This window comes from Aquimarina besae, from assembly GCF_042434905.1.
Classification (GTDB): Bacteria; Bacteroidota; Bacteroidia; order Flavobacteriales; family Flavobacteriaceae; genus Aquimarina.
The window spans coordinates 3862743-3920413 of the sequence record NZ_CP170199.1 but is presented as its reverse complement, the minus strand read 5'-3'; the positions used below and the strand labels follow the sequence as shown (position 1 = coordinate 3920413).

General features: G+C 34.4%; 44 protein-coding genes and 1 pseudogene (2 of these 45 cut by a window edge). 40 read left to right on the top strand and 5 right to left on the bottom strand.

Features of this window, described 5'->3' with window-relative positions; genetic code table 11:
- Positions 1-2613, bottom strand: partial view of a putative LPS assembly protein LptD gene (locus tag ACE94K_RS17400; protein ID WP_378175270.1) — the 5' portion only. 168 nt of this gene lie to the left of the window's left edge; the window shows 2613 of its 2781 coding nt (coding positions 1-2613); it begins with the start codon at positions 2611-2613; the stop codon falls past the left edge of the window.
- A gap of 199 nt (positions 2614-2812) precedes the next feature.
- Between ACE94K_RS17400 and ACE94K_RS17395 the strand changes: the two genes are divergently transcribed.
- From ACE94K_RS17395 to ACE94K_RS17225, 35 genes are all read left to right on the top strand, one after another.
- On the top strand, positions 2813-3946 hold the full coding sequence (locus ACE94K_RS17395) for an N-acetylmuramoyl-L-alanine amidase (RefSeq protein ID WP_378175267.1): 1134 nt from the start codon (positions 2813-2815) through the stop codon (positions 3944-3946).
- A gap of 86 nt (positions 3947-4032) precedes the next feature.
- A complete protein-coding gene (locus ACE94K_RS17390; protein WP_378175264.1) occupies positions 4033-4983 on the top strand; it encodes an MlaD family protein in 951 nt (316 codons plus the stop codon).
- Positions 4984-4995: 12 nt separating this feature from the next.
- Complete coding sequence (locus tag ACE94K_RS17385) at positions 4996-6315, top strand: 4Fe-4S dicluster domain-containing protein (protein ID WP_378175261.1); 1320 nt, start codon at positions 4996-4998, stop codon at positions 6313-6315.
- A gap of 67 nt (positions 6316-6382) precedes the next feature.
- On the top strand, positions 6383-6829 hold the full coding sequence (locus tag ACE94K_RS17380) for a phosphoheptose isomerase (protein ID WP_378175258.1): 447 nt from the start codon (positions 6383-6385) through the stop codon (positions 6827-6829).
- Between the two features lie 64 nt (positions 6830-6893).
- A complete protein-coding gene (locus ACE94K_RS17375) occupies positions 6894-7685 on the top strand; it encodes a (Fe-S)-binding protein (protein ID WP_378175255.1) in 792 nt (263 codons plus the stop codon).
- Between the two features lie 122 nt (positions 7686-7807).
- Complete coding sequence (locus tag ACE94K_RS17370) at positions 7808-8293, top strand: ABC transporter ATPase (RefSeq protein ID WP_378175252.1); 486 nt, start codon at positions 7808-7810, stop codon at positions 8291-8293.
- Between the two features lie 113 nt (positions 8294-8406).
- The gene (locus ACE94K_RS17365; protein ID WP_378184304.1) at positions 8407-11310 is read left to right on the top strand and encodes a glycoside hydrolase family 3 N-terminal domain-containing protein; all 2904 of its coding nucleotides are present in this window, start codon (positions 8407-8409) and stop codon (positions 11308-11310) included.
- 34 nt (positions 11311-11344) lie between these two features.
- On the top strand, positions 11345-12247 hold the full coding sequence (locus ACE94K_RS17360; RefSeq protein ID WP_378175249.1) for an aldo/keto reductase family oxidoreductase: 903 nt from the start codon (positions 11345-11347) through the stop codon (positions 12245-12247).
- A 385-nt stretch (positions 12248-12632) separates the two neighbouring features.
- On the top strand, positions 12633-13358 hold the full coding sequence (locus tag ACE94K_RS17355; RefSeq protein WP_378175246.1) for a toxin-antitoxin system YwqK family antitoxin: 726 nt from the start codon (positions 12633-12635) through the stop codon (positions 13356-13358).
- Positions 13359-13362: 4 nt separating this feature from the next.
- Positions 13363-14595, top strand: coding sequence for a hypothetical protein (locus ACE94K_RS17350; protein WP_378175244.1), 1233 nt, complete (start codon positions 13363-13365; stop codon positions 14593-14595).
- Positions 14570-14938: a hypothetical protein gene (locus ACE94K_RS17345; RefSeq protein ID WP_378175241.1), complete on the top strand. Its 369-nt coding sequence runs from the start codon at positions 14570-14572 to the stop codon at positions 14936-14938. Before ACE94K_RS17350 ends, ACE94K_RS17345 begins: the two co-directional genes overlap by 26 nt.
- Positions 14931-15395 carry a type II secretion system protein J gene (locus ACE94K_RS17340; RefSeq protein WP_378175238.1) on the top strand — a complete coding sequence of 155 codons (465 nt, stop codon included), beginning with the start codon at positions 14931-14933 and terminating at the stop codon, positions 15393-15395. Before ACE94K_RS17345 ends, ACE94K_RS17340 begins: the two co-directional genes overlap by 8 nt.
- On the top strand, positions 15395-16537 hold the full coding sequence (locus ACE94K_RS17335; protein ID WP_378175235.1) for a type II secretion system F family protein: 1143 nt from the start codon (positions 15395-15397) through the stop codon (positions 16535-16537). Before ACE94K_RS17340 ends, ACE94K_RS17335 begins: the two co-directional genes overlap by 1 nt.
- 57 nt (positions 16538-16594) lie before the next feature.
- Positions 16595-17035: a type IV pilin protein gene (locus ACE94K_RS17330; RefSeq protein WP_378175232.1), complete on the top strand. Its 441-nt coding sequence runs from the start codon at positions 16595-16597 to the stop codon at positions 17033-17035.
- Between the two features lie 4 nt (positions 17036-17039).
- Complete coding sequence (locus ACE94K_RS17325; protein ID WP_378175229.1) at positions 17040-17531, top strand: prepilin peptidase; 492 nt, start codon at positions 17040-17042, stop codon at positions 17529-17531.
- 2 nt (positions 17532-17533) lie between these two features.
- On the top strand, positions 17534-18958 hold the full coding sequence (locus ACE94K_RS17320) for a GspE/PulE family protein (protein ID WP_378175226.1): 1425 nt from the start codon (positions 17534-17536) through the stop codon (positions 18956-18958).
- Between the two features lie 3 nt (positions 18959-18961).
- A complete protein-coding gene (locus tag ACE94K_RS17315; RefSeq protein ID WP_378175223.1) occupies positions 18962-20881 on the top strand; it encodes a type II secretion system protein GspD in 1920 nt (639 codons plus the stop codon).
- Positions 20881-22071, top strand: coding sequence for a PilN domain-containing protein (locus tag ACE94K_RS17310; protein WP_378175220.1), 1191 nt, complete (start codon positions 20881-20883; stop codon positions 22069-22071). The genes ACE94K_RS17315 and ACE94K_RS17310 overlap by 1 nt, the downstream gene beginning before the upstream one ends.
- Positions 22064-22591 carry a hypothetical protein gene (locus ACE94K_RS17305; RefSeq protein WP_378175217.1) on the top strand — a complete coding sequence of 176 codons (528 nt, stop codon included), beginning with the start codon at positions 22064-22066 and terminating at the stop codon, positions 22589-22591. The genes ACE94K_RS17310 and ACE94K_RS17305 overlap by 8 nt, the downstream gene beginning before the upstream one ends.
- Positions 22575-23546 (top strand): hypothetical protein, encoded by a 972-nt coding sequence (locus tag ACE94K_RS17300; protein WP_378175214.1) that lies wholly within the window; start codon positions 22575-22577, stop codon positions 23544-23546. Before ACE94K_RS17305 ends, ACE94K_RS17300 begins: the two co-directional genes overlap by 17 nt.
- Positions 23546-24034 (top strand): hypothetical protein, encoded by a 489-nt coding sequence (locus ACE94K_RS17295; RefSeq protein WP_378175211.1) that lies wholly within the window; start codon positions 23546-23548, stop codon positions 24032-24034. The genes ACE94K_RS17300 and ACE94K_RS17295 overlap by 1 nt, the downstream gene beginning before the upstream one ends.
- Before the next feature lie 536 nt (positions 24035-24570).
- Positions 24571-24936 (top strand): OmpH family outer membrane protein, encoded by a 366-nt coding sequence (locus ACE94K_RS17290; protein WP_378175208.1) that lies wholly within the window; start codon positions 24571-24573, stop codon positions 24934-24936.
- A 23-nt stretch (positions 24937-24959) separates the two neighbouring features.
- On the top strand, positions 24960-26816 hold the full coding sequence (locus ACE94K_RS17285; protein ID WP_378175205.1) for a LamG-like jellyroll fold domain-containing protein: 1857 nt from the start codon (positions 24960-24962) through the stop codon (positions 26814-26816).
- A 31-nt stretch (positions 26817-26847) separates the two neighbouring features.
- Positions 26848-27441 (top strand): hypothetical protein, encoded by a 594-nt coding sequence (locus tag ACE94K_RS17280; RefSeq protein ID WP_378175203.1) that lies wholly within the window; start codon positions 26848-26850, stop codon positions 27439-27441.
- 21 nt (positions 27442-27462) lie between these two features.
- Positions 27463-33597: a hypothetical protein gene (locus ACE94K_RS17275; RefSeq protein ID WP_378175200.1), complete on the top strand. Its 6135-nt coding sequence runs from the start codon at positions 27463-27465 to the stop codon at positions 33595-33597.
- An 82-nt stretch (positions 33598-33679) separates the two neighbouring features.
- Positions 33680-34252 (top strand): hypothetical protein, encoded by a 573-nt coding sequence (locus ACE94K_RS17270; protein ID WP_378175197.1) that lies wholly within the window; start codon positions 33680-33682, stop codon positions 34250-34252.
- Positions 34253-34984 (top strand): hypothetical protein, encoded by a 732-nt coding sequence (locus ACE94K_RS17265; RefSeq protein WP_378175194.1) that lies wholly within the window; start codon positions 34253-34255, stop codon positions 34982-34984.
- A 4-nt stretch (positions 34985-34988) separates the two neighbouring features.
- Positions 34989-46301, top strand: a complete 11313-nt coding sequence (locus ACE94K_RS17260; RefSeq protein ID WP_378175191.1) for a hypothetical protein — start codon at positions 34989-34991, stop codon at positions 46299-46301.
- A gap of 5 nt (positions 46302-46306) precedes the next feature.
- Positions 46307-46576, top strand: a complete 270-nt coding sequence (locus ACE94K_RS17255; protein ID WP_378175188.1) for a hypothetical protein — start codon at positions 46307-46309, stop codon at positions 46574-46576.
- Between the two features lie 145 nt (positions 46577-46721).
- On the top strand, positions 46722-47318 hold the full coding sequence (locus ACE94K_RS17250) for a hypothetical protein (RefSeq protein WP_378175185.1): 597 nt from the start codon (positions 46722-46724) through the stop codon (positions 47316-47318).
- A 467-nt stretch (positions 47319-47785) separates the two neighbouring features.
- Positions 47786-48355 (top strand): transposase, encoded by a 570-nt coding sequence (locus tag ACE94K_RS17245; protein WP_378175182.1) that lies wholly within the window; start codon positions 47786-47788, stop codon positions 48353-48355.
- Positions 48356-48653: 298 nt separating this feature from the next.
- Positions 48654-48881 carry a hypothetical protein gene (locus ACE94K_RS17240; protein ID WP_378175179.1) on the top strand — a complete coding sequence of 76 codons (228 nt, stop codon included), beginning with the start codon at positions 48654-48656 and terminating at the stop codon, positions 48879-48881.
- Complete coding sequence (locus ACE94K_RS17235; RefSeq protein WP_378175176.1) at positions 48872-49165, top strand: type II toxin-antitoxin system RelE/ParE family toxin; 294 nt, start codon at positions 48872-48874, stop codon at positions 49163-49165. Before ACE94K_RS17240 ends, ACE94K_RS17235 begins: the two co-directional genes overlap by 10 nt.
- Before the next feature lie 615 nt (positions 49166-49780).
- On the top strand, positions 49781-50233 hold the full coding sequence (locus ACE94K_RS17230) for a hypothetical protein (RefSeq protein WP_378175173.1): 453 nt from the start codon (positions 49781-49783) through the stop codon (positions 50231-50233).
- 148 nt (positions 50234-50381) lie between these two features.
- Positions 50382-50522 (top strand): hypothetical protein, encoded by a 141-nt coding sequence (locus ACE94K_RS17225; protein WP_378175170.1) that lies wholly within the window; start codon positions 50382-50384, stop codon positions 50520-50522.
- Positions 50523-50605: 83 nt separating this feature from the next.
- Here the strand turns inward: ACE94K_RS17225 and ACE94K_RS17220 are convergent, their stop codons facing one another.
- The 4 genes from ACE94K_RS17220 to ACE94K_RS17205 all read right to left on the bottom strand — a co-directional run bounded on the left by ACE94K_RS17220 (position 50606) and on the right by ACE94K_RS17205 (position 53029).
- Positions 50606-50800 (bottom strand): hypothetical protein, encoded by a 195-nt coding sequence (locus tag ACE94K_RS17220; RefSeq protein WP_378175167.1) that lies wholly within the window; start codon positions 50798-50800, stop codon positions 50606-50608.
- 223 nt (positions 50801-51023) lie between these two features.
- Complete coding sequence (locus tag ACE94K_RS17215) at positions 51024-51569, bottom strand: RsmD family RNA methyltransferase (RefSeq protein ID WP_378175165.1); 546 nt, start codon at positions 51567-51569, stop codon at positions 51024-51026.
- A gap of 1 nt (position 51570) precedes the next feature.
- A complete protein-coding gene (locus ACE94K_RS17210; protein WP_378175162.1) occupies positions 51571-52401 on the bottom strand; it encodes a DUF3822 family protein in 831 nt (276 codons plus the stop codon).
- Positions 52376-53029, bottom strand: a complete 654-nt coding sequence (locus ACE94K_RS17205) for a hypothetical protein (RefSeq protein ID WP_378175159.1) — start codon at positions 53027-53029, stop codon at positions 52376-52378. The genes ACE94K_RS17210 and ACE94K_RS17205 overlap by 26 nt, the downstream gene beginning before the upstream one ends.
- A 136-nt stretch (positions 53030-53165) precedes the next feature.
- Between ACE94K_RS17205 and ACE94K_RS17200 the strand changes: the two genes are divergently transcribed.
- The 5 genes and pseudogenes from ACE94K_RS17200 to ACE94K_RS17180 all read left to right on the top strand — a co-directional run.
- Positions 53166-54593 carry an ATP-dependent RecD-like DNA helicase gene (locus ACE94K_RS17200; protein ID WP_378175156.1) on the top strand — a complete coding sequence of 476 codons (1428 nt, stop codon included), beginning with the start codon at positions 53166-53168 and terminating at the stop codon, positions 54591-54593.
- 12 nt (positions 54594-54605) lie between these two features.
- A complete protein-coding gene (locus tag ACE94K_RS17195; RefSeq protein WP_378175153.1) occupies positions 54606-55181 on the top strand; it encodes a DUF4126 domain-containing protein in 576 nt (191 codons plus the stop codon).
- Between the two features lie 65 nt (positions 55182-55246).
- Positions 55247-55951, top strand: a pseudogene (gene kdsB, locus ACE94K_RS17190) (3-deoxy-manno-octulosonate cytidylyltransferase); the annotation flags it as partial.
- A gap of 81 nt (positions 55952-56032) precedes the next feature.
- Positions 56033-57094 (top strand): iron-containing alcohol dehydrogenase family protein, encoded by a 1062-nt coding sequence (locus ACE94K_RS17185; protein WP_378184302.1) that lies wholly within the window; start codon positions 56033-56035, stop codon positions 57092-57094.
- 25 nt (positions 57095-57119) lie between these two features.
- Positions 57120-57671: the 5' portion of a 1-acyl-sn-glycerol-3-phosphate acyltransferase gene (locus ACE94K_RS17180; RefSeq protein WP_378175150.1), read on the top strand. The gene runs 6 nt beyond the window's last position; the window shows 552 of its 558 coding nt (coding positions 1-552); the start codon lies at positions 57120-57122; its stop codon lies off the right edge, out of view.

Genomic DNA, 57671 nt, shown 5'->3' with positions numbered 1-57671 from the left:
AAACCCAGGGTTTTTTAAATCATACCCTGAGGAAACACCAACCGTCCATTTAGGAGCTAATTCCACATCGCCGGAAAACATGATAGAATGTGATGAGATTTCATTTTGCCTGGTGTTATTACTGTAATTGACCGTATAAGACAATCGTAAAGACCACGGGATTTTGTAATTGTAGTTTTTGATGTCTTTCTGACTTTTATCTTTATTATCGTCTCTACGATATGTTTGCTCTTCTCTAAAATCAGTACCGCCACCAAATAAATTATCAGGTCTACCACCATTTTGGAAAGTAGGATTACTTGTAGGATCATCATTAGCTTGACCTTGTTCAAAATCCTTACTGGAGAATGAATATCCAAAATTGGCACTTGCTCTGGTCAGTCTGAACAAACTACCACCATTATTAATGTTCCAAACATCAAATCTACGATTGTTATTATCCAGTGCATAAGGATCCAACTCAGCACTAAAATTGATATCCAGCTTATTTTCAATTATCGGAATGTTCCCTGTAATAGATATTGGGCTCAATTGAAGAGAGTCTCCCGCCACGTTATAAGCAGTTCTAATATTTAAATTGTTTAGCAAGACCACCTTTTTGGGTTCAGTAGCAGTAGTATCCTTGCTTCTTACTTTAGCTTCCAGGTTATTACTTAAAGAAAACCCAATACTACTGGAAAAGGTGTTGCTGGGGGCACCAAAAAAACCACCTTCAAATCTCGAATATTCAACTATCTCACGTTCGTTTACATCCGTACTAGGATCATCTGGAATGATGTATTCTTCATAGAACTGATCAAAAGCAGGGTTGATACTATAGCTTATAGAAGGTCGCATCGTATGACGAATGGCTTGTATTTTTTTATCTTTTTTGAAGTTAAAAGTACCATACACTGTTGTCCCTAAGCTAGCAGAAAAATTGTAAGTTCTAAAAGCATCAAAACCTGCAATTGTATCTCTTACAACTCCTCCGGCACCATCATTAATATCGGGATCATATTCCTGTTTAATAGTTTCAAACACCCAGTTTTCCTGAAAACTGGTTCCCATGGTGGCGCTTAGATATTTAAAAATCTTGAAATTAGTACTAAGCGGGATCGAATGTTGCATTCCAATTCTAGCATCGTTAAACATCTCGGCCTTAAATAGATCTTCATCTGTCGTATTGATTCTGTTTTCTCCTCTAAAGTTATATTGAGTATTTATATTATGAATGATTCCTTTTTTTACACCCACTTTTGGTGCAAATGGAAATATCCTTGACATACTTGCATTGACATTAGGAAGAGAAAGATTTACTTCCCCGGTGTTGGTGTTGGAGTTATGAGTAGCAGCTATATTAACATTGACCTGCGGATCTCCCTGAAAAGTTTTAGAATAAGATATGGAAGAACTAAGTTGATTATTAAGAAAATTTCCTGTATTAAGTTGATTGGTAGATTGCTGAAAGAAATCACTACTACCAAAGTTAACAGAAGCAGAAAATCTGGAATTCGGGCTTGCTTTTGCATCTTGCGAATGACTCCATTGAATATTATAAGTGGTTCTTTGTGCAAAATCCGGAAATCCTCGTTCACTGGTTAAGTTATTTTCAAACCTGAAACGTAGGTTACCTCTATATTTATAACGTACTGCGTATGACGATTCTGTAAGGAATGTGTAACTACCGTTGGAGTAATAATCTCCGGTTACGGTTAGATCTGCGTAATCGCTTAAAGCAAAGTAATATCCTCCGTTCTGCAAAAAATACCCTCTGTTATTTTCTTCTCCGTAACTAGGAATGATAAAACCAGAAGTTCTTTTCTCTTGTAATGGGAAATAACCAAAAGGAAGTCCAAGAGGTGTAGGAACATCTGCAATGAACATATTTACCAAACCGGTAACAATTTTCTTTTTAGGAACTAATTTTATTCTTCTTGCATAAAAGTAATAATCTGCGTTATCAATATCCTCTGCAGTTGTAAACTTTACATTACTCATATAGATCACAGAGTCATTTACTCTTTTGGAGACTTCACCCTTTACATTCATCTCACCTTGTTTCGTTCGTGAGTTATATATGAGAGCTTTTTCTGTATCAAAATTAAATCGAATAGAATCTGGTTCGACTACATTTTGTGCCTGTTTAAAAACAGGTGTTTGGGTATAATCACCAACGGAATCTTTAATTCCGTATGCGTATACCTCATTTTTGGCATTATCCACAATAATAAGACCTGCATTGATTTGCATTTCGCCATATATAATTTCAGCTTCGTTATAGAGATACATTTTATTTTCTCTACGACTAAGCCTCATATAATCTGTAGACTTATATTTAACCTTATCGGTTAATAATTGGGGTGGTGTAACTGTGGTGTCTTGTTTTGTAGTATCCTGATCTTTTTCGTTTTGCACTATCTCTGATTTTGGATTTACTTTTTTTTCAGGAGACTTAATAGAATCTTTTTGAACAGGAACAGGTTTTACAGTGGTTTTATCAAACTCTTGTGCAGTTGTAATACAAATACAAAATAGTGAAAAACTTAGTGAATAAAGTATGTTACGTACCGTTGTTTGCAATGGTTTAAATCCTATTTTTGTAAAACTATGGCTTAGTTTTTGAAGTGCCAAAATTACATATATTTTTTATGTAGAGATTGTAAATGACAAAAAAATAAATATTTATATCAAATACAGCACTCTATTGTTATTTTATTTAAAAATTTATTTAGTAATTTCTAAGATCATAACCTTTTGATTTCAGAAATAGTATATTAAATACTGAAACTATTATAGAATGTTTCAAGCTAAGTGATAATTTTGCATAATTATGAAGAAGAAAATAATTTATAGTTCCTTATCGATTGTATTAGTTTTGGTACTTTCTGCATTCTCTACATCCATTTCAGAAGAAATAAATCAAAAGAAGTTTGTAGTAGTACTTGATGCTGGGCACGGTGGACATGATCCCGGAAATAGAGGCAATGGATACAAAGAAAAGGACATTTCTCTGAAAGTAGTTCTGGCCGTAGGAGCAGCGCTCGAAAAAGATGATCGTTTTAAAGTAGTGTATACCAGAAAAACAGATAAATTTATTGAGTTGCACGAACGCGGAAAAATAGCAAACAAGGCAAAAGCAGATTTATTTGTATCAGTTCATTGCAATTCTCATCATTCTCAGGCCTATGGAACGGAAACTTTTGTGTTGGGGTTACACGCGAACCAAGAAAACTTTAATGTAGCAAAAAATGAAAACTCGGTAATTTTATTGGAAGATAATTACCAAGCAAATTATGATGGGTTTGACCCCAATTCTCCAGAATCCATAATCGGACTGACATTGATGCAGGAAGAATACTTGGATCAGAGTCTTACACTGGCAAGTTTCGTTCAGAACAGATTTAATAAAACGTTAAAGAGAAAAAGCAGAGGCGTAAAACAAGCTGGTTTTGTCGTGCTACATCAAACATATATGCCAAGTGTACTCATAGAATTGGGCTTTCTTACGAATAATAAGGAGGGAAAATATCTTAATTCTGAAAAAGGACAACAAGAAATGGCAAAATCTATTATTACTTCGATAGTAGATTATAAAGAAAGTTTAGATGCATCCTATTACATTCCTGAACCCGAAATCCCCGAAATAGTAACTAATGATTCTATTACAAAAGTGTTAGGTGAACAAATATACGAGGGTATTACTTTTAAGGTTCAAATTGCCGCAGGTTCAAATGATGTAGAATTAGATGCTAAAAATTTTAATGGATTGGATCAACTATCCAAGATTCAGTTTGAAGGCTTGTATAAGTATTATTTTGGAAATACTTCTAATTATAATTTAATCAAGCACTTAAAGAATGTTGCGGTTGAGAAGGGATACCCTTCTTGTTTTATTGTTGCTTTTAAGGATAATCAATTAATTCCGCTTGCTGAAGTGTTAAAAATGGATACTTCATCGAATTAATCTAAATAAATACTGATAATTCGTGTATCAATAATCTTTGGAAGTATATTTTTTATTCTAAATTTGTGTCCTAAACATATGCTATTTTGAAATTTACTAGAGAAGTTAAAACAGGAATTTTAGCACTATCTGCTATAGCACTTCTGATTTTTGGTTATAGTTTTTTAAAAGGAAAAAATCTTTTAGAAAATGATCGCACCTTTTATGCGGTGTACGACAATGTTGAAGGTTTGATTCCCTCTTCTCCAGTAACCATTAATGGACTGGTTGTGGGTAAAGTGGTTTCTATTAAGTTTGCGGATACCAAAGGAAACCTAGTTGTTGAGTTTAACGTAAGTAGTGATTTTTCTTTTTCAAAGAATAGTGAAGCTATGGTGTATGGAGGAGATTTAATAGGTGGTAAATCCTTAGCAATTAATCCAATATATGAGCAAGGCAAAGAAGCCAAAGATCAGGATACATTGCCGGGAAGAATAAAAGCAGGATTGCTAGAACTGGTAAACGAACAATTAACACCTCTGCAGCTTAAGTTAGAATCAGCAATTAAAGATGCAGATACACTTCTTACATCTGTAAATCAAATTTTATCTGTTGATAATAAAAATAATTTAGATGCAATTTTTAAAGACCTTAGTATTACTATTAAAAACTTTAAAGGAGCTTCAGGTTCTTTAAATAATATTTTATCCGGTAATGAAACAAAACTAAATAGTACACTTTCCAACCTTGATAAAATATCTACGAATCTCAATCAATTCTCAGATTCTTTATCAAAGGTCAATATTGGAAAACTGGTTAATGATTTAGACGGCGTCTTGACTAATTTCGAAAAGATTTCTAAAGATCTCGAAGTTGGTAACGGAACAGCTGGAAAACTATTAAAAGATGATAAATTATATAATAACTTAGAAAAAGCAAGTAAAGAACTAGAATTGTTACTAGAGGATCTTAGACTTAATCCAACGAGATATGTAAATATTTCGGTTTTTGGGAAAAAGAATAAACCATACGTTCCACCAACAGATTCAATAAACTAACTACTACCAGACATGCAATATATTCCTAATATCATTTTTGTAATTGCTTTAATAGCAGGCATTGGATATTTTACTAAAAACATTCGTAAAGTCATTCGAAATATTCGATTGGGTAAGGATGTAGATCGGTCCGATAATAAGAAAGAGCGTTTTAATAATATGATGCTCATTGCTTTCGGGCAATCCAAAATGGTAAGACGACCCATAGCAGGTATATTGCACGTGATCGTTTATTTAGGATTTATTATTATCAATATCGAGGTATTAGAGATTATAATTGATGGTATTTTTGGAACCCACAGAATATTTGCTTTTTTAGGAGGATTCTATGATTTCTTAATCGGTTCATTTGAGGTTTTAGCATTATTAGTATTAGTAAGTGTATTTATTTTCTGGATCAGAAGAAATGTAATTAATATTAAAAGATTTAAAACCCTAAAAGGTTGGCCTAAGAATGACGGAAATATTATTCTGTATTTCGAAGTGGTTCTAATGACCTTATTCCTTACGATGAATGCGGCTGATTTACAGTTACAAAATATGGGCGCTGAGCATTATGCAAAAGCTGGAGCGTATCCTATAAGTCAGTTTATTTCTCCTTTATTTAGTGGTATGGAAGAAGGAACGCTGATTCTTATCGAAAGAGGAGCGTGGTGGATGCATATAATTGGTATTCTCATATTCCTGAATTATTTATATTTTTCAAAGCATCTACATATTTTATTGGCTTTTCCTAATACTTATTATGGAGATTTAAATCCAAAAGGACAGATGGATAACCTGGAAGCTGTAACAAATGAAGTGATGTTAATGATGGATCCTAATGCAGACCCTTTTGCTGCTCCGGCTGAGGACGAAACGGAATCCGAACCCTCAACATTTGGAGCTTCAGACGTAATGGATCTTAATTGGGTGCAACTACTAAATTCATACACCTGTACGGAGTGTGGACGTTGTACCAGTGAATGCCCTGCAAACCAAACTGGTAAGAAGTTGTCTCCAAGAAAAATAATGATGGATACCAGAGATCGTCTACAAGAGGTAGGTGATAATATTGACAAGAATGGTAGTTTTGTTGACGACGGCAAAAAATTATTAAACGATTATATAACTCCAGAAGAATTATGGGCGTGTACAAGTTGTAATGCTTGTGTAGAGGCTTGTCCAGTAAGTATCAGCCCTCTGTCAATTATTCTGGATATGAGAAGGTATTTAGTGATGGAACAAAGTGCAGCTCCATCCGACCTTAACAATATGATGTCTAATATTGAAAATAATGGTGCTCCTTGGCCATTTAACCAAATGGATCGATTGAACTGGAGTCAAGAGTAAATATGAATTTCATTAACCATAACTATTAACCGTAAACTTTTTTAAAAATTAAGAGAATTTAGAAATTATGAAGAAGGAAGAAGTAGAGAAATTATTGCATGATAAGGTAGAAGCAGGAGAGCATATTAGTCCTGTTTTACCAGAAGGGATTAAAAACTATCTTATTGATATTGATGGAACAATTACAGAAGATGTTCCTAATGAAGAACCTGAGCGAATGGTAACTTGTGAACCATTTCCAGATGCATTGGTGACCCTAAATAAATGGTACGATGAAGGGCATATTATATGTTTTTTCACCTCTAGAACAGAAGATCATAGAGAAGTAACGGAAACCTGGTTAGATAAGCACGGATTTAAATATCATAGTCTATTAATGGGGAAACCAAGAGGAGGAAACTATCATTGGATAGATAATCACTTGGTAAAAGCTACACGCTATACAGGTAAGTTTACCGAATTGGTAGAAAGAGTAGTGACTATCGAAGTTTTTGACGATGGCAAACACGATTAAATATTGATTTTTGGTTTGTAATCTTTTAAACTAAAAATCCATTACATCTAAATAGTATATACATATGAGTGAAACAGTAAAGGTGCCAACAATGGCAGAGTATATGGCTGAAGGAAAGAAGCCGGAAGTTTTATTTTGGGTAGGTTGTGCAGGTAGTTTTGATGACAGAGCCAAGAAAATTACCAAAGCTTTTGTCAAGTTACTTCACAATGCTAATGTAGACTTTGCTGTATTAGGTACAGAGGAAAGCTGTACTGGAGATCCTGCCAAAAGATCTGGAAACGAATTCTTATTTCAGATGCAAGCGGTTACGAATATCGAGGTAATGAATGCTTATGAAATCAAAAAAGTTGTAACGGCCTGTCCTCATTGTTTCAATACGTTAAAAAATGAATACCCTGCTTTAGGTGGCGATTACGAAGTAATGCATCATACACAGTTCCTTAAATCTCTTTTAGACGAAGGAAGACTTACTGTAGAAGGAGGGAAGTTTAAAGGAAAAAGAATCACTTTTCATGACCCTTGTTATCTAGGTAGAGCAAATAATGTATATGAGGCTCCAAGAGATCTATTAAGAAAATTAGAGGTGGAGCTCGTAGAGATGAAGCGTTGTAAACGCAATGGTTTATGTTGCGGAGCCGGAGGAGCTCAAATGTTTAAGGAACCAGAACCGGGTAATAAAGATGTCAATATCGAAAGAACTGAAGATGCATTAGAAACAAAACCTGATATTATAGCAGCTGGATGCCCTTTCTGTAATACGATGATGACAGACGGTGTGAAAAATAAGGAGAAAGAAGATAGCATCGAAGTGATGGATGTAGCAGAATTGATAGCAAATGCACAAGACCTGTAAGAGTATTTTCAAAAAGACCATTTATAACACAGAAAGAGTTGATATGTTTGTTCATATTAACTCTTTTTTATTGCAACAATTAGAAATAGTTTTTGTTATTTTAGAAAATAAAAAGAAAGCGGATGTTAGTAGATTTTAATGACCTTCCTGATACTTCAAGAATCTGGATTTACCAAGCCAATAGATCCTTTACTTCAGAGGAGTTAGAAGAAATAAAAGAAAAATTAGATCTGTTTATTACCCAATGGACTGCACATGGGGCGGATCTTAAAGCTGGATACGACATAAAGTATAAAAGATTTATAACCATTGCGTTGGATCAGGAAATGAATCAGGCAACAGGGTGTTCCATAGATGCCTCTGTTCGTTTTATTCAAAAACTCGAAAGCGATTACAATGTGGATTTAATGGATAAAATGAATGTGTCTTACAAACAAGGTGAGTTTGTGGCCTACAAATCTCTTTCGGATTTTAGGAAAATGGCAAAAAATCGATCTGTATCTCCCAATACTATAGTTTTTAATAATTTGGTTACTAATATAGCTGAGTATAAGACAGATTGGGAGGTTCCTGCAAAAGAAAGTTGGCATAATCGTTTTTTAAATTAGTTTTTGTGCATTATTCCTTAACAAAATACTTTTCCTGTTTAGTTTTTATTTTCACGTTAACCGCATTTTCTCAGCAATCTGATGTTGTAAAAACAGAGAGTCCGGTTGTAGAAGTGTCGACTGATTCTTTATTAGTTAAACCAGAAATTAGTTCAGTCCCGGTAAGTCCTCTTATTGTTAAAGACAATTATGATGCTCAAAAGTTTTGGGTGGATAGTATTTACAATAAAATGACGTTAAAAGAAAAGATAGGTCAACTGTTTATGGTAGATGTTTTTTCTTCTAAATCTAAAAAGGAAACTGATAAAATTAAGAAGTTAATTGAGGAGTATCATATTGGAGGGATTATTTTTTCTAAAGGCGGACCGCAACGTCAAGCTAAATTAAACAACGAGTATCAAGAACTTTCAAAAATTCCTTTGCTAATCGGTATGGATGCAGAATGGGGTTTGGCTATGCGACTAGATTCTACCAAAGCGTTTCCGTGGAATATGACTTTGGGTGCCATTCAGGATAATGGATTAGTAGAAGAAACCGGTAGGCAAATAGCCAAGCATTGCAAAAGATTAGGGGTTCATATTAATTTTGCTCCGGTTGTAGATATGAATACAAACCCTAAGAACCCAATAATCGGTAATCGTTCTTTTGGAGAAGATAAGGATAATGTTACAGAAAAAGCATTAGCTTTTATGAAAGGTATGCAACAAGAAGGGGTTTTAGCAAGTGCTAAGCATTTTCCGGGTCACGGCGATACAGATAGTGATTCACACAAGACATTACCGACTATTAACTTTGATCAAAAAAGGATAGATAGTATTGAGTTGTATCCTTACCGAAAATTGATTGCAGATGGTTTATCTAGTGTTATGGTAGCCCATCTAAACATACCTAGCTTAGAGCCCAGATCAGGATATCCATCTTCGATCTCCGAGAATGTAGTAACAAATATTCTGCAGGATACGCTAGGTTTTCAGGGACTAATTATTACAGATGCCCTGAACATGAAAGGAGCCTCTAATTTTAAAGCTCCCGGAGACATCGATTTGGCTGCTTTTAATGCAGGAAACGATATTTTGTTGATATCTGAAGATGTGCCTTTGGCATCTCAAAAAATGGTTTCTGCATATTACGCAGGAGAAATTACTGAAGAACGCTTGTCACGTTCTGTTAAAAAGATTTTACTAGCAAAATTTAAAGCAGGACTTCATCAATACAAGCCCGTTAAAACTGAATATCTTATTGAAGAGCTTAATAGCATCGCAAATGAGGTGTTACATCATAAATTGGTAGAAAACTCATTAACCTTAATTAAAAATGACAGGGCAATCTTACCAGTTAAAAATTTAGACCTCAAAAAAATAGCATACGTATCGTTGGGTGATGATTCTGGAGAAGTGTTTTTTGAAGAGCTAAATAAGTATACAAAAGTTGATTGGGTGAAAGGCAATCAACTACCAGATATTTTAGATCAGTTACGTAATTATAATTATGTCATTGTTGGTTTGCATAAATCAAATGATAATCCTTGGAAAGAGTATAACTTTAAGGACAAAGAACTCGTCTGGTTATACGAAATAGCAAGACTAAATAACACAGTTCTAAGTGTTTTTTCTAGACCTTATGCGATGTTAGATTTGCAAACAACCACAAATTTTGAAGGCATTTTAATGGCCTACCAAAATAGTGCGGTTGCACAGCAGAAAGCCGCACAATTGCTTTTTGGTGCAATCGAGGCTAAAGGAAAGCTACCGGTTAGTCTCGGAGAGGATTTTCCTTTAGGAACCGGAATCGAAACTAGGTCTCTTAAACGCCTTACTTACGGCATTCCTGAAACCGTAGGTATGAATTCTCATAAATTGGAACGTATTGATTCTATAGTTAATATAGCTCTACAAGAGGAAATGACCCCTGGTTTACAGCTTATTGTAGCCAGAAAAGGTAAGGTAGTTTTTAATAAAAATTATGGATACCATACCTATGCCAGATCAAGGAAAGTAAAAAGTTCCGATATTTATGATCTTGCTTCCTTAACAAAGATTCTTTCTACATTACCTTTAACTATGGAATTGAAAGATAAAGGTATTTTATCTTTGGATACCAGAGTAGGAGAAATGCTACCCTTTTTTAGTGATTCTAATAAAAAAGATATTACAGTCAGGTCGATGTTGTCTCATTATGCACGATTAAGAGCCTGGATTCCTTTTTACCTGAAAACATTAGATACCGTCACTACCAAACCAGATAAAAAGTATTACAGAAATAAGCCTTCGGATGACTTTAACATTAAAGTAACAGGTAATCTATATTTAAGAAGTGATATGAAGGACTCACTTATGCTAAGAATCAAGGACAGCGAACTACGAAATAGATTGAGTTATAAATATAGCGACCTTCCTTATTATTTGATGAAAGCATTTATCGAAGAACATTATGGGAATAATTTAGATGCATTGACGCAACAACATTTTTATCGGGCAATGGGTGCAAACAATATGGGTTATTTGCCTTTAAATAAATTTGAAAAGAAGCGTATCGTTCCAACAGAAAATGATCAAGCGTATAGAAAAGAAATTATTCAAGGATATGTTCATGATCAAGGAGCAGCTATGTTTGGCGGTATTGGTGGTCACGCAGGATTATTTGCCAACGCAAATGACGTTACAAAAATGATGCAGATGTATCTTAATGGAGGATATTATGGAGGGAAACAATTTATAAGTCGTCAAACTATTGAAGAATTTAATACCTGTACCTATTGTGATAAAGATGTACGAAGAGGAGTTGGTTTTGATAAACCCCAGTTAGGAGACGTAGGGCCAACCTGTGGTTGTATATCGATGAATAGCTATGGTCATAGCGGTTTTACCGGAACGTTTACCTGGGCCGATCCTGATGAAGAAATAATTTATGTTTTTCTAAGCAACCGTACTTTTCCGGATTCTGCCAATCGTAAATTGATATCAAATGATATTAGATCAGAAATTCAGCGATTGATTTATGAGGCAATCAATTATTAATTCGCATTAAGTTAAAGTCTAAAAATTAAATAAAATGAATACAAAGGTTTCAGAGAACGGGCCGTTATTTTCAAGAATAGTAGCTGGTTGCATGAATTGGGGAAAATGGGGAGCTAATCTTACCCCTAATGAATCTCAAAAGCTTATTGAAGATTGTCTTTCTATCGGAGTAACTACTTTTGATCATGCCGATATTTATGGACATTACACCACAGAAACCTTATTCGGGAATGCTTTAAAGAATAATAGTTCTCTTAGAGAAAAGATTCAGCTTGTTACTAAATGCGGAATAAGATTGGTTACTCCCAATAGGCCGGATAACCAGATAAAATCTTATAAAACTACCAAGAATTATATCATAGATTCTGCTGAACAATCACTAAAAAATTTACAAACGGATTATATCGACATGCTGCTGATTCACAGACCAAGCCCTTTGATGAATCCACACGAAATAGCAGAGGCCTTTAGTACTTTAAAATCAAGCGGAAAGGTGTTGCATTTTGGAGTATCAAATTTCACTACTCCTCAATTTGATATGTTACACTCTTTTTTTCCATTACAAACCAATCAAATTGAAATTTCTCCGCTGCATTTAGCACCATTTATTGATGGCACTCTAGATCAATGTATAAAGTTTGATATAAAACCAATGGCATATTCTACTTTAGCCGGAGGGAAGTTTTTTTCAAAAGAACCTGGTGAGCAGGTTGTAAGAATTAATAAAGTTGTTAATGTCTTAGCAGACAAGTATGATGCATCTGCAGATCAAATATTAACCTCTTGGTTGTTAAAGCATCCTTCGGGGATATTACCGGTGATTGGTTCTACTAAAATAAATCGTATACATTCAGCAGTAGAGTCACTCTCTGTAGAAATCACAGATGAAGAGTGGTTTATGATCTGGGAAGCCTCAACAGGTCAAGAAGTTGCCTGATTGCTTATGATTTAGAAACTCAAAACGTAGTTTCAGCTTTAATTCTCATTATTATAAAAGACAGGAAGACAAGATCATTATTTAATATCGATTTTTTGCAGTTGTCATTTGTCCAGATTTAAAAAAAAATCAAAAAAATATGAGAAAGCGAGGTAACAAAACAATTCCTTACGACACATGTATATAGTAATAGTTTAATTTAATGAATATGGTAAGCATATGATTTGGATAAACAATTGCTGAAGAATCAATGGCTACGGTTATATAGGGGTATGTGTACCGTAGTCAGATTTTTTTGTATATAACTGATTATCAAAAAACTGTATTTTTTGTTCTTTTTTTCGAATGAAAGTAGTTTCTTTGCAAACCCTAAAATTTACCCAAAATGAAATTATTGCTTACGCTAATTTTACTATTCGGATCTACACAATATATCAATAAAGATATAAGTAGAAAGGTTATTTCTGATGATGACTATAATTACACATTTTACGTTTCTAGTAAGAATGCATCCAATTACGAAAATTTAAAAGAATATTATTGGTATAAAAGTGGGAAAATTCATTCTTCTTTTGGGGGTGGAGATGGCCAGATTTTACACGGACAATATAACAAGACCTATAGGAAAAACGGAATCGCTGAACAAGGTGAATTTGATTATGGTCTTAAAGATGATACTTGGAAGAACTGGTATGAAAACGGAAAAATTAAAACGATATCAAATTGGCAAAACGGGTTTCTTTCTGGTTCTTATCAAGAGTTTGCAGAATCTGGAGTTCTTTTAGTAAGCGGAAAATATAAAAACAATAAAAAACACGGTAGATGGATTACCCATCATACGGGTGATACGCTTTATTTCAAAAGAGGAGAAAAAGTAATTAAAGAGGAAATTGCTGACGACGAAAAGGATGGCAAAAATGAAAAGAAGAGTTTTTTAGGTAAAACAAAGGATTTTTTCAAAGATATTTTCAAGAAGAAAACACCTGAAGAAAAAGAGAAGGAAAAGAAAGAAAAAGAGCTAAGAAAGCAAAAGAAAGAAATAGAAAAAAAGCGTAAAGAGTTAGCAAAAAAGAAAGAAGCTGATAAAAAAAACATTTCCAAAAAACAATAAGTAAATGCTAAAAGCAGGTTCTTTATTATATGCTATTTACGTGTGTTTGATTATTGCCATTCTCAGTGGCGGACTTATATACATTTTTACTATCAATAAAACGTTAGAAACCCGACAATCTGTAAAAGAACAGCTTATAGATCGTTGTGCTTCTTGTTTTAATTATTTTTTGTTGAACCCTAAATCTTTTGAAAAAACCAGTATGCAGCAAGTCGATCTGTTTGGTGATGGATTATTGTGTGAGTTCACAAAAGAACGATGGGGAATGTACTCTAAATTATTAGGTAAAGCATTTTTTAAAAAAGATACTATTGATAGAAATTATATAATAGGTGAGGTTGTGGATAAAAACCCATTAGCACTGTATTTATGTGATTTTGGAGAAGAACTAAAAATTTCAGGAACTACCCGAATCAAAGGGAGTATGAAACTCCCCAAAAAAAGATATAAAACAGTAAACATTTTAGGGAATCAACAAGCAAATAATCCGAAAATTGAAGGAAATATTGCCGTTTCTTCTCAGAATTTACCTAAAATAACTTCACCAAAATTAGAATATCCAAAAAATACTATAGAAATCACTTTATCTAAATTAAAAGAAAACCAACCAATATATCGCGGATTTGACCAGCAGACTACAATAGTTTATTTGGATAGAGGAGAAACGCTTGATAGATTAAATATCAAAGGTAATTTTATCATAAAATCACTGGATACTATTCGAGTCAATAATACCTCAAAAATCGAAGATGTAATCATTGAGGCACCAAAAGTAGTGCTCGAAGAAGGTTTTGAGGGTAGTCTGCAAATTTATGCAGATAAAGAAGTAACTATAGAATCTGAAGTAAAATTACGATATCCCTCTTGTATAGTGATAGAAGCATCTACACGAGATTATGAAAAGAAAATTAGTATAGCAGAAGATGTTGAGATTTATGGTGGGATTGTGATCAACGGCTCTAGTTTTAGAGAAAAGCAAAACAATTTCGTTGCTATTGATAAAAATTCATTAGTAGTTGGAGATGTTTATTGTAATGGTATTATGGAATTAAAGGGAAGTATTATTGGTTCTTTATATACGCATAAATTACAATTAGAAACTAGAAGTTCTAAGTATGCTGATGTTATCCTAAATGGAGTAATTGATGCATCCGAACTACCGGATAACTTTGTAAGATTGCCATTATTTGAAAATACAGGAGAAAACAGACTTGAAAGAATCAAAAACATACAATAAATATTTCCTTAAAGGAAGTTCTTTAATTGAATCTGTAATAGCAATTACGATCATTGCTACCTGCTTATTAGTAGCTATTAGATTGTATGCAGCTGTTTTAAATAGTAGTTCATCTTTGAACACTTATAAAATAAAGTTCAAAGTCGCGGAATTATATGATAATGCTAAAATTTCGAATGATTTTGATGATGAATTATATGAGTTTAAAACATATTCGATTAAAAAGAAAGTTGAAGATTTTCAAAGTAATAAGGAGTTGAAAAATATAAAGTTTATCGTACAAACAGCTTCGGATACAATTATATATAACTATTTGTTAGTCAATAAAAAGAACGATGAGTAAGGTAAAAGCATTTACCATATTAGAAATGTTAATTAATCTGACCATTATGTCAATCATAATGGGTTTAATATACTTTGCCTATGCCTCATTCGTAAAACAGGTTATAAACTACCAAGCTTCTATAGATGAACAAAATGAATTAACAACAAGTTATGTGCAACTAAGAACCGATTTTTTTAATGCAGAGAGAATTGTAAAATTTTATAAAGGATTTAAAGTGATTGCATATAACAATAAAGAAATAGAATATAAAATTACAGACAAGTTTCTAATTAGAAGGCAGATTGAAATGCTGGATACTTTACCAATAGAAAAAATTAAGATATTAACAGATTTTAATAGTATTACAAAAGAAGATCTTGTTACTAAAATGAGTATAGGAACGACTCTATTTGATGAACCAATAGAGTTTATAATTACCAAGGACTATGCTCCTAATTTCAAATTAAAATTGTAATGGGAATTGATGTAAGTAAAATCCATAATAAACCAAATATAAAGACGAATAATAAACCATCTTCTCTTGGCAATTTCTTTAATCAAGAATTCAGTTTTTCCAAAAAATTAGGAGCAAAAGAGAAAGAAGTTTTGTATAAAGATTTGTCAACACTTCTTAATGCCGGGGTCGATTTCAAAACATCTTTAGAGATATTGGCGAATCAACAAAAAAAGAAACACCTAAAAGATTTAATCTTAGAATTAAAAGCCAAGATTGTAAAAGGTAAAAGCTTTTACGAAGCTTTAGAGGATACCGGACTTTTTTCATCCTATGAATATTTTAGTATTAAGATAGGAGAGGAAACAAAAAAATTAGATACTGTACTCTTGGAATTACACAAATATTTTAAACGTCAGATCAAATTGAGAAAACAAATTATCTCAGTGATTACCTATCCTTCATTCGTTTTGGTGTTGACTGTTGGAGTTTTGTATTTTATGTTAACCTATGTGGTGCCAATGTTTAAGTCGGTTTTTAATCAATTTGATGGAGATCTTCCCGCATTGACAAAAAATATAATCGTTTTATCCGAGAAATTTCCAACAATATTTGTGGTTGTTTTATTGGTTATTATCACCAGTATGTTTTTGGTGAAAATTTATGGTCAGAATACTTCTTTTAGAAGTATTAAATCAAAAATTATTCTAAGAATTCCTTTTTTCGGAAGACTAGTCAAAATGATGTATTTGGCAAGATATTGTCAGTTTTTGGATCTATTATTGACTTCAAAAACCTCCTTGACAGAATCACTGGATATGGTGAAGAAAATGATCGGTTTTTATCCAATCGAATCTTCAATTGACCCTATAAGAAATGATGTGATTAAAGGGATCCCTTTTGCAGCAGCTATGAAAAAACACAAGATTTATGAATATAAATTAATTTCTATGGTAGAAGTAGCAGAAGAAATTAATGAATTAGATACGATGTTTTCTAGACTAGCAGATGAGTATGATGAAGAAGTAGAACATAAAACCAAGATGATTGGAGTTGTTCTAGAGCCGTTGATCATCATCATCATTGGCTTAATTGTAGGTCTTATAATGGTTGCTATGTATGCACCGATGTTTGATCTTAGTAAAATTATAAATGGAAACTAAAAAATTTAGATTTTGTTAACACAATTTAATACTTTTGCAAACCCTAAATCGATCTTAATGAATTCATTAAGATTACATAACAAGCCTATGAAACGCAAAAACAACTGGTATGCTGCGGCATATTCTATGACCGAAATATTGATTGTACTTTGTATTATTGGTATTTTACTTCTTATGGTTCTTCCTAGTCAGACTTCTGTGATTACACAAGCCAAATCTATAGAAGCGCAGAGTATGTTAAATCATTTATACGGATTAGAGAAAAACTACTTTTTCAGACATTCTAAATACACCGCTGATTTTGATGAATTAGGTTTTGAACCTGCATTAACTATAGAGCAAGGAGGGCAAGCTGTATATCGGATAGAGATTATCGAAGCTTCGACAAATTCTTTTAAGGCTACCGCTACTTCGTTGTCTGATTTTGATGATGACGGTAATTATAATACCTGGGAGATCGATCAAAAAAAGACATTAAAAGAAACAGTTAAAGACTAATTCGTTGGATACTGTTATTCAAATAATCATAATACTATTATTTACATTGGTATTTATTCAGGATTTAAAGCTTAGAGCTATTCATATTTCATTACCCATTTTGATTTTAATTTTTGGGTTAATTTCCTATTTCAGAAATGGCTATAGTGCAATTAATTTGTTGTATAGCTTGGCTTTTCTGATAATTACTTTTGGAGGTTTATATTTTTATTTATCAGCAAAGAACAAAAGATTTACGAATCCTTTTAAAAGAAATATGGGATTGGGGGATGTGCTATTCTTTGTTGCTGTAATTCCTTTTTTCTCCCTACACAATTATATTTTATTTTTTATAACAGGGATGTTATTTTCAATAGTTGGATTTTTAACAATAAAACTAGTTGTCAAAACAGATTTGGTGCCTTTAGCAGGTCTTTTAGCCTTGTATTTAATTATACTCAAAATCGCTAGTTATAGTGCAGGTTTTGATGTGTTCTTTACTAACCTTTTGAATTAATTATGGATATAGTAAAAGAAATTATATTAACTACAGAGGAGCAGCAAATTATTAACGCAGATTTGGCGCATAATTATCAAATTGTTCCAAAAGAAGATAGGGGTAACCAACTAAGTCTTTTTATAAAAGAAACTGCAGCAAAAGAAGCTGTAAAAGAGGAGTTAGAGTTAATCTTAGGTAAGACCATAGTTTTGTATCCGGTTGCTGAGGACATAATTAATCGAGCTTTAATTTTATATTATAGAAAAGGTGATTCTAACCAATCTCAAAGTACTTCAAAAACAGATAGTTTTAGATCTAATTCTCAGGATTTTTTAGAAGAATTAATATTTGAAGCAAAAGCGATAGGAAGTAGTGATATACATTTTGAGGTATTTAAAGATGAAGCCAGAATTAGATATCGAATAGATGGGAAACTCACTGAAAAATATAAAATAGAGAAAGAAAACTATCTTGAATTAGTCAATAAGATCAAAATTAAATCCAATCTCGATATTACTGAGAAAAGACTGCCACAAGATGGTAGGATTAATTATGATGATTTTGATATCAGGGTTTCAATTCTTCCAACTTTACATGGCGAGAAAATCGTAATGCGTATACTAGGAAGAGATACCGCTCATCTTAGTATGGATAAATTGGGGATGGAACAAAATGAAAAGGAACTTTATATGGAAGCCTTAAAAGCATCCAAAGGAATTATCCTTATCAGTGGTCCCACAGGTTCTGGTAAAACTACAACCTTATATGCTAGTCTAAAAGAATTAAATAAGGTTACGAGTAATATTGTAACGGTAGAAGATCCTATCGAATATACACTAAAAGGAATAAATCAAGTACAATTAAGAGAAGACATAGGTCTAACCTTTACTAGTGCACTTAAAACATTTTTAAGACAGGATCCAGATATTATTATGCTCGGAGAGATTAGAGATGGTGCCACAGCAGAAATGGCGATCAGAGCAAGTCTTACAGGACATTTAGTTTTATCTACTATTCATACAAACTCTGCTTTGGGTACCATATCTAGATTAATTGATATGGGAGTACCTGCTTTTCTTATTGCAGAAACACTAAAAATTTCTGTAGCACAGCGATTGGTTAGAAAACTATGTGAGTCTTGCAAAGAACAGACATTTTTAGAAGGTGACGAATATAAAAATGATGCTTTTAAGGAATTACAGGAACATTGGGTAGCTAAAGGTTGCGGGCACTGTCATTATACAGGCTATAAAGGAAGAACCGCGATTTATGAGATCATACCTATTGATAGCATATTAACTCAGGAAATAAAGAAAAATTCAACAAATCTGGAAGAATCCATTTCAGATTACTCTACATCGAGTTTATCGGGGAAAGCGATTCGATTAGTGCAAAAAGGAATAACGTCTATTGAGGAGGTATACTCAATTATTATAGAAAAATAAGGGATGATAAAAAGACTACTATTAATTAGCTTTATACTAACCATCAATGTACTGTGCGCTCAGAACACAGCAGTTACCATTGAAGAAAAGCTAGAAGAAATCGCCAAAACAAAGATTGGTTTAGAAGAAGTTACCCAATTGGATGTTTCTGGTTTAACACTTTTTGAGATTATAACCTCATTGGGAGAAGAACACAAGCTCAATGTGGTAGCAGATCCCGGACTTAATCAAATGGTAACCAGTAACTTTTATGATGTAAAAGTAAAAGACGTATACCTTTTTCTAATTAGGACCTATGACCTGGAAGTAGAGTTTATGAACAATATCATTGTTTTCAAACAGCGCGAAATAATCAAAGAAGCTCCAAAACCTGTACCTAAAAAAGAGTTAGATATTCGTTATAGTAAACAAAATGATTTTCTTTCTGTTAAGCTAAAAAATGACTCCTTACCATCTGTAGCAGCAAAGATTACAGAATTGTCAAATAAGAATATTGTACTGGCACCAGATGTAAAGAATATGAGCGTCTCAGCCTACATTATTAACAGACCTTTTGATCAGGTAATCGATATGATTGCCAAATCTAATCAACTGGTTTCAGAACAAGATGAGAATGGTTTCTATTTCCTGTCAAAGGATGTAGAGGTACAGGATACCCCAAATAACACGAATAGAAATAGCAGTAGAAGAAGGTCATCGCGATCTTCTAACAGCAATATTTCTGGAGATTTAGATATTAAATTAAGAGATAATGGTTATCTAAGCATTAAGGCCTATGATGCAAACGCTACAGAAATAATAACAAAAGCAGCAGAGTTGTTACAACTTGGTTATGCGATGTATGATAAACCTGATGAGATTATCACTACCATCTTCTCTGAAGAAATAGATTTTGATAGTTTATTACGTCACATATTCAGAGGTAAAAAATTTGCAGTAAACAAATCAGACGAGTTTTACCTGATCGGAAAAGAAACTACCGCAGGGTTAAGAGCAACTGAACTCATACAGCTCGAAAATAGAACTATTGAATCGGTATTAGCTACTCTTCCTAAATCTTTAACTCAAGATGTAGAAATTCAGGAATTTGTAGAGCTTAACGGGATGTTGGTTTCCGGATCCAAACCAGTAATTGTTGAGCTTGCACAAGTTATCCGAAAGTTGGACAAAGTAGTTCCCTTAGTACAAATAGAAGTATTAGTTGTTCAGTATAATAAGTCATACGACATTCAAACAGGTTTACAGGCAATTCTTGGAGATGGATCAGAAGATGTAAAAACTCAGGGAAATATTTTTCCTAATACAGATGTTACAATAAATTCGGGTACCATAAATCAATTAATAGATGCTTTCAATGGACTAGGCATTATTAATATAGGTAAAGTCACTAAAAATTTCTATGCTAACCTAACTGCCTTAGAAAACAATTCTATTGTAAATCTTAAGTCTACACCAAAGATAGCAACATTGAGCGGTCACGAAGCAAGTATTTCTATTGGAGAGACAGATTACTATTTTGAGCAAACCAATAGATTAATCAACACCGGTGTCAATGATAATATTTTGCAATCCGGTCAATGGAAACCAACTGAGGCAAATTTAAGCGTAAACATAAAACCTTTTGTTTCTCTTGACGAACACGTAACTTTAGAAATCGCAGTAGAAAAAAGTGCATTTATCGGAAGAGCTGGAGAAAATGCTCCGCCGAGTAAGTCCACACAAAAATTCGAGTCACTGATAAGGGTGCGAAATAATGAAATGATATTGTTAGGAGGATTAGATGAACTAGAGCGAGAGAACTCAGGTAGCGGCACTCCCGTATTATCGAGAATACCGATTATCAAGTGGTTTTTTAGTAGTAAAAGAAAAGCCAGAGATAAATCCAAATTACACGTATTTATAAAGCCTACAGTAATTTACTAATGATCCAGAAACTTCTAAATAATATCCTTTTAGGAAACAAGATTCAGTCTGTTCAGATTCATTTAGATACTGATCAGAAGGAATTTAGTTTGGTCGAAATTCAGAAGAAAAAGAATAGTATCACGATTATAGATCGTTATTCTACTTCAAGCTTTGAGGATTTAGTAACCAGACTTTCTAAAAACAAACCTGTTATACTGTCTATTACAGGTCAAGGAATTTTATCTAAGAAAGTGAAAAATGATACTGGATATCAATCTAAAATATTGTTCAACGCGGACCCGGATGATTTTTATTGGCAAGAATATCGACAAGATGGAGAAATCTATGCTTCTGTAGCCAGAAAAGAAATTGTAGATACAGAAATTGAGTTATTCGATAAAGCTCAGATTACTATAGTTGATTTTTCTATTGGTCCTTTTGTCATAACTTCAGTTCGACCTCTAATGGAAGAAAAAGTGTTACAAACTAAAAATACTTCATTGTATTTTGAAGGAGCATCCTTAGTGGATTTCAAAAAAAGAGAAGAGCAGGATAGTATTGAGTATGTAATTGGCGATGAAAATTTGTCTAATGAAGATATCCTTTGTTTTGCAAATGTCCTTCATTATTTATATCCAAATGAAGCGATGAGTTCCGAGACTGATACCATGTTGTCCAGAAGGGAAGAATTTACCTATAAAAAAGCATTCAATATTGTTGGAATATGTACACTTTCGTTTTTTTTAGTTTCATTATTAATAAGCTATCTTTTATTAGGTCATTATCAAGAAGCACATCACAAGATACAAGTAGAGCTAAGAGAACAAAATGTTGCTTATTCTAAATTAGTTTCTCTGGAAAAAGATAAAGAAAATAAACAAGCAATTTTGAAGCAATCAGGACTTAGTGATAGTAATTTTCTAAGTTTCTATATAGCAGAGATAACCAAAGAAGTACCAACAGAGATCAATCTTAAAGTGTTAGATATATTTCCAACTACCGCAAAGATTAAAGCAGAACAGCGAATTAATTTTAGCAATAATGTAATAGATTTAGAAGGAACTGCTTCATCAAATGAATCATTTACATCCTGGATACAGAAACTAAAAGCGCAACCTTGGATCAATAACTTAGAAATCATTGATTTTCAAAGAGAGAACAGAACAAATTCTTTTAAAATCAGATTAATACTAAAATTCGATGTTTGAAAATTTATCCTATAAAAAGAAATTTTTCGCGTTACTGGCACTGATGGTGGTTTTAGGGATTACTGCTTACAAACGATCTTTTAGTATGACCATAGATGCCGCTACATTAGTAGAAGATTCTAAGATGAAGTTAGAGAAGGTTAGTAACTCTCAACAACGTATTACCAATTTGATTGCAGAGGTATCGTATCTGGATAAGTTAATTGGTAAGGAGGTTGCCAATCCAGATATTGTACAGCAGGAAATTCTTAATACATTTAATGAGATAAATACAGATACAGAATTAGTAAAACTTGAAGCGATTCATAAAGCCAGTGATGAATATTTCAATATTTATACGAACCGATTGATTCTAACAGGGAATTACTCGGATCTATTAAACACTACTTATGAGTATGAGAAAATTTTTGATTTTTCTAGGGTAGTAAGTCTCAAGTTTTATATAGAAAAAGAACCAAGAACACGAAGAAAAAAATTATTCGAACAAATTATATTTCAGAATTATGAAAAAATACGTTAGACATATTGTTATAGTATGTATGAGTTTTATTATCGGATGCGACGATATTATAGAAGATGATATCACCAATGATTTGATAACAATTATAACTCCGCAAGATATGGCACAAATTGAAGGAAATTCCGTTCAGTTCAGATGGAACCCAATCGATGGAGCTGATGAGTATCGTATACAAGTGAATAATACGGTTTCGAATAGGATTATTTTGGATTCTTTAGTGAACACTTCAGTCTTTAACTATGCAATGAATCCAGGAACATACCAATGGAGAGTAAGAGGAGAGAATTTTGCTTACCAGACTGCATATTCTTTTGATTCGTCATTCTCAGTAGTTTCATCAGAAGATTTATCAGATCAACAGGTAACATTAGTAAGTCCTGTAAACGAACAATTCTTGAATAACACAAATATTACATTTTCCTGGGAACCAATTAGTACAGCTACTTCTTACAAGATAAAGATTTCTAAAGTAGATGAGAATACAGAAACACTCGTATTTGATAATGATGGAAATAATATCAGTGTCACATCTATTAGCATAGGGAATTCTGTTATACCGGAAGACGGTAGATATAAATGGGAAATACAAGCGATAAATGATTCAAGTATGAGTCAATTTTTCCCACATTTCTTTTCTATAGATACCCAGGATCCTCCACAACCAACCTTAACCGAACCCACTACAGGTCAGACAGGCTCTTTAAATCAGGAAATCAGTTTTAAATGGTCTTATACAGATATAGGACCAATAACATCAGGGATTAGAAGTACAATTCAGATCGCTACCGATGATAGTTTTAATGATGTAATAGAAACAAATTCTAATCCTATCCCAACAACCGAGTATACGTTTACCTTTACTGTTGCAGATACTTATTTTTGGAGGGTTAAGGGAGAAGATGATGCCGGAAATTCTGGTGAGTTTAGTGATGCAAATCAAATTATTATTGATTAATGCAAAAGAAAAAAATAAATACCATTCTTATTATTGCTGTAGCTCTTATTTGGGCAGTGGTGCTTTATAAGTTTGCCGCACCTTATTTTTTGACAAATGAGGTGGTGGTAACTGCAGATGCATTGGTTAGTCCACCTAAAGTGTTACTACGCAAAAAGGATACATTTGATTTGGATATACCAAATAGAGATCCTTTTTTGGGAAAAATCATTACAAAAAGAAAGTCCCTACCGCCTGTTTCTTCAACACCCAAGAAATCAACTCGAGCCAAGACTCTAATGACACAGAATTGGCCGAGAATTGAATATTTAGGATTTATAAAATCCAAAGAAAGTACCTCTAAATTAGGGCTGTTAAGAGTAAACGGTGTTTTAAAACGTGTTCGGAAAGGAGCTAGCATTCAGGATGTAGTAATCAAGAATATTGCTGAAGATAAAATAGTTATTCAACTAGGAAAAGATATCCGCAATTTTGGAAAACAGAACTAGGGATTAAAGATTTATATTCTCTCATTAGCCGACGGGAATTATTTCTTATTTAAAGAAGAGTTTCTCCTAAAGGCAGCTGTGTTTAAAAAAAAAATAGCTGTAAGGTCATTGTTTATCGAATGTTTTATGTTTTTTGAAAAAAAAGTGGAATTTTCGTGGTAACAAAAGTCTCTCTTCTGACACCTACTTATAGACGAATGTAATAAAGGATCATATCGGTGTGAAAATATTACATAGTTGTTAAAAAATAATATAAAAATTTAAGGGAATTATATGTTTTAAAGTTGCGATGTATGAATAAATTATTAAATCAAAATTGTTACGGTATTAACGTATATTTTTGTTTTTTTTAACATATATTTGCCCTCCCAAAATAAAATGTAACCATCTTGAAAAAAAACTACCTACTTTTACTGGTAATTTGCAATATCTCGCTTTTAGTTACCATTTTCATTTCTATAGTATTCTGTCTTACGGAAAGGTCTGAGAATAAAATTGTTTACGTAGACAATGTTATTCTGTTTAACGGTTTTAATATGTCAAAAGATCTAGGAAAAATCAATAATGAGAAAATTACAAAGCAAAAGAAAAAACTAGACAGTCTGTATACCATCTACTCCATCTTCAAAGAGCAGAACAATACAGAAAAAACAACAGTACTTGAAACTCAGTTAAGATCAGAAGATCAGGAACTGAGAAAAATGAATGAATATTTTTCTAAAGAAGTGAGTCAACAAGTCTGGAATCGATTAAATCAATATATAAAGGAATACGGAAAAGCAAATCAATATAAAATTATCTTGGGTACCCAAGGTAATGGTAATATTATGTTTGCAGAAGAGGGGATTGATATTACAGAATTGGTATTGCAATATGCTAATAATAGATACGAGGGAAATTGATAACAAGTAAAATTCAATAATAAATGAAAAAAGCATTTTTAATCATAGGGATCACAATGATTAGTTTTTGGTCTTTTGCGCAATCTGTTAATGATGGGTTAGTAGCATATTTCCCATTTGATGGGAACGCACTGGATCAAACAGCGAATAGTAACCACGGTTCAGTCATAGGCGCAGTTCCAACGACGGATCGGTTGGGTATGGCTAATTCTGCATATAGTTTTAATGGGAGTAATAGTTATATCCAAGTAGGAACAAATGGTATTGATGTTACTCAGGGAACTATTTCAGCGTGGATAAAACCGACTCGTCCCGGTACAGATCAAAATCATTGGATGCTTTTTGATACGTACCCGACCTCAAGTTACACTGCACAGAGAATTGTTTTATGGAAAGGGGGAACCGGCGGAAGTAATGGAACAAGTTTAATTTGTGGTATTAATAGTTGGAATGATATAACATTTAATATATCGCATTGGGATGAGAATGTGTGGCATCATGTGGTGATGAGATGGCGTGCAAAGAATGACGGTTCAGATTTTATAAGCCTTTTTGTGGATGGAATAAAAGTAGCAGAAAAAAACAATTTAAGTAAAATTATGAATACAATTTTAGCAACTGCTAATATTGGTAAGCATTATGTAGCAGATGGTGCTTTTTTTGCTGGAGATTTAGATGATTATAGAGTATATAACCGAACATTGTCAGATTCTGAGGTGGCAACATTATATTCGGAGAACGGTTCGGATACAAATAATCAGACAGATCCAAATACAGCTACGGATCCAAGCAATGTTTTTGTGGGAACCGATGCCGGAACAAATAACACTTCTGGTTTAAATAACGTATTTGTAGGTGCCAGTGCTGGTCTTAATAATACTACAGGTAACGGTAATATTTATATTGGTAATAGAGCAGGGGAAACGATTCAAGGAGATAATAAACTATTTATACATAATGATGGTTCTGAAATACCTTTAATCTACGGAGATTTTGCTACAGATCAATTAGGGGTTAACACCAATACTATCCCAGATGGATATAATTTTGCTGTAGGTGGTAGCACTAGTATAGATGGAGATTTAAGATCTTCAAGAATAGAAGTAGAAGCACCTGATAACCCTGAAAATTGGGTAGCCTTGAATGTTGGTAGAAAGATAGATGCTTATAACAGAAATTTTAATTTTAGTGTTTCTCCCAGTACTAGCACTAACGAACGTTTGGGATTCTCCGTTATAGATAAAAATAGTATTGTAAGGCAAGATGGGTACTTTAGAGATGATTTTTCGAGAATGGCTTTTAAGAGCAATAGAAATCAACACTTTTTTACGTTAGATCATAACGACAGAGAAGGACAAGACCGAGCAGCAATACAAATGCCACTTACAAACTCTAAAGTTGTGATTGCAGGTTATGGGGATTATTTGGAAGATCAAAATCATAAATTTATTGTAAAAGATGGTACGGCTTTGATTGAAAACGCAATTTATACCAATGGTAGAATCGCTATCGGTACTACAGAAGAGGATCCAGGATACGCACTTACAGTAAAAGGTAAATTACATGTACAAGAGGTAAAAGTTGATTTATTAGGAGTAATAGCCCCAGATTATGTATTCTATGAAGACTATAAATTGAAAACTTTAAAAGAAGTTGAGGATTATATTGATCAAGAAGGACACTTACCGAATATTCCATCTGCATCAGAAATGGAAGCACAAGGTGTGAACCTGAAGGAGATGAATATGAAGTTGCTAGAAAAAGTAGAGGAACTTACATTATACACCATTGCACAGGAAAAAGCGATAAAAGAGCAGAAAGAAGCAAATGACGCGTTAGAAAAACGCTTACAAAAGCTAGAAAAATTACTACAAAAGTAATCCCGTAAATTAAATCACAATTTTTAGAATTATGATACTCAAAAAGGAATTTATTTTCTTTTTGATCGGGATATTACTGGTCTTATCCTGTCAAAAAGAAAAAAAGGAACCAATAGCCGCTACAGAATATAAGCTATATAATCTGGAGCAATCTGGTTGGAAATCAAAATCAGTTTCGCACTCATTTTCAAATATAGACTACAAGGCTACTCTGGTTCCATTACAATATTATATTCTAAAAAATGAAGGAAATAAGGATTTACAAAAAGTAGATTCTATCTATGAGTCGCTTAAAAATGAGCGCATCATCGAGATAGAATTTCAGCACAAAAATAAAGATGATTTGTTGAAAGATATATATACGAACAGGGATTATGAATCTTCTGTAAAGTATATGTCTTTTTATATAGAAAAGGATTTTATAGTGGTAACACAAAAAGGCGATACCATCAATTGCTCCGGAGTAACGTTCGAGCGTAATTTCAAAGTGGCACCTTTTAAGAGATTACTACTTCATTTTGGTAATATTCCGGAAGAAGAAAATATAAAACTGATTTACCAAGACAATTTGTTTGGTAACGGTTTAATGAAATTCAATTTTAAAGAAACACCTATTAAGTTATAAAATTATAACACACTAAGTGATATGATCAATACAATACGAAAAAGCAAGGTTACAAAAGTTATTGCGAGTTATTTGGCAATTCAGATGATGGTGCAAATGGCGCAACCTATGCAATTATTTGCATTAACCAGTGGTCCTTCTCAACCTGAGTTCAACTCGTTTACACCTATTGGTACTTCTGATATGGTAAGTATGTCTTCAGGCAATTTCAACTACAATATTCCGATAATGGATGTTGGTGGATATCCATTGAACCTGGCGTATGATTCTGGGATTACAATGGATCAGGAAGCCTCTTGGGTAGGATTGGGCTGGAATCTTAATGTTGGTCAAATCAACCGTCAGGTACGTGGTCTTCCTGATGATTTTAGTGGTGATATAATGCGCTATGAAAATGACATGAAAACAAATAGAACCGTTGGTGTAGGGATAAATGGTACTATTGGTTGGAGTGGGCTAGAAACACCAGTAAATCTTAGCGAAGGGATTATCATACAGCATAATAACTATGAGGGAATAACATTTAAAAGATCCATGGGGATAGGATACCAATTAAATGATAATGTAAAAATTGGTGTGGATATATCTTCTGCCGTAGGAGATGGGGCCACAGTTACTCCCACGGTTTCTTTGTCTGGACGAACAAAGGAAAATGAGGATTTATATACTAATCAAATTACTGGTACCGCAGGAATAAGCATAAACTCAAGAAAGGGGTTGGAAGCGATGAGTTTGTCTTTTCAAACACAAAGAATGCAACACATAGCCGACGATTTGAATGGTAATGCAATTTATGATAATAAAGAGAGTATTAAAAATGGTCCGTCTTCGTATGTTTCAATTAACAACAACACATTTACACCTACCAAAAGAGCAGGGATTACTCACGGAAATTTTAGTTTTGCCGGATCTGTTGGAGGAACGGTATATGGAGTAGATTTACAAGGGCAAGTAAACGGTTTTGGATCTTTTCAAAAGATAAATGAAGATGATCGTGATAAACGAGTACCCGCTTTTGGTTATGAAAATACTGAAAAAGGAGAAGGACTAAATGGGGTGTTGGATTTTAACAGAGAAAAAGATCGGGTATTTAATAAACATACTACTGTTGTTCCTGTTTCTAACTATACATATGATTTATATGCTATTCAAGGGCAAGGAATCCAAGGTATGTTCAGGCCTTATAGAAGTCAGGTGAGTTATTTATACGACCATAGGGTAATCGATCAAGGAGCAGGAGGAAGTCTTGGGATAAAGTTTGGGGTTGGTTGGAATTTTTATGCAGGAGGAAAGACAGAAGTTACACCATCTTTTGGTGAGACCGGTAAATGGGTGGATAATAATAATGCCTTAGGCAAGTTCTTAGAATTTGAAAACGACCCAAACCCTTTGGATTATGAACCGTCCTATTTTAAAATGATAGGAGAACGACGGATAGATCAAGAGGAAAGTCTTTTTACCGATAAGTTGCATAATAACAGCCCTATGAAATTAGAAATTTCTGGATCTAAGCATCATAGACGTGTCGAGCCGGCGTATAGGGTGAAAGATCTATCTGGGAGTATAACGTATCCTGACTCACTAAAACCGATAAATTCTTCAAAATTAAAGAGAACACAACGCGATCTTAGAAATCAAAATATTCTTAAAGTATCAAAAGCTGAATCGTTGAATGATTCACTTATTAAAGCGAATCCTCACGCAAAAAGTCATCACACAGCCGGAATGAAAATCCTTAAACCCGATGGTAGTACCTATATATATGGTGAAACGGCTTACAATACTAAAAAGGTGGAAGCCACTTTCGATGTATCTAACAGGCCGGATATTGAATGTTCTAACGGCACGATTGGGTTTTCCAATCCAAAAGATGATGCTTCTCGTTATAGTGATGAGTATCTTAACAAAATCACAACACCGGCATATGCACATTCCTATTTGCTTACCGGTGTTCTATCAGCAGACTATGAGGATATTGATCATAACGGGCCTTCTGTAAATGACCTGGGGGCATATACCCTATTTGAATACGAAGTATCTACACCAAAATATAAATGGAGAGTGCCTTATGATTATAGAAAAGCAAGTTATAATGAGGGATTAAAGTCTAATGAAGATGATGAGAAAGCGAATTACCTTTATGGGGAAAAAGAATTGAAATATATCAAAAAGATAGAAACCAAAACACATATCGCTATCTTTCATTTATCTGATAGGGAAGATGCGAGAGGTGCTAGAGGAGAAAAAACCGACGAAGGAACTCCTGGTTTTATGAGAAAAATAGATAGTATTTCTCTGTATTCAAAACCGGAATATGACAAGCTGGGCGACGATGCATCCTATATTAAAAGAGCTCATTTTGATTATTCTTATAAACTATGTAAAGGAGTGCCGAATAACCTTAACGGAGGAGGAAAACTAACGTTAGATCAAGTATACTTTACTTACAGAGGTTCTAAAATGGGTAAATATACTCCCTATGTGTTTAATTATGAAGGGTTTAACTCGGATTATAACCTGAAAAGCTATGACATATGGGGTAATTATAAACCGGTGGTCAAAGAAAAGTTACGTTATGTTAATGGAGAAGTAGCATTTACACCCAATGAAAGAGGTATAGAAGTACCAGTAGTTGATTCAGATTTTGCCGAGTCCACAGAGTATTGTAATGTATCCGGATCACTGCTTGCTCCTGAGTTTCCTTTTGTGCAACAGGATAACAAGAAATTACAGGATGCTTTTGCTTCTGCCTGGACATTAACTTCGATAGATCTTCCTTCTGGAGGTAATTTAGAGATGGAATACGAATCTGATGATTATCAATATGTTCAGAAACGTCGTGCTATGCAGATGTTTAAGATTACTGGTGCAGGTAATAATCCTAATGATATTAATGAGGTTAGTAATGCTATTCTTTATGATGGTAACAATCACGCAAAGTATATATACGTGAAGTTAAGTGATGAAGAGGAATCGATAACAATACAAGATTTTATCAATAAGTATCTGGGAGATCAAATCAATAAGCCTATACAGTTTAGAGCTCTTTTAAACATGGTGGATGGTAAGGATGAACAGTACGATTATGTGTCTGGTTATTTTGAAATTGATAGAAATACACCTTTTAAAATAGTAACGACTGCTGAGGCGTCAAGAAAAGGAACCTATGCTGCGATTCCTTTAAAATTCTTAAAAAGAGAAGGAGGTTTTATCAACAGTAATAAAAAGGTAAATCCAATAGCAAAGGCCGGCTGGTATTTTGGTCGTAAATATTTAAATAGACAGGTCTACAGCGTAAATGGTAATGCAACTAATGATAATTTCGAAGAAATTGTAAATGAAATAGTGGGAAGCATCGGAACAGTTGCGGAGATTTTTATAGGACCTAATGGTAAATTACAAGAAAAAAGATCTTCTCAAAGATTTCAACCTGAAAAATCCTGGGTACGACTATTACATCCAAATAAACGAAAATTAGGAGGAGGACTTAGAGTCAAACAAATAAAAATGCACGATGCTTGGGGAGCAATGGTAAACAACACCCAAAATAACTCCGGCTATTCTCAGTTTTATGGACAACAATACACTTACAATAAATCCGATGGTTCTAGTTATGGGGTCGCTACATTTGAGCCAAATGGAAGTAAAGAAAACCCGTTGGTTGAACCATTTTATGATGAAAAACCCGGAAATGAAAATTTAGGTAAGGACAAACTGACTTCACCTCAGGCGTTTAACTATGCAGAAAAACCTCTTGGGGAGTCTTTCTTTCCCTCTTCAATGGTTACCTATAGCAGGGTGGAAGTTAATAACCTTACCAGAACGCGAACAGAAAATGGGAATACGTACATAGTAAAGAAAAGTGCCACGGGTAAAGTAGTTCATCAAATGTATACTACCTGGGATTTTCCAACGATGGTTGATTATACCGATATCACCAAAGCTAACGACCCGACTCCGGTGTTATTCAATCTTCTGACACTTGGGGTAAGTGATAAAAATCATTTGACCTTATCACAAGGATTTACCATCGAAACTAATGATATGAATGGTAAGATTTGGAAACAAAGTGTTTTTGCGGAAAACCAAAAAGATCCAATTTCTGAAGTTGAGTATATATATAACGTGGACGAAAAAGGTAAGCTTGATAATACACTACCGGTGATTGATAGTAAAGGTAATGTGATTACTGATAAATCAATTGGTAAACACTATGATGTAATTAATGAATTTAGAGAACATAAATCCAGTTCCAATCTAGTTGGGGTCAATATGAACTTAACAGGATTTGTAGTGTTGATTTATCCTGCTATTATTCCAATGCCTTTACCTGCATATTCTAATCACGAAGATATACTAAGAACGGCTACAACCACCAAAGTCATTCATAAGACTGGGATTTTGGTTGAGAAAATTGCCAGAGATCTGGAGTCTGAGGTTTCTACAAAAAACATTGCCTGGGATGCCCAAACCGGGGATGTTTTATTAACTAAAACCATCAACGAATATGACGATTACTATTATAATTTCAACTACCCCGTACATTGGGCATATGATGGCATGGGATTAGCCAGTAAAAATATTGGGATGTCAGGAGAACTATTGGCTACTCCAGATGTACCAAAATTTAACCTGGCAAGTTTGGATGCTGGTAAAACACATTTAGATTATTTCAGGAATGGAGATGAATTAATGACAATAGAGCCAGATGGTACCAAAGAGAAACTATGGGTGGTAAATGTAACAGCATCAGATATCACTTTAATGAACAGTAAAGGATTTATCATTAATCAGGAATGTTCGCAATATGCTAAGAAAGATTTAGAGTTTAAGATTGTTCGCTCCGGTTATAGAAATCAACAAATGGCCTCAATGGCTTCTGTAACAAGTATGGTAAATCCAATTGATATTAATGGAGATGGAATATTTAATGATTTCTCAACAAGTAATTATGAATATGCTGTAGGAAATAGTGTAAATCCAAAAATTATAAATGCAAGTGCTGTAGAGTACACAGATTATTGGAAGCCACAAAAAGAACAAGGCTTACCTGGTCTTCCTAGTTTGTTAGAGGAATTGTATGATGATATAAATGATGGGATCTTAGACGAAGATGGAAACGAGTTAAACGATGCTGATCTTATAGTGGCTCATAAATATGGGTTTAATCCTTATCTATACAATGTACGAGGAGATTGGAGAGCGGTGAAATCCTACGCCTATCTAACAGGGAGGGATTCTGATGTTGATGCCCCCGAGTTCTCTACTGCTTCTAATGGTTATTTTTCTTCATTTAATAATTTTTATAATAATTCATCAGAAGGTGTATGGACAAAAGATAAAAAGGATTGGACGTTTGCAAGTAAGGTAACAAAATATAGCCCTTTTGGTGCAGAATTAGAAAACAAAGATGCTTTGAACAGATATTCTGCCGCACAATATGGATATGACTATACATTACCTGTTGCAGTGGCTTCTAACAGCGAGTATCAGGAAATAGGATATGACGGATTTGAAGATTATAGTCCAACGGATGCCATTAGTACCACGGATCGATTATTTCTTAGTAATTCCCATTTTGACTTCAAAAAGTTATTACAAGATGATAAAGGAGATGTAGAAAGATCAGATGAAACATCACATACTGGTAAATACAGTTTAAAGGTTTCCGGTGGCAAATCAAAAACTGTTTCTATGTCTCTGTTTGACTATGAATCTACTGTAGGTACAATTCGATGTAATACCAATGGATCAGGAAGCACAGATGAACCTAATGATAGTTGTTTGAATAGAAGAAAAAGAGTTTTTCTGAAAGGAGAACCTAACGAAAGTATTCGCTATAACTATTCCTTTACTGTGTCAGGATTAGAATCGGATGAATGTGTGCACTCCAGATTACTATCCGTTAATGGACGAACTTATAATAATAGAAATGGTTCCGGTACAATTCGTTTGGATAGTAATGGAGAAAGAGAATTCATTGTATCGGGAAGTGCGTCGGGTTATTTTGGATTTGGAGCTACCGATACAGTGCAATGGCAAGTAGATTTTGAAGCAGGTACTACCAGCAATGCAGTAAGAGTCCTTCTAAAAGACTTATGTGATGACAGAGGTTGTAATACTGTTGGAGACCCTGTAGGAGGAACGGGCAGATAATTATAAAAATATTATAAAGTATAAGCATATGATAATGTGTAAAAAAAGTTTAGTGTTCATTTTTATAATCATAGGGGTATATATGTCACACGCACAGGGAGATCCTGTTTTAGATCCTGAGTCATTTCCTGTATATACAACTTTTAAACCTAAAAAGGGAGAAAAGTATATAGTAAGTGGTTGGTTAAAAGAAGATAGACCCGAGCAAGTAATGTCGTATACCGTAAGTGGTATCGAAATAGATTTTGGGGGCAACCCGCTTACAACCGATCCAGTTGCTATAGATCAGCAGGCAGACTATACTTTTCATCCTTCTGGAGAAATTATAGAGGGTTGGCAACGTGTGATAGGGATTTTTGAAATTCCGGAAGATGCTATCGCCATAAAAATTGGTCTAAAACCAGGTGGTTTAGGAGTGGATACCTATTTTGATGATATACGCATCTATCCATTTAATGGCAACATGAAGTCTTTCGTGTATGATCAGGATACCCAGAGATTAATGGCAGAACTGGATGAAAATAACTATGCTACTTTTTATGAATACGATCAGGAAGGTGGATTGGTGCGTGTTAAGAAAGAAACTGAAAAAGGAGTCTATACTATTCAGGAAACCAGATCAGGTAATGCTAAATTAACTACACAACAGCAGTAGATGAAATATATAAATACAATAATTATTCTATATAGCTTTTTCTTTTCTGGTGAAATGAATGCACAGCAAACAGATTTGGATAAAGCAAAAGTTATCATTGAGAAGGTAAAGAATTTTTACGATAATCAGTCTAAGTATCAAGTGAATGTCAATTATACATTGTTCGATGGTTTGGAAAGTACTTCAATACTCGAATCTTATGAAGGGGTAATTGTGAAGAATGATCAAAATTTTTATTCAAAAATTCACAATACTGAGAGTCTTCAAATATCTGAAAATTACGTAAAAGTCAATCACGATGAAAAGGCAGTAATGTACGGTAAGGCAGATGAAAAAAATAAACCAACTACAGCCTTAAATCTTGAGTTGCTCTTTCGCAATTTCAACAAAGCAATCATTAAAGAAAAAGAAGCCTTATACATTATAGAAATGATGGCACCATCAATTTCTCAATCACCTTATCGTAAGGTAGTTTTGAAAATAACTAAAAATGATTTTAGACTAGAGAAACAAATCTTGTTTTTTTCATCTACAATTCCGGTTAAGACTCAAAATGGTAATGAGAAATTAACCAATCCACGATTGGAAGTTGTTTTTACCAATTTTTCTCAAAATGATACAGAGTATCAGGGTAAATTCAATTTTTCATCATTCGTACTGCTATCTAAAACTGGGAATAGAATTTCTCCGAATTTAAAGCACTATCAATTTATAGATACTACAAGACAATAAGCATATGAATTCTGATAAGATCAATTTTTTCATAAATAAAGGATTTTTGGGTGTTATTACACTTATCTGCGCATTTTCAGGATGGGCGCAAAGTCCGGTGTATTCGGTTTTCGAGAACTTTTCCTCTCAGCAAATTGATGAATCACTAAATAATACAACCTTGGTGCTGGAATCTCCTAACGCTGGACTCAATGCCAATACCGTAGTGGTTAATCCTCAGTCATTTGTTAGGATATCGGTGGATGCAGATAAAGCACCGTTCTATTGGTTTGCATATACAATTAACCTGGAGATTACACCTGTTTTAAAAGACGGTAGTTTAGAGGCTCCCTATAATAAAGAGTTTATTGTTGGTTCTAATCCCAGTAAAGTTTCTTCAGAATATAAGGACGTATCAGAATATGTTTTAGATAATAAATATGGAGTACAAGTAAAAGTAATCAGTATTCGTACTAAAAATATAGAGAATAGCACTATCGCAGATAATACCTTGTCCTCTCCTGAAAATGTATCCTTAGATCTTGGATTTAGGGCAAAACGATACGATCCGCTATCAAACAATATTCCTCTTGTTGCTAAAGAGCTACTACAAGAAAATGAAAATGCAACCAACGTAGGATTAAAATTAAAGTGGGATGCTATTGAAGGCGCTTTAGAATATGACGTAGAATGGACATGGATTGATAATTATGGGTCGGACTTGAGTAGTCCATTGCTTCCTGAAAATATTGATCTTACCGACAGGCAGTTTCAATTGAATAGTACGCGTATTTCTACAAATGAAAATTTCTATGAGATACCTTTGATATATGACAACGGATATCTAGTATATCGAGTAAGAGCTGTAGGTAGATTTATGGAGGATGTTTCCAAAAAATACTTCGGAGAGTGGAGTACAGGAGCTTCTGAGAAAACTAAGATTTCTAACTGGGAGCCTAACTATTATTTGGTAACAGCTCACGAAAATCGTAAAAACTGGCAGTTTCAGGCTAGTTATGCAGAAGAAGGAAAAAAGAAAGAAGTAGTCAGCTATTTTGATGGAACACTAAGAAACAGACAAACGGTTACTAAAATCAATAGTGATGATAATGCTATCGTTGGTGAGGTTATCTATGATAATCAGGGACGTCCTGCCATAGAAGTTTTACCAGTGCCTGCTACGGATAATCATATCAGGTTTTACAAAGATTTTAATAAAAATATTACCAATAATACCCCTTATTCGCATCTGGATTTTGATTGGAGTTTAATATCTCAGGACGGAACACCGGTAGATAATTCTTGTAACAATGCTACAGACGGTATGTCTAACAGTACCGGTGCAAGTCAATATTATGGGCAACAACCAACTACTGGTAATACATTTCAGGATTATATACCTGATGCAAAAAATTATCCTTTTAGTCAGATAGAATATACTCCTGATAATACAGGAAGAATTAGACGAAAAAGTGGAGTAGGTGTAACCCATCAATTAGGTTCGGGACACGAGATGAAATATTTTTACGGAGCTCCAGAACAAGAAGAACTTACCAGATTATTTGGAAATAGTGTAGGTAATGCGATACATTATAAAAAGAATGTAGTTATAGATCCTAATGGTCAGGTAAGTGTAAGCTTTATAGATCCTCAGGGTCGTACCATTGCTACTGCATTAGCAGCAGGTTCTCCTCTTTCTTTAGAAGGGCTGGATGATGAAAAGAACATTTCTTTGCATAAACAGTTTACACTTGACCTTATTCGCAGAAACAATAAACAAACTTCAGAATTATATCCGGGAATAGAAGATGCTCTGGTGACGGGTAAGCAAATTATTGTTATGGGCAATGGTACCGATTACAATTTTGAATACAGTGTAACCGAGGACATATCCTATGAGTTGGAATGTAACCCTGGATATTACTATCCTTTTGTATACGACCTTTCGATTAGTTTAATAGACGATTGCGGCGAAGAACAATTACTTCCGGAAATTAGTACAACAGCCGGTACCGAAGACTTTTCAGGAGCTCATATTGCAGTGGCTACACCTCAAGGAGCACAAACTCCATCTGCACGTTTGAATACCGGAACCTATGCTTTAAGTAAAGTTTTGAAAATTGACCATGAGGTTTTAGACAGATATGCAATCGATTATAGAAATAAATTACAAGACTCGTCGAGCAACTGTTATGTAGATCCTAGTCAATTTGCACCATCTGCTATTTTTAATAGTTGTTATACAACCTGCGAGGAGTGTGTAGAAAGCCTGGGAACAAAAGAGGCATATGTTATTGATGAGTTAAAAGGTAGATTCATAAATGCAACTTTTGAACAAGATGGTGTAGATGCCGAAGGTTTTATGACGGTTACCTGGGAGGACAGTAATTTGGATGTTAATGGTGCTGAAGTAATTGAAAGTGCAGAAGTCAATGCATTGATCAGGACTTTTACAAGAGAGTGGGAGTTAATCAAACAAGCTTGTGAAGCTCCTTGTAACGCAATTTATAATGGAGCTAGTTGTGAGGTGAGCAATACTACCTTGTTACAAGATATGAAACCTCTTGGGCAGTATGGAGCTGTATTTACCCCAGTCTTAGATGAAAATGGAAACCCACAGCTTGACGACAGTCAAAATGAAATTACACAGATCCAGGATGAGCTCAGCATTTTTAATGAAAATAATAAGTTAATATCTCCCGATGGAAATCCGGTTACCTGGAGAACACCTGCAGAGCCTTATAAGGATGCTCCCGGAGTTATTTCTGAAATTGTGGTGAGGATAAATGAGGATGGAACATATACGCCGGCAATAATAAACGGAGTTACTCCAAATAGCGGAACTACAGAATCAGGGGCTTCATACGAATGGATAAGCCCGGAGAACTTGGCTGATGTGCGCGATTTTTTGAGCGAGTGGAGAGAGTACTGGGCAGTTTCATTGCTTCCGTACCATCCAGAGAATTGTTATCTGGACTATGCCACGGCTTTATGTGATATCAAATCTAATGTTGATATCTATGATGTAATTTCCGGGCAAATGAAAACCGTTCCGATGGATAGTGATGGTTTTGATAGTTATATCCGTGAAATTAATGTATTTGACCAAGCTGAAGACTTAGGTCTTTTGTCTAATGATGATGAAGCTTTGATGAAGTTGGATCCATATTTTAATAAACAAATAGGATTAGAACTACCATCAGAATTCAATTGGAGAAAACAAGTTATGCAGACCGCATTAGACACCAGGTTCGAGGATTATACCAATAACGGCACAAACATTACATTGCTTCATTTTGCCTATTTGGCTGCTACCTGTGATGGTCTAACTACGTGTGATGATACGTCTTTTAATGGTCTTTCTTCTATAGATGATTCATTGAGTGACTCACAAAAGAATCAGATATGGAATACCTATAAAGGAAGCTATTTAAGTCTAAAAGAAAGGATAAAAACAGTTTTTAGAAATTTGTATGCCTTGAAAAACGGCTGTTACAACGGATGTATTGGTAATGGAGTGAATACACCGTCGATTACAAGTGTAATCCGTAATTATGCCATTGCTGGTACGATCCAGAATCACGCGAATACCAATGCCAGCGCAAATCAGTTGTGTGATGCTCAGAATGCCGAGTTGTATAAAGACAAGCTAAAGCGATTTACAGGAGCAGACGAACAGTACGATGCCAATCAGGATGAAGGTGATATCATTGAAGAGAATTCTGGTGATGGAGATTATTTTAATTATGCGCAAACCGGAGGATGCCCGTTAAAAGATGACTTAGAAAACTTTTTGGATCAATTTGTAAAAGAAAAAGATATAAACGATAATATTCAATCTCTTGTCGGAAACAGAATCTATCGAGGACAATACCTTACTAATGATTTGTTTGAAGCTTTTGGAGGAGAAGTAAATACATTATCTCAACTTAATTTTGAAGGAGTTGTACAGAGTAATAGCCTAAATCTGCAATCTAACATTGTGAATAGTTGTAGTAATTTACTAACGCTAAACCTACCAAATATCGGATGGGATGTTACCAACACCTGGGATAACTATAGCCCTATGGATGGTGTGGGTTGGAGTATACTTAACTTCTCTCAGCTTTATTATGATCCACTACTATCGAATCCGGCTCAAGGTGTTTTTGGTTTCCAGGTGCTGGCAGAGGTAATTATCGGAGCAGATATCAGAGAATTTGTATTTACCGGTACCACCTGTGTTGCTATTGGAGAATGTGGACCCGAAGACGATGGTATTGGTGAGGTATTGGATGATCAGGTAGATAATAACCCGATCAATAACAATAATACGATTGGGTGTACTAATCGTGCTCAGTTTGGTGATGACTTAGTGAACCTGATTAATGAACTAAAAAGTAGAAATGCTCTTAATACTACAACTGATTTATCTACAATTGTAAAATATTCAAAGAGTATCATACCTGAAATTATTGGAGATGATATTGTTACACCCAGAGCGGTTTGGTCTTACGGGAGTCAATCGTCTGATCAGTATGATATCACGTTTGATGGAACGGTGATTTTTTCAATAACAGGTCCTATGGCGTCGTTTTTAACAAACACAACAGCCAATACATTTACAAGCTTATATTTCCTTCCGGATACCAATAATAGTAACCAAAAACTATATTATACAGATGGATCCGGAGTGAGTAACTATTTCGAAACTTCTATCGTACAGGATGTAGACTATTCTTGTTGTAAAACAGCAACAGAACCAGATAACAATTGTATCACAGATAATGCTTTATTAAATAAAGATTTTACCGTATTGGCCAGAGCAATACGGGATAATTCATGGCATTTGGTTCCTGTTGATGGTGGTAATGGTCAACCTGGTCTCAATATAGATTTAAGTCAGCAAGGTTTGTTAACAAATAGTATACGCTCGTTTTTCGAAGAAATTAGTGGAAGTACTTTTACTACAATACACTTACGAAATGTAATGGATATTTACGACTCAAATGTCAATTACATTGGTTTTGTCGTTCAAGAGAACAGAGGAGAAGGATTTTACACCTTTGGCAGAAACGAATTATTTACTAATATTACTAATTGCACTTTAAATTTTGTAGAAAATCCGGCAGGAACTGATTATTATAGTTTTGGTTTTACCAACCAATCATCTAATACATATAATCAAACTCTATTAAAGTACAGGTTTGAAGAAACTCCTTTTTACATAGATTCATTTAGCGAAGTCAAACCTGAAGCAATATGTGATCGAATCTTAGAGTATGATTGTGCAATAAGTCCCTCATTTGAATCTGAAATGATTTCTATAGGGCAAGATTTACATGAGATTAATCTATATTTAGAGCAAGAAGGTTTATATGATTTATATTACAACGGTGGTTTTTCTGTTGTAGATCTGGAAGCAGCAGGAAAGTTGACCTCTTCACTTCGAGGTATTTTTCAACAAGCAATTGATAATCAAAGCATCACTTCTTTTCATGTCGCAAAAAGAGAATTTGGATCCCCAAATATAGGAATCGTAGTAAACAATCAATACTTTTTCCCATTTTCAATTGGTAATTATGCGGGGCCAAATTTTCACCAAGTTACATTTAATAGTTTAGAGGATCAAATCATTATTGAAGGTGTACCACATTTTACGTTTCAAATAGAGAACACCAGAAGTACGTCTCAAGGTACTTTTCGTTTTTTTATAGATTTCGGATATTATCGAGCTAGTATAGTTAATGATAAAGTAGTTCTGGAAGATGGTCAATTTGAACAATTTAGAGTTCCCTGTGCTGTTGTAAATGATAATACAGACCAACCTTTTGCTGCCGCATTAGCCATCCCGGATCCTAAGCAAAGCTCTAGTTGCGACATCTGTATTCCACAAACAGTAGCACCTATACCTTGTCAGGATAAATATGAGCAGTTTTTAAGTGATTTGGGGATTAATCCAGATACGTTCGAATCTTCCAGAATTGAAGGGTATACACTACTGGATAATTTCTATACAGAAACAAATTTCTGCAGTCTTAAGTTTCAATACATCGCAGATTCTTATGACAGGTATTTAACAGATCTAGGCGTGGTAACCGCAGTGGATCCTAATTTTTTAACCATTGCAGAATTTGGTAATACCAATCTTAATTATGGATATGATAAAATTAATGATGTCATTAGTGCCTATGTAGCTTACAGATCGCAACAAAATACAAATCCTACAGATGATTATTTCTGGACAGAATTTGTAAATAATGTATATTTAGTGGCAAACAAGGTATGTCCTCCTGCACCATTAGATGCTACGATTCAAGTGGATATTGCCGATGATGATACCACCAATTGCGAAGAAGCTAATATTGTGGTTGCAGAAACCTATCAAAGTGATTCCTATCAGGCATACCTGGATGCATTGGTAACTCAATTTAAAAGAGAGTATATTAAAAAAGGAATCGATAATGTAAACGAAACCCTAAAGGTTACCTATGCAGATAAAGAGTATCAGTACACGCTGTATTATTATGATCAGGCAGGTAATTTGGTGCAGACAATTCCTCCCGAAGGAGTAAATAGAGATGAAGATTTATCAGATAATATTAGTCCGTCTCACCGCTTACAAACTAAATACAAATATAACTCGCTCAATCAACTGGTATGGCAATCCACACCGGATGGTGGTGAGACACGTTTTGCCTATGATAAACTCGGTAGAATTATCTTATCTCAGAATGCAAAACAAAAAGCGACCAGATTGTATGAGTATGATTGCTCATACTACGAAACGAGTTTTCCGATTAGTTTAGCGCAAACGAATGGGTTAGGCGTCATATCTTCAGGAAATTTTGCCGGATCAATACGTGTAATTGGTACCTCTCAACCATTGCCGGGTACACCTAATTATGGTGGGTTTTCTAACGAGTTTATCCAGCAAGAAGGGTACATTGAATTTAATCTGAATATACCAAATCTATTAGGGGATCTTTCAACAAAATCAGTAGCTGTTGGATTATCGTATAGCAATGTTGATGATTCGTTTACCACCATTGATTATGGCATCAAAGCCGATTTGCTGGACAGAAGAATGAGTATTATTCAACAAGGAGCAGCAGATATTCCGTTGTTACAACAATTCAACCATAATGATAAGGTAAGAATAGAACGAGCAGATGGTAACATCAACTTCTATTTCAATGATGGTCTAATCAGAACCTATTCAGATCCTGATCCTACTGCAGCAATGTACATTGATATTGGTATGATCGGTAATTATGCCGTGGATAATGTAAGGTTAGTTAACAAAATTTCCAAAACCTGTTATACAGGCAACTATAGCTATACTGACTATGATGCCTTAGGTAGGATTGTAGAAGCCGGAGAGTTAGCGCTGGATGAACAATATAGCATTAGTGATACCGGTAGATTAGTACACCTAAATACCGGAGCGATTGTAGAAGAAGTAGACCAGATGGCATTTCCTTACAATCTTACCGACAAACCAAGGAGTGAAGTCACCAGAACACAATATGATACATCCTTGCCAGGAGCAGAGCACCTGTTTGGAGATAATGTATTTACCGGTAATCCCTTGCTTAATAATGATATTACCACCAGAAACAGGGTAACAGCGGTGCTATATCACAATGCTTATGCAGAAGGGGATACAGAATATGATAATGCCATCTTTTACAACTATGATATCCACGGTAATGTAAAAGAACTGGTATGTGATAACAAAGCACCAGAATTAGTTCCCATTGATCAAAATCAGAAAAGAGTACAATATGAGTACGATCTGATTAGTGGAAATGTTCATCAAGTAATTTTCCAGGCAGACCAACCGGATCAGTTTATACATAGGTATTCCTATGATGATGATAACCGTATTACCTCGGTAGAAACCTCTCATAATGGGGTGATCTGGGAAAAAGACGCCTCATACCAGTACTATGCACACGGACCATTGGCTAGAGTGCTTATCGGAGATAAAAAAGTGCAGGGTATGGATTATGTATATACACTACAGGGCTGGTTAAAAGGTGTGAATTCTGATGGGTTAAACCTTGTGGATGATATCGGAAAAGATGGAGTACAAGGATCCAAGGTTGCCAGAGATGCAATGGGATATTCTCTGAGCTATTATTATGGAGATTACCAACCGGTAACCCAAAATGTTGCTTTTAGATGGGGAACAGGTTTTAATCGGGAAGCTGATAAGAATTTATATAATGGTAACATCAAAATGATGATTACCGACCTGTTGGATCAAAATGAAGATAGAATAGGGCTTCAAATAAATCAATATGAATATGATCAGTTAAACCGAATCCGTAAAATGCAGGGTAATCAGCTAAGCGGAAGAGGTTTAGATCCCAACTATAGTGCAGAATACGAATATGATAGAAACGGTAATTTGATCAAATTATCACGTAAAGATCAAAACGGAACCGTCATTGATGATTTTAATTATAAATATAATAGAAATAGCAACGGAGATATTACCAACAACCAGTTGCTTACAGTACAAGATAAGGTTGGCAAACAATTGGATAATGACCTGTTAGATCAGTTTGCCGCGTTAGGAGTGCCAGCTGATGCCTTTGATCAAAATAACGAGAATCATATCAATTATATCTATGATGATATCGGCCAACTGATCAGAGATAAGACAGAAGGCCTTACTATAGATTGGCGTGTAGACGGTAAAGTACGCAGTGTGACCAAAGATGATGGTACCGTTATCAGTTTTGGATATGATGGATTAGGAAATCGTCTGAGTAAAACCGTAGTGAAATCTGATGATCCTAACGATAAGATGACTACCTATTACTCCAGAGACGCACAAGGTAACGTACTGGCCGTATATGGTACTGGTAGTGACGCGGCCAACTGTGCTGTAACCTTAACACTAGATGATGAGGTTGTTACAAACATAGGTATTACCGAAAAAGCACAAGCTGATATTATTGTAGCTCCTACCGCAGAGTATGTAGTTGAAAGTGGTGCTATGATTACACATAAAGCGGCAGAAGGTATTACCTGGTTACCGGGTACGCATGCCAAGACAGGTAGTGATGTGCATGCGTTGATTGATGAAGTTGCTTGTGTAAATACATTACCTGATGGTAGCGAAGTCATGGCATTGAGCCTAAAAGAGCACCATATTTATGGTAGTAGTAGATTAGGACTACAAGAATCTGATGTGTTATTAGGTACAGCAGATGGCACTACAGATGATGAAGATCTGTATACCAATACAGTAGGAGATAAGCGATACGAATTATCCAATCACTTGGGTAATGTGCTGAGTGTGATTAGTGATAGAAAACTAGTAGCTATTGATACTACTAATTCGATTACTTCAGTTGTTACGGATAGTGATATTCATTACAACGATACGTTTGATACCTCTGTAGGCGGGTGGACAAAAACCACGCAAGCAACTGGCATAGCGATAGATAATGGTAGGTTAGCCGTGACTACGGCACAAAATAATCACGGAGCGCAATCATACTACTGGTTATATGCCGGTAGAACCTATGAGATCCGTTTAACGGTGAACAGAGATGATTTTACTCCAGGTCTGGAAATTGGTATATGGAAAGGCAGTAGTAAATTACAAGCCCAAAACGTAGATATGTCCGGAGCAGTGACGATGACATTTACCGCAACCAGTACGGGTAATCATCGATTAAACACACGTCTTAAAGAGACAGGATATGCAGGTGCAGACCAAACCTATTACCTGGATGCTATAGAGATTGAAGATCTTACAGAAGGTACACAGCCGATCTATGTTACTGAGTTTACAGGTGGCGTTACTCCTTTTACAGCCAGTAATGGAACCACGGCGATGACTACAGAAGCTGGTAGGCTTAAAGTAACCACCGGAGCAGATTTTAATGGTACCAATGCCAATTACTATTTATTAAAAGGGAAAACGTATACCGTAGACGTAGATGTAGATGTAAATGCATTTACACCACCATTAGAAATAGGTGTCTGGAAAGGCAATAGTAAACTACAGTCTGATCTGGTAACAGAAACAGGTACATACACCACTACAATTACGGTAGACGAATCTGGAGAATACAGAATCAATACCAGACTCAGAGAGAATGGATATAATGGAGGCGATCAAGTCTATTATTTGGATAATCTTGTGATTACCGAGGTTGAACAAAACAGCAATATTACCAACATTAATAATGCAGATTTTGTTACCTTTACTCCAGACGTTCTTTCATTTAATGATTACTATCCGTTTGGGATGTTGTTGCCTAACAGACATGGGAATAGTAGCGACTATCGTTACGGATTCCAGGGGCAGGAAGTCGATAACGAAATTAAAGGGGAAGGGAATTCTGTTAACTTTACTTTTAGGATGCACGATTCCCGCGTTGGTAGATTCTTTGCTGTTGATCCTTTATCACCTCAATATGCTCATTACACTCCATACAGTTTTGCAGGAAATAAAGTTATAGCGTGGCGTGAGTTGGAAGGTCTTGAAGAATCCAATATTAATGACGAGTTCTCTTATGAAGATGCGAATTGGTTTGTTAAAACAATGGCGAATTTATTTGTTGTTGCTGCAAAAGTTGGTGATAATTTTAACGAGTCTAATTTAGGCTACATGATCAATGATCTTAGCGGAAACCCTGTAAGTACAGATGATCTTTCCAGTGACGAAAAATTTATACATAGTTTACGAGGTTTTAAAAATATGGTTGATGTAGCATCTCTTCCATTAGCAGCTCTTGAAACTATGCAAGTAAGATCGGTAGATGTTAAGACAAAATATAAAAAAGATGTTCCTTCGTTAAAAGTATTAAATAAAAAAGTTGTTGATAAAGTATCTGCTTCATCTTCTAAAATAAAATTAAAATTACCTAAAATTGAAGTTCCTGAGAAGCCTTTGAGTAATTCAGTTGAGCTTGTTTCTCCTTCTGATGTCAAATTTTCCGAGCAGACTATGATTGGACAAAGAGTTTGGGCTTATTTTAATGGTAAAGCTCAAGGTTTCTATGAGATGAAGGGGAATATCCTTAATATAGAAATTAATTTGCCTAAAGAACTTAAAGGAAAAGGTATAGGTAGTGTTATTTTTAAAGAAGCGGTTGATGGAGTTTATAGTTTTAAAGCATTATGGAAAAAAAGTAAAAGATTGTATCCAGAGAAAGGAATGTCAGACAATTTAGCTGAGTATTATAAAAATATTAAGAATAAAATGTCAAAGACAGATGCAGCTTGGAACACTTGGTCGGGAAGACAAGCTAAAAAGAATGGTTTTAACAAAGCCGTCGTGAACGAATTAGAAGATGGTGATGGTGTTGAAGTTTTATTTACTAAAGAATAGTACTTATGAAAGGTAAATTATCTATTAATAATGTTTTTAGTGCCGAGGAAAAAAAGTATTTATTAAGTATTAAATTAATAGAAGGTGTTTTAAGTATAAATGACTTTATTTTATATAATGATAAAAGAGTTTTTAAAATAGTTGATATAGAGCTACATTCTTTGAATAATGATGGTTCAGCTATTTTAAAAGTAAAAGATTTATCTGATGACCTTGTTATTCCTTGGGATTCCATTAAGGAATTTTATTTTGAAAGTGATAAGGTTATGGATTAAAATAATTATCCCCTCGCTAGCGCGAGCGTCCCCGCTCGTGCCGTCAAAGATTGGCGGGATATGATCAGCGTACAAAATATAATTTTATATAAAATAGCTATTTAGAAATAGGTAGTTTATAATTAATAACCCAAAATAAATAAAAATGAACAAAAGAGTACCCAAGATTTTATTAGTCTTAACCTTACTAAGTATTTTTAGTGTTAGTTGTAGTAGCGATGATGGCACATCTGCGGATAATAGCAGTTTTATGAGCGCTACAATTGGCGATACCGATTGGCAATCCACACAGATTAATTTTTCTAATCTAACCGTCGTAAATGGTCAGGGGCAACGCTATGATGTAAGTGCAGGAAACCAGGATATCGAGTTCGTTCTGGCAGTAGTAGACAGAAATCTAGGTGATTGTATCACTCCCGGTATCTATGGGGGTGATGATGTGTTGTTCATATATTATTATAACCTGGACGGCACCTTTGTTTCAGAACATTTTCCAACACCCTTAAGTGATAATACTATAGAAAGCAATTTACAGGTTACCGTAACCTCTTGTGCAGATGGTAAAATATCCGGTACCTTTTCGGGCACGATGTACAGCAATTTCTTTGATCAGTCACAACAAGAAAATGATTATGAAACACTAGAGATCAGCAATGGTAGATTTCAAAACATACCCTTTCAGGTCATCAATCAGGGAAGAAGCTCTGTTCTTTCAACTTCTCCTGAGAACAATACTTTTTAAAATATTAGTTACCTCATTGAGTTCCCTCTCCTTGGGGAGAGCCTGCCTCCCCGTCAGGCAGGGGTTAGGGTGAGGGGTATATCTAGGAAGCATTTTTTTTCAGCTAATAAAGAAATCTTAATAAGTTCCCTCGCTAGCGCTCGTCTGTGACGGGTGCCGTGGCAGATTGGTTTGAGACAGGACTAAGAATAATAAAATAATTAGAAATAGTAGCTACTTAGAGTTGTTTTAGGTAGCTATTATTTTTTAGGATAAGACGGTGTGTTTATATGGCACTCGTTGCAAACGATCGCCAGCATATAAGATAGACAATTGTTACAAGTACTGGCTATACCATATCATATTTTCATTATAAAACATCAGTTAGAGGTAACAAATAGTATCATAATGACACATCTATATAGCAAGGCTATGCTATTAAGTTATTAAAAGTCTTACTACAAGTAATTGAATTTTAGAATAGATATATGAGTAGAAAATATAAATTTCATAATACATCAGGACTCTATTTTGTGTCTTTTGCTACAGTTTATTGGATAGATGTATTTACCAGACAAAAATACTTTTCAATTTTAGCAAGTAGCATAGAATATTGCAGAAAAGAAAAAGGGATGGAAGTATATGCGTATTGCTTTATGCCCAGTCATATGCACTTAATATTTAGATCAACAAAACAAGATCCTTCTAGCCTATTAAGGGATTTTAAAAAATATACTGCCAAGAAAATATTACTAGCAATACAAGATAACCCGCAGGAAAGTAGGAAAGAATGGTTATTAGAGATGTTTGCAAAAGCAGGCAAAGAAAGAAGTAATATAAGTACCTATCAATTTTGGCAACATCACAATAAACCAATCGAATTATGGACAGACAAGGTAATACAACAAAAGGTAGATTATATCCATAATAATCCTGTGCAATCTGGTTTTGTAACAGATACTTTAGATTGGAAATACAGTAGTGCAAGAAATTATCAAGAAGATCATACTATTTTAAAAATTGATAGCGATGGTTTCTTATTAGGATTGGTTAGGTAATTTAGGTTTATTGGTACTCGTTACAAACGAGCACTAGCGATAGCTACATCTAATATAGGCAAATAAAAAAGAAATCGTATGAAGTTCCCTCTCCTTGGGGAGAGCCTGTCCGCCGGTGGTAGGTGTTAGGGTGAGGGGCAACTCACCAATATTTTTTAGTTCTTTTAAAAATAATTAAAAATCAACAGTAACAAATGTCCTCTTTAAGACACTTACTTATAGTAAGAGTAATATTCAATAAATAAGCTATCTTTGTTAGGAATTCGTCTATTAATAGGTAGATATAAAAACAATTGTAATGAATATTGAAAGCACAAAATTAGAATTAATGCATTTATTGCTTCAAACCCAAAAGGAATCATTACTAGCTAAATTAAAAAAGGTTTTTGAAGAAGAGCAAACAGATTGGTGGCATGATTTAAGCGAAAAGGAACAAAAGGATATTGAAATCGGTATTGAGCAAGCTGATGGAGAGAAATATATAGAAGATCAAGAAGCAATGAAGCGATTTGAGAAATGGCATTAAAAATTGTATGGACACCCAAAGCTATAGAAGGATTGGATGAAGTTCTAGAATACATGGAAATCCATTGGACATCAAAAGAAATAGTACTCCTAGAACAAAAAATTGAAGAATTTAAATCTCAAGTAAAAAGGACACCGCTATTATATCCAAGTACCGGGGTACATAAAAATGTTAGGAAGGCTATACTAAGTAAACACAATTATATTATTTATCGCATCAATCCTGATAAAATGATCATAGAGTTAATCTATTTTAAGGCTTCAAAACAAAAACCTGAGTTTTAAAAAATACACATCCCGAATTTGATGATCCGGGATTTTTTAAATCTATATAATTATAACAACCCATCTAAAGTTCCCTCTCCTTGGTTGAGCAAGCCCACCTGCGTTGGGGTTAGGGTGAGGGGTATATCCCGCAAGCATTATTTTTTCAGCTAGAAAAGATATCTTATCAAGTTCCCCCGCCTGTAGTCGTGGTCAGTGTGAGGGGGTAACCCACCAATATTTTTAATTTTTTCAAAAATATTTAAAAATCGACAGTAACAAATGTGTACCTAATGACACTTACATATAGTAATAGTAACATTCAATAAATAAAGGTAGGCATTTAATTGAATAGCTATTACAAAAAATCAAGGGCTGCGGTTGTATATGGGGTATGTGTGCCGCGGCCTGATTTTATGAAGTATTTTGACTAAAATGCAAATCGAATACTACCAAAATTGTGAATAACTATGCGTGCATTGTTAATAAGTTACGGTAAAACCGCTTTTTTTGTATTTTTTTTGTACATTGAGCTGGCTTAACAATCGATCCTTATATGATTTTATCCAGAAATGAAATCATAGTGAAATGAAACAACCACAAATCGTCATTACTTTAAACCTCACAACCCCTCTAATGAACAACTACAAACTTACAATCATCGGATTATCTATTTCCGTGTTTGTTTACTTTTCCTCCGTTTTTTTAGAAATCGACCTTTACGAGCAATTACTTACATTTCTAGCTACCTTAGAACAGTATGAGTTTGATAAATTTATTATTCCTTTAGGCATTTTTGCCATCTTTTTGGTATTTGACATGCGTAGGCGTGTGAAAAAAATCAAACTAGAAAATGCAAAACTAAAGATCTATAAAGCAATGCTTTCTTCTAGTCACCATATTTTAAATAACTTCATTTATCAGATGGATATATTTAAGATTACAGCAGAGGATACGCCTGGTTTTGATGCTAAAACTCTTGCGTATTATGAAGATATCATTAGCAATACCTCGCACCAAATTCATTCGCTCAGTAACGTATCCAGCATCGACGAATATTCTATACGTTCTTCTGTGATGTCAGTTTAAACGACAAAACATTATTTTTCTAGAGATTATTTGCTACCTGCTATAATGTGAATACAAAGATGTAATTTTTATGCTTATCATTTTTGGTGGTTTATACTGCTTATAATGTAAGCATCGGATGTTTTCGTCGACTGTATTGTCAAATTAAATGATGGAAATTATAGATTATCTATTAGGTAAAGGAGGATTTGCAATACTGGCATTGGTTGTAGTATCGGTGATGTTATATCATAAAATAAAGGCTCAACAAGAATTTGGAGTTTCCTCTAAAAAGGAAAAGAACAAATAAGTGACTATTACCGTATATATAGTAAAAAGGAGCTACACAATCATATAGCTCCTTTATGTTTTCATAAAAGCTAAAAAATTCTCTTAATTAAACTGACATACTTTGTAAGATGAAAAAGGAGAATATCTACAAGACACATCTCCAGGTCCTAAAAATGGAGAAAGATCCCAGCAGTCTGCATTGGTGTTACAGCGTCTTCCTGCGACAAATCCTCCGTTGATTGTTTTTTGTTGCTTCTTGCTTAAAGAAGTTCCTAAATTTTTGATGTTGTCGATCATACTATACGGTTTAAGAATTAGATTTCTCTAAAATAAATTCTTTAATACTATGAAAGTAACTATTGTGGAGTTTCGACAGGATATTGTGGACGAGTGTATATGTTCTTCCTTAAATCCTTCCTTTTAAAGAAAGAAATTGAAAAGTCTCTTCGCCGCGGCGAAGATATTTATAGGGATGTTTAACTGTTTTTGATAGCAAAACTAATACAAACCAAGTTCAATATTACGAACCACTTTTTTCAAAAAAACTAAAAACAGAACCTCCATATTTACGTGCATTGCTAAAATAAGATACTGTATCTAGTTTAGTATGCTTAGAGTGTTCTATGATCAAAATACCATCTTCATTTAGTAAATCATTCTCAAAAACCAATGCAGCAATTTTGGCAAATTGATCGTCTGTAAAATCATAAGGCGGATCTGCAAATATGATGTCAGATTTTTTCTTTACTTTTTCCAGGTAGCTATACACATCACTTTTTATAGTGTCAATAGTAAAATCAAGCTCCTTGGCAATACTTTTAATGTATCCTACACAGCTGTAGTTTGCATCCACTGCAGTTATATTCTCTGCACCACGAGATGCAAATTCGTAACTAATATTTCCAGTGCCTGCAAAAAGATCTAATAGCGTAACCTCAGAAAACACATAATGATGGTTGAGGATATTAAACAATCCTTCTTTGGCCATATCGGTTGTGGGGCGTACCGGTAATTTTTTTGGTGCCTGTAATCGTTTTCCTTTATATTTTCCTGATATGATACGCATATTAAAAATGACTTAATAAAACAAAATGTTGGTGATCATCAATAGGAGTGAGGTGATCAGAAATTTTGATAAGGTTATTTCTACTTCCGAAATCTACATGACGAATATATTTATGCGCAATATGATAAGCCTTACTTGCTTTTGTGATATCGCCCAGAAAAATCAATTGAAATTCTTCGGGATTTAATCTCAATTGCTCTGCAGCAAACATAACATAGTATAAAAAATCTTCGTGGGTGTCGTATATATAAGAATTGCCTAGTTTTAGTTTTCCTTTTTCGGTGATCACCAGATCAAAGGAGGTAGGATTCATATGAGCAAATACCGTTGTAGTTTCACTGTTCTTTTCTTTTGCTAAAATAGTATCTAAAAGAATGGTGGACGAATGTTTATATGTAAAAGAACCAAAAGTGTCAAAAAAGAAATTATTAATATTTGTATAGGGTATATAAACAATAACAATTTCGTGCGGTTCTAATTCATCATAGGCGATAAAATCATTATCCAATACTTTGATGTTATACTTTAGATAATCTTTTAATGATTCAGGGTCAAATAAAGCCTTTGGCACACAGGTATATAAATCATTTTGATGAATAACTTCTACCGTGTCAAAATCATATTGAAGGTTTGGGTGGTGATCAAAAGAGTATTTGATTTTGTCCAGTACTTGTTCCGGAGACAAATGGATTCCAAAATTATCATGTTCGATTGCTGTTATTTCTCCATCAGAATTTACGGTGCAAAAAGAAAGTCCATTCAGGCTTACCTGAATGGACAATGTATGTTTTGTAGTACTTGACGTATTACTCTTGTTTTGTATTTGAGTCATAAGTTTTTGGCCAGTTACCAGTAGTGTTAACTTCTTGCATCGAACCTACGGATAAAAATGGTCCATCTACACCTTCTACAGAAACTACCTGCTTTTCCTGATACAATAAGTCTTTATCAAGATCGTGTAATAGAACATCCTTAGCAACTTTGGCTTCAAAAACACTGATTCTGATTCCGTTTTTGTCGATAAATCCTGCGTCAAGGTCAAACTTCGCATCTACACCTTCAATAGGCACATTCATCATTGTTTTATAGCGATCGCTTCCTCCAAACAAAGAATCCTTTATAGAAGCATAACCAAGGGTGTCAATGACAACCGTATCTCTTGGCTCATCAATTTGTAATATCTTATTAAATCTGATAAAACTAGAATCTCTACGCTGTGTCAACGTAAATTTAGCTGTATCTATAAAAGCAATTAATTTAGCAGGATCTTTTTCAAATCTCCCAACTACTGTATTATGAGCTAGCTCTGCTTGTCGAATATCTCTAAGATTTTCAATGGCTTTTGCGTAACGCACTTTTTTAATTTTGTTGAATCGTACAGGACCCATTACAGAATTGTATACCATGTAACCCAAGGCTGCGATAATTACCCATAGAACTAGTTGAAGAACAATTTTCATTTTATAATTTAGCTTTTAGACATTAGTGTATACGCAAATCTACAATTTTTTTTTAATCGTAAAAGTTTATAGCCAAAAAATCATTACTATCTTTGATTTATTAACAGATTATGGATTTAAGGAACATCAATATTTCATGAGGAAAACAGAGTTTTATCAGTTGCTTAAAGACGATTTTCCTTTTGAACCCACACTAAAACAGGACATTGTACTTCAGAAGCTTTCAGAATTCATACTATCAGATTCCAAAAACAGTCTTTTCTTACTAAAGGGATATGCAGGTACGGGTAAAACGACTTTGATTGGTACATTGGTTAAAAATTTATGGAAAGCAAAGTTAAGCTCGGTTTTATTGGCTCCTACTGGTCGAGCCGCTAAGGTAATTAGTAATTATTCGGGTAGACAAGCACAAACCATCCATAGAAATATATATTATCCCAAAAAAAATAGTAGTGGTGGCCTTGCATTTCAACTAAAACAAAACAAAAGTAGAAATACCATTTTTATTGTAGATGAAGCATCTATGATCCCGGATACTCCTAGTGATAGCAAACTTTTTGAAAATGGTTCTTTACTAGATGATCTAATGCTGTACGTTTACTCGGGCCATAATTGCAAGATTCTGTTTATTGGGGATACTGCTCAGCTGCCGCCTGTAAAATTAGAGGTGAGTCCGGCCTTGGATTCGGATACTTTATCTATGGGTTTTCATAAAGAAGTGACTCAAATCGAGTTGGATGAAGTGGTAAGACAGGCAGAGGGTAGTGGTATTTTGATGAACGCCACATCGTTAAGAGAATTACTAAACGATGGGTTTTATGATTCTTTTCAATTTAATATTGATGGATATCCTGATATTATAAGATTGATCGATGGGCATGATATTATGGACGCTTTAAATGACTCTTATGCCAGCGCCGGTCACGAAGAATCGGTTATTATATTGAGGTCTAATAAGAGAGCAAACATCTACAATCAACAGATTCGTTCTAGAATACTTTTTCAGGAAGATGAACTTTCTACAGGAGATTATTTAATGGTAGTCAAGAACAATTACTTCTGGTTAGATACAAAAAGCGAGGCTGGATTTATAGCAAACGGAGATATCATAAAGATTCTGGAAATATTCGCGATTAAAGAATTATACGGATTTCGTTTTGCAGAAGTTAAGATTTCTATGGTAGATTATCCGGATCAAAAACCTTTGGAAACCGTTTTGATTTTAGATACATTAACTTCAGAGAGCCCTTCTTTATCCTATGAAGAATCCAATAAATTATATCAGGAAGTGTTAAAAGATTTTGAAGGAGAAAAATCAAAGTACAAAAAGTTTTTAGGAGTCAAAAACAACAAGTTTTTTAACGGTCTACAGGTAAAATTCTCTTATGCAATTACCTGTCATAAATCACAAGGTGGTCAATGGGATACTGTATTTATAGAGCAACCGTATTTGCCTGAAGGAATCAATAAAGACTATTTACGTTGGTTATATACTGCGGTAACAAGAGCGAAAGAAAAATTGTATCTTATAGGGTTTAAAGATGATTTTTTTATTGAAAGTTAAATTGGTTTACGAATGCAAGAAACAATTTTAAGCATATGTCTAGGAGTCGGATTAGCAGCTTCTGTTGGATTCAGGGTGTTTTTACCATTATTGGCTGTGAGTTTGGCAGGTCATTATGGTGTCATTCCGTTAAATGGAGATTGGCAGTGGATTGGAAGCAATGCAGCATTAATTGTATTGTCTGTGGCTACCATTATCGAAATTCTAGCGTATTATATCCCTTGGTTTGATAATTTATTGGATACCATTGCAATTCCGCTAGCTGCTGTTGCTGGAACAGCTGTTATGGTCTCAACAGTAGCCAATTTAAGCCATGTTGTAACCTGGGCTTTAGCGATTATTGCAGGAGGAGGAACCGCAGCCACCGTAAAAAGTACGATGGGCGCATCCAGATTAACTTCTACTGCCACTACAGGAGGTTTAGCCAATCCGGTAATCGCAACTGCAGAAACAGGAACCGCTACCATCATGTCTGTATTATCTGTGTTTTTACCATTATTAGCGATCATTTTTGTAATCATTTTATTTTTTGGTTTAAGAAAAGTTTATAAAAAACTATTCGTTCGCTCTTCTGGAAATTCGATTTAAAAAAGTTATTTTTGACCCTGCAAAAGCAAGCAATTTTGAACAAAACGAAGCTGAAAACGATCGCAATGATCCCTGCGAGATATGCTGCAACTAGATTTCCTGGGAAATTAATGCAGGATCTCGAAGGTAAATCCGTTATTCTCAGAACTTATGAAGCTGCGATAAATACATCATTGTTTAGTGAGGTATTTGTAGTAACGGATAGTGATATTATATTCAATGAAATTACAGCTCACGGCGGTAAAGCCATTATGAGTATCAAAGAACACGACTGCGGGAGTGATAGAATTGCAGAGGCTGTAGAAAATATGGATATTGATATCGTAGTCAATGTGCAAGGAGATGAGCCTTTTACAGAAAGAGAAAGCCTAGAAAAAGTATTGAAAGTATTTGAAGGTGAAGATGCTGATAAAATAGATTTGGCAAGTTTAATGACACCTATAAATGATTGGGATGATATCGTAAATCCTAATAGCGTTAAAGTAATTGTAGATAAAGACAATTATGCGCTCTATTTTTCTCGTGCTCCTATACCCTATCCCCGAGATAAAGAAATTAGCCATACCTATTATAAACATAAAGGAATCTATGCATTTAGAAAGCAGGCAATTCTAGATTTTTATCGCCTACCGATGAGAACTTTAGAAGCTTCTGAAAAAATTGAATGTATTAGATATCTTGAGTATGGTAAGAATATCAAAATGATAGAAACACATCATGAAGGTGTGGAAATAGATACCCCGGAAGATTTAGAAAAAGCAAGAAAACTAATTAACAAACAAAATCTTTTGAATATAACATCTACTGCCGTTACGCCCAAGGTTGAAGAATCTATACATAAAAATTTTCCGATGGTACCAAGAGTGGTTTTCGGTAAAGGTTCTTTCAATCAATTGGAACAAATCCTTTCTCCTGAACGTAAGAACGGAGCTCCTTTTGTTTATCTTATCGATGATGTTTTCGAAAATAACAAAGCATTTATTGAAGATAGAATACAGCTATCCGGGAATGACAGAATAGTATATATCTCTACCAAAGAAGAACCAAAAACAACCCAGGTAGATGAACTTGTTTTAGAATTTAAAAGTATTTTTAGTTTTACACCAAGTGGAATCATCGGTATTGGTGGAGGATCTATTATGGATCTGGCCAAAGCAGTTGCTATTATGATGAACAATACAGGTAGTGCTACAGAATATCAAGGTTGGGATCTTGTTGATAACAGAGCGGTATATCATGTGGGAATCCCCACTATTTCTGGAACAGGAGCAGAAGTTTCGAGGACTACCGTATTAACCGGGCCAGAAAAAAAGTTAGGTATTAATTCTGATTTCACTCCTTTTGATCAGGTGATTCTAGATCCTGAATTAATTAAAGACGTGCCAAAAAATCAGTGGTTCTATACAGGTATGGATTGCTATATCCATTGTATTGAATCCTTAAATGGTACATATCTGAATGCTTTTAGCCAGAGTTATGGAGAAAAGGCATTGGATCTATGCAAAGAAATCTTTTTAAAGGATTCTTTGGATAAAGAAGAGGCAGATGCAAAACTAATGATGGCTTCGTGGCACGGTGGTATGAGTATCGCATATTCTCAAGTCGGAGTAGCGCACGCGATGAGTTATGGATTAGCCTATGTTTTGGGAACGAAGCACGGAATAGGAAATTGTATTGTCTTTGATAAACTTGGGGATTACTACCCAGAAGGTGTTGCGCTCTTTAAGAAAATGAAAGAGGTTCATAAAATAGATCTACCAACAGGAATTTGCGCTAATGTAACCGAAGAACAACTGGATACTATGGTATCTGTTGCATTAGGTTTGGTACCTTTATGGGAAAACGCCTTTGGTAAAAATTGGCAGGATAAAATAAATGCTGATACCCTTAAGGCAATTTATCGTACTTTATAGTTCTGAATTTCATAATCAAACAACCATGAGAAAATTTTCATCTTTTATATTTCACAAAATAATGGGATGGAAGATGATAGGAGATTTTGACGAGGGTAATATTAAAAAATGTGTAGTCATTGTAGTACCACATACTAGCTGGCATGATTTTTATATTGGTTTATTAGTAAGGCAAATAGCAGGAGTAAAGATCAGTTTTATGGGAAAGAAAGAACTTTTTAAATGGCCATTTGGTTGGTACTTTAGAAAAGTTGGAGGAATCGCTCTTGATAGAACTCCCGGTCAGAATAAAGTAGATGCGATTGCCAAAGAATTTGAAAAACGTGATGAACTAAGATTAACTTTGGCTCCAGAAGGAACAAGGAAAAAAGTTTCGACCTGGAAAACAGGATTTTATTATATCTCAAAAGCCGCTAACGTACCTATTATCATGGTCGCTTTTGATTTTGGGAAGAAAAGAGTAGTGGTGTCTTCGGCATTTTACCCTACGGATGATATTGATAAAGATTTAGAATATATGTATGGTTTTTTTAAAGGTGTAAAAGGAAAGATTCCCGAGTACAGCTTTGAACCGGAA

Bases quoted from the DNA above. Each gene is read 5' to 3' on its own strand.
- ACE94K_RS17330 (WP_378175232.1), top strand. From the start codon at position 16,595: ATGAATTCATTAAGATTACATAACAAGCCTATGAAACGCAAAAACAAC.
- ACE94K_RS17375 (WP_378175255.1), top strand. From the start codon at position 6,894: ATGAGTGAAACAGTAAAGGTGCCAACAATGGCAGAGTATATGGCTGAA.
- ACE94K_RS17225 (WP_378175170.1), top strand. From the start codon at position 50,382: ATGATGGAAATTATAGATTATCTATTAGGTAAAGGAGGATTTGCAATA.
- ACE94K_RS17195 (WP_378175153.1), top strand. From the start codon at position 54,606: ATGCAAGAAACAATTTTAAGCATATGTCTAGGAGTCGGATTAGCAGCT.
- ACE94K_RS17370 (WP_378175252.1), top strand. From the start codon at position 7,808: ATGTTAGTAGATTTTAATGACCTTCCTGATACTTCAAGAATCTGGATT.
- ACE94K_RS17335 (WP_378175235.1), top strand. From the start codon at position 15,395: ATGGGAATTGATGTAAGTAAAATCCATAATAAACCAAATATAAAGACG.
- ACE94K_RS17235 (WP_378175176.1), top strand. From the start codon at position 48,872: ATGGCATTAAAAATTGTATGGACACCCAAAGCTATAGAAGGATTGGAT.
- ACE94K_RS17295 (WP_378175211.1), top strand. From the start codon at position 23,546: ATGCAAAAGAAAAAAATAAATACCATTCTTATTATTGCTGTAGCTCTT.
- ACE94K_RS17280 (WP_378175203.1), top strand. From the start codon at position 26,848: ATGATACTCAAAAAGGAATTTATTTTCTTTTTGATCGGGATATTACTG.
- ACE94K_RS17200 (WP_378175156.1), top strand. From the start codon at position 53,166: ATGAGGAAAACAGAGTTTTATCAGTTGCTTAAAGACGATTTTCCTTTT.
- ACE94K_RS17240 (WP_378175179.1), top strand. From the start codon at position 48,654: ATGAATATTGAAAGCACAAAATTAGAATTAATGCATTTATTGCTTCAA.
- ACE94K_RS17250 (WP_378175185.1), top strand. From the start codon at position 46,722: ATGAACAAAAGAGTACCCAAGATTTTATTAGTCTTAACCTTACTAAGT.
- ACE94K_RS17220 (WP_378175167.1), bottom strand. From the start codon at position 50,800: ATGATCGACAACATCAAAAATTTAGGAACTTCTTTAAGCAAGAAGCAA.
- ACE94K_RS17360 (WP_378175249.1), top strand. From the start codon at position 11,345: ATGAATACAAAGGTTTCAGAGAACGGGCCGTTATTTTCAAGAATAGTA.
- ACE94K_RS17270 (WP_378175197.1), top strand. From the start codon at position 33,680: ATGTCACACGCACAGGGAGATCCTGTTTTAGATCCTGAGTCATTTCCT.
- ACE94K_RS17385 (WP_378175261.1), top strand. From the start codon at position 4,996: ATGCAATATATTCCTAATATCATTTTTGTAATTGCTTTAATAGCAGGC.
- ACE94K_RS17305 (WP_378175217.1), top strand. From the start codon at position 22,064: ATGTTTGAAAATTTATCCTATAAAAAGAAATTTTTCGCGTTACTGGCA.
- ACE94K_RS17315 (WP_378175223.1), top strand. From the start codon at position 18,962: ATGATAAAAAGACTACTATTAATTAGCTTTATACTAACCATCAATGTA.
- ACE94K_RS17285 (WP_378175205.1), top strand. From the start codon at position 24,960: ATGAAAAAAGCATTTTTAATCATAGGGATCACAATGATTAGTTTTTGG.
- ACE94K_RS17260 (WP_378175191.1), top strand. From the start codon at position 34,989: ATGAATTCTGATAAGATCAATTTTTTCATAAATAAAGGATTTTTGGGT.
- ACE94K_RS17245 (WP_378175182.1), top strand. From the start codon at position 47,786: ATGAGTAGAAAATATAAATTTCATAATACATCAGGACTCTATTTTGTG.
- ACE94K_RS17255 (WP_378175188.1), top strand. From the start codon at position 46,307: ATGAAAGGTAAATTATCTATTAATAATGTTTTTAGTGCCGAGGAAAAA.
- ACE94K_RS17350 (WP_378175244.1), top strand. From the start codon at position 13,363: ATGCTAAAAGCAGGTTCTTTATTATATGCTATTTACGTGTGTTTGATT.
- ACE94K_RS17265 (WP_378175194.1), top strand. From the start codon at position 34,253: ATGAAATATATAAATACAATAATTATTCTATATAGCTTTTTCTTTTCT.
- ACE94K_RS17340 (WP_378175238.1), top strand. From the start codon at position 14,931: ATGAGTAAGGTAAAAGCATTTACCATATTAGAAATGTTAATTAATCTG.
- ACE94K_RS17230 (WP_378175173.1), top strand. From the start codon at position 49,781: ATGAACAACTACAAACTTACAATCATCGGATTATCTATTTCCGTGTTT.
- ACE94K_RS17355 (WP_378175246.1), top strand. From the start codon at position 12,633: ATGAAATTATTGCTTACGCTAATTTTACTATTCGGATCTACACAATAT.
- ACE94K_RS17310 (WP_378175220.1), top strand. From the start codon at position 20,881: ATGATCCAGAAACTTCTAAATAATATCCTTTTAGGAAACAAGATTCAG.
- ACE94K_RS17210 (WP_378175162.1), bottom strand. From the start codon at position 52,401: ATGACTCAAATACAAAACAAGAGTAATACGTCAAGTACTACAAAACAT.
- ACE94K_RS17300 (WP_378175214.1), top strand. From the start codon at position 22,575: ATGAAAAAATACGTTAGACATATTGTTATAGTATGTATGAGTTTTATT.
- ACE94K_RS17205 (WP_378175159.1), bottom strand. From the start codon at position 53,029: ATGAAAATTGTTCTTCAACTAGTTCTATGGGTAATTATCGCAGCCTTG.
- ACE94K_RS17215 (WP_378175165.1), bottom strand. From the start codon at position 51,569: ATGCGTATCATATCAGGAAAATATAAAGGAAAACGATTACAGGCACCA.
- ACE94K_RS17275 (WP_378175200.1), top strand. From the start codon at position 27,463: ATGATCAATACAATACGAAAAAGCAAGGTTACAAAAGTTATTGCGAGT.
- ACE94K_RS17290 (WP_378175208.1), top strand. From the start codon at position 24,571: ATGTCAAAAGATCTAGGAAAAATCAATAATGAGAAAATTACAAAGCAA.
- ACE94K_RS17320 (WP_378175226.1), top strand. From the start codon at position 17,534: ATGGATATAGTAAAAGAAATTATATTAACTACAGAGGAGCAGCAAATT.
- ACE94K_RS17380 (WP_378175258.1), top strand. From the start codon at position 6,383: ATGAAGAAGGAAGAAGTAGAGAAATTATTGCATGATAAGGTAGAAGCA.
- ACE94K_RS17185 (WP_378184302.1), top strand. From the start codon at position 56,033: ATGGTACCAAGAGTGGTTTTCGGTAAAGGTTCTTTCAATCAATTGGAA.
- ACE94K_RS17395 (WP_378175267.1), top strand. From the start codon at position 2,813: ATGAAGAAGAAAATAATTTATAGTTCCTTATCGATTGTATTAGTTTTG.